54 protein-coding genes (2 of these 54 cut by a window edge) are annotated in these 57,671 nt (G+C 46.5%); 20 read left to right on the top strand and 34 right to left on the bottom strand.

Annotation, left to right across the window (positions count from 1 at the left end):
• Together Pcarn_RS03865 and Pcarn_RS03860 are read left to right on the top strand one after the other, a co-directional pair.
• A protein-coding gene (locus Pcarn_RS03865; RefSeq protein ID WP_261835075.1) for a multidrug effflux MFS transporter crosses the window boundary here: on the top strand, positions 1-557 show its final stretch. 646 nt of this gene lie to the left of the window's left edge; the window shows 557 of its 1,203 coding nt (coding positions 647-1,203); its start codon lies off the left edge, out of view; its stop codon occupies positions 555-557.
• Position 558: 1 nt separating this feature from the next.
• Complete coding sequence (locus Pcarn_RS03860; RefSeq protein WP_261835074.1) at positions 559-834, top strand: nitrogenase-stabilizing/protective protein NifW; 276 nt, start codon at positions 559-561, stop codon at positions 832-834.
• Here Pcarn_RS03860 and Pcarn_RS03855 read toward each other — a convergent pair.
• The 4 genes from Pcarn_RS03855 to Pcarn_RS03840 form a co-directional block, all read right to left on the bottom strand.
• Entirely contained in the window at positions 831-1,145 is a 315-nt protein-coding gene (locus Pcarn_RS03855) for a hypothetical protein (protein ID WP_261835073.1), read from the bottom strand. The two genes, Pcarn_RS03860 and Pcarn_RS03855, sit on opposite strands and share 4 nt — an antisense overlap.
• A complete protein-coding gene (locus Pcarn_RS03850) occupies positions 1,142-1,663 on the bottom strand; it encodes a MerR family transcriptional regulator (protein WP_261835072.1) in 522 nt (173 codons plus the stop codon). The genes Pcarn_RS03855 and Pcarn_RS03850 overlap by 4 nt, the downstream gene beginning before the upstream one ends.
• A gap of 2 nt (positions 1,664-1,665) precedes the next feature.
• Positions 1,666-2,499 carry a DMT family transporter gene (locus Pcarn_RS03845; protein WP_261835635.1) on the bottom strand — a complete coding sequence of 278 codons (834 nt, stop codon included), beginning with the start codon at positions 2,497-2,499 and terminating at the stop codon, positions 1,666-1,668.
• A gap of 115 nt (positions 2,500-2,614) precedes the next feature.
• Positions 2,615-3,283, bottom strand: a complete 669-nt coding sequence (locus Pcarn_RS03840; protein ID WP_261835071.1) for a haloacid dehalogenase type II — start codon at positions 3,281-3,283, stop codon at positions 2,615-2,617.
• 257 nt (positions 3,284-3,540) lie between these two features.
• Between Pcarn_RS03840 and Pcarn_RS03835 the strand changes: the two genes are divergently transcribed.
• The gene (locus Pcarn_RS03835; RefSeq protein WP_261835070.1) at positions 3,541-3,897 is read left to right on the top strand and encodes a TraR/DksA family transcriptional regulator; all 357 of its coding nucleotides are present in this window, start codon (positions 3,541-3,543) and stop codon (positions 3,895-3,897) included.
• Here the strand turns inward: Pcarn_RS03835 and Pcarn_RS03830 are convergent.
• On the bottom strand, positions 3,894-4,748 hold the full coding sequence (locus Pcarn_RS03830) for a DMT family transporter (protein WP_261835069.1): 855 nt from the start codon (positions 4,746-4,748) through the stop codon (positions 3,894-3,896). The two genes, Pcarn_RS03835 and Pcarn_RS03830, sit on opposite strands and share 4 nt — an antisense overlap.
• A gap of 99 nt (positions 4,749-4,847) precedes the next feature.
• On the opposite strand from Pcarn_RS03830, the gene Pcarn_RS03825 reads away from it, so the two are divergent.
• From Pcarn_RS03825 to Pcarn_RS03810, 4 genes are all read left to right on the top strand, one after another.
• Positions 4,848-5,753 carry a LysR family transcriptional regulator gene (locus Pcarn_RS03825; protein WP_261835068.1) on the top strand — a complete coding sequence of 302 codons (906 nt, stop codon included), beginning with the start codon at positions 4,848-4,850 and terminating at the stop codon, positions 5,751-5,753.
• Positions 5,754-6,131: 378 nt separating this feature from the next.
• Positions 6,132-7,535, top strand: coding sequence for an aminotransferase class V-fold PLP-dependent enzyme (locus Pcarn_RS03820; protein ID WP_261835067.1), 1,404 nt, complete (start codon positions 6,132-6,134; stop codon positions 7,533-7,535).
• Positions 7,536-7,586: 51 nt separating this feature from the next.
• Positions 7,587-8,513 (top strand): transporter substrate-binding domain-containing protein, encoded by a 927-nt coding sequence (locus Pcarn_RS03815; RefSeq protein ID WP_261835066.1) that lies wholly within the window; start codon positions 7,587-7,589, stop codon positions 8,511-8,513.
• Between the two features lie 16 nt (positions 8,514-8,529).
• Positions 8,530-10,854, top strand: coding sequence for a putative bifunctional diguanylate cyclase/phosphodiesterase (locus tag Pcarn_RS03810; protein ID WP_261835065.1), 2,325 nt, complete (start codon positions 8,530-8,532; stop codon positions 10,852-10,854).
• On the opposite strand, the gene Pcarn_RS03805 is transcribed toward Pcarn_RS03810, so the two are convergent.
• Complete coding sequence (locus Pcarn_RS03805) at positions 10,830-11,933, bottom strand: DUF1501 domain-containing protein (protein ID WP_261835064.1); 1,104 nt, start codon at positions 11,931-11,933, stop codon at positions 10,830-10,832. The genes Pcarn_RS03810 and Pcarn_RS03805 overlap by 25 nt on opposite strands.
• Positions 11,934-11,935: 2 nt before the next feature.
• Positions 11,936-13,264, bottom strand: a complete 1,329-nt coding sequence (locus tag Pcarn_RS03800; protein WP_261835063.1) for a DUF1800 domain-containing protein — start codon at positions 13,262-13,264, stop codon at positions 11,936-11,938.
• 163 nt (positions 13,265-13,427) lie between these two features.
• On the opposite strand from Pcarn_RS03800, the gene imuA reads away from it, so the two are divergent.
• From imuA to Pcarn_RS03780, 4 genes are all read left to right on the top strand, one after another.
• Positions 13,428-14,102 carry a translesion DNA synthesis-associated protein ImuA gene (gene imuA / locus Pcarn_RS03795; protein ID WP_261835062.1) on the top strand — a complete coding sequence of 225 codons (675 nt, stop codon included), beginning with the start codon at positions 13,428-13,430 and terminating at the stop codon, positions 14,100-14,102.
• Positions 14,099-15,496 (top strand): Y-family DNA polymerase, encoded by a 1,398-nt coding sequence (locus Pcarn_RS03790; RefSeq protein WP_261835061.1) that lies wholly within the window; start codon positions 14,099-14,101, stop codon positions 15,494-15,496. Before imuA ends, Pcarn_RS03790 begins: the two co-directional genes overlap by 4 nt.
• The gene (locus tag Pcarn_RS03785) at positions 15,496-18,582 is read left to right on the top strand and encodes an error-prone DNA polymerase (protein ID WP_261835060.1); all 3,087 of its coding nucleotides are present in this window, start codon (positions 15,496-15,498) and stop codon (positions 18,580-18,582) included. Before Pcarn_RS03790 ends, Pcarn_RS03785 begins: the two co-directional genes overlap by 1 nt.
• Before the next feature lie 107 nt (positions 18,583-18,689).
• Positions 18,690-19,265, top strand: a complete 576-nt coding sequence (locus Pcarn_RS03780) for a DUF2796 domain-containing protein (RefSeq protein ID WP_261835059.1) — start codon at positions 18,690-18,692, stop codon at positions 19,263-19,265.
• 277 nt (positions 19,266-19,542) lie between these two features.
• Here Pcarn_RS03780 and Pcarn_RS03775 read toward each other — a convergent pair whose 3' ends face one another.
• The 8 genes from Pcarn_RS03775 to fadR form a co-directional block, all read right to left on the bottom strand.
• Positions 19,543-20,487, bottom strand: coding sequence for a nickel/cobalt transporter (locus Pcarn_RS03775; protein WP_261835058.1), 945 nt, complete (start codon positions 20,485-20,487; stop codon positions 19,543-19,545).
• Positions 20,474-21,097, bottom strand: a complete 624-nt coding sequence (locus tag Pcarn_RS03770; protein ID WP_261835057.1) for a DUF1007 family protein — start codon at positions 21,095-21,097, stop codon at positions 20,474-20,476. Before Pcarn_RS03770 ends, Pcarn_RS03775 begins: the two co-directional genes overlap by 14 nt.
• A 43-nt stretch (positions 21,098-21,140) precedes the next feature.
• Entirely contained in the window at positions 21,141-22,016 is an 876-nt protein-coding gene (locus Pcarn_RS03765) for a metal ABC transporter solute-binding protein, Zn/Mn family (RefSeq protein ID WP_261835056.1), read from the bottom strand.
• 29 nt (positions 22,017-22,045) lie between these two features.
• Positions 22,046-22,888, bottom strand: a complete 843-nt coding sequence (locus Pcarn_RS03760) for a metal ABC transporter permease (RefSeq protein ID WP_261835055.1) — start codon at positions 22,886-22,888, stop codon at positions 22,046-22,048.
• Positions 22,888-23,556, bottom strand: coding sequence for a metal ABC transporter ATP-binding protein (locus Pcarn_RS03755; protein ID WP_261835054.1), 669 nt, complete (start codon positions 23,554-23,556; stop codon positions 22,888-22,890). The genes Pcarn_RS03760 and Pcarn_RS03755 overlap by 1 nt, the downstream gene beginning before the upstream one ends.
• Before the next feature lie 441 nt (positions 23,557-23,997).
• Positions 23,998-25,308 (bottom strand): hypothetical protein, encoded by a 1,311-nt coding sequence (locus Pcarn_RS03750; protein ID WP_261835053.1) that lies wholly within the window; start codon positions 25,306-25,308, stop codon positions 23,998-24,000.
• Positions 25,309-25,445: 137 nt separating this feature from the next.
• Positions 25,446-25,715 carry a hypothetical protein gene (locus Pcarn_RS03745; protein WP_261835052.1) on the bottom strand — a complete coding sequence of 90 codons (270 nt, stop codon included), beginning with the start codon at positions 25,713-25,715 and terminating at the stop codon, positions 25,446-25,448.
• Between the two features lie 299 nt (positions 25,716-26,014).
• The gene (gene fadR, locus Pcarn_RS03740; protein WP_261835634.1) at positions 26,015-26,854 is read right to left on the bottom strand and encodes a fatty acid metabolism transcriptional regulator FadR; all 840 of its coding nucleotides are present in this window, start codon (positions 26,852-26,854) and stop codon (positions 26,015-26,017) included.
• A 550-nt stretch (positions 26,855-27,404) separates the two neighbouring features.
• Here fadR and nhaB point away from each other — a divergent pair.
• Together nhaB and dsbB are read left to right on the top strand one after the other, a co-directional pair.
• Positions 27,405-29,000, top strand: coding sequence for a Na(+)/H(+) antiporter NhaB (gene nhaB / locus Pcarn_RS03735; RefSeq protein ID WP_261835051.1), 1,596 nt, complete (start codon positions 27,405-27,407; stop codon positions 28,998-29,000).
• Positions 29,001-29,177: 177 nt separating this feature from the next.
• On the top strand, positions 29,178-29,696 hold the full coding sequence (gene dsbB / locus Pcarn_RS03730; RefSeq protein WP_261835050.1) for a disulfide bond formation protein DsbB: 519 nt from the start codon (positions 29,178-29,180) through the stop codon (positions 29,694-29,696).
• A 46-nt stretch (positions 29,697-29,742) separates the two neighbouring features.
• Here the strand turns inward: dsbB and Pcarn_RS03725 are convergent, their stop codons facing one another.
• From Pcarn_RS03725 to Pcarn_RS03715, 3 genes are all read right to left on the bottom strand, one after another.
• Positions 29,743-30,543 (bottom strand): Cof-type HAD-IIB family hydrolase, encoded by an 801-nt coding sequence (locus Pcarn_RS03725; RefSeq protein ID WP_261835049.1) that lies wholly within the window; start codon positions 30,541-30,543, stop codon positions 29,743-29,745.
• An 11-nt stretch (positions 30,544-30,554) separates the two neighbouring features.
• Positions 30,555-31,079 (bottom strand): RNA 2',3'-cyclic phosphodiesterase, encoded by a 525-nt coding sequence (thpR, locus tag Pcarn_RS03720; RefSeq protein WP_261835048.1) that lies wholly within the window; start codon positions 31,077-31,079, stop codon positions 30,555-30,557.
• Between the two features lie 66 nt (positions 31,080-31,145).
• A complete protein-coding gene (locus Pcarn_RS03715; RefSeq protein ID WP_261835047.1) occupies positions 31,146-32,033 on the bottom strand; it encodes a Tim44 domain-containing protein in 888 nt (295 codons plus the stop codon).
• A gap of 246 nt (positions 32,034-32,279) precedes the next feature.
• Here Pcarn_RS03715 and Pcarn_RS03710 point away from each other — a divergent pair, with 246 nt between their 5' ends.
• Entirely contained in the window at positions 32,280-33,200 is a 921-nt protein-coding gene (locus Pcarn_RS03710; protein WP_261835046.1) for a YeiH family protein, read from the top strand.
• Here the strand turns inward: Pcarn_RS03710 and Pcarn_RS03705 are convergent.
• The 6 genes from Pcarn_RS03705 to Pcarn_RS03680 form a co-directional block, all read right to left on the bottom strand.
• The gene (locus Pcarn_RS03705; protein WP_261835045.1) at positions 33,195-33,389 is read right to left on the bottom strand and encodes a hypothetical protein; all 195 of its coding nucleotides are present in this window, start codon (positions 33,387-33,389) and stop codon (positions 33,195-33,197) included. The genes Pcarn_RS03710 and Pcarn_RS03705 overlap by 6 nt on opposite strands.
• Before the next feature lie 103 nt (positions 33,390-33,492).
• Entirely contained in the window at positions 33,493-34,848 is a 1,356-nt protein-coding gene (gene menE / locus Pcarn_RS03700) for an o-succinylbenzoate--CoA ligase (protein ID WP_261835044.1), read from the bottom strand.
• Entirely contained in the window at positions 34,838-35,836 is a 999-nt protein-coding gene (gene menC / locus Pcarn_RS03695) for an o-succinylbenzoate synthase (RefSeq protein ID WP_261835043.1), read from the bottom strand. Before menC ends, menE begins: the two co-directional genes overlap by 11 nt.
• Before the next feature lie 18 nt (positions 35,837-35,854).
• The gene (gene menH / locus Pcarn_RS03690; RefSeq protein WP_261835042.1) at positions 35,855-36,625 is read right to left on the bottom strand and encodes a 2-succinyl-6-hydroxy-2,4-cyclohexadiene-1-carboxylate synthase; all 771 of its coding nucleotides are present in this window, start codon (positions 36,623-36,625) and stop codon (positions 35,855-35,857) included.
• A gap of 1 nt (position 36,626) precedes the next feature.
• Positions 36,627-38,321: a 2-succinyl-5-enolpyruvyl-6-hydroxy-3-cyclohexene-1-carboxylic-acid synthase gene (gene menD / locus Pcarn_RS03685; protein WP_261835041.1), complete on the bottom strand. Its 1,695-nt coding sequence runs from the start codon at positions 38,319-38,321 to the stop codon at positions 36,627-36,629.
• Positions 38,318-39,622, bottom strand: a complete 1,305-nt coding sequence (locus tag Pcarn_RS03680) for an isochorismate synthase (RefSeq protein WP_390904467.1) — start codon at positions 39,620-39,622, stop codon at positions 38,318-38,320. Before Pcarn_RS03680 ends, menD begins: the two co-directional genes overlap by 4 nt.
• A gap of 240 nt (positions 39,623-39,862) precedes the next feature.
• Between Pcarn_RS03680 and Pcarn_RS03675 the strand changes: the two genes are divergently transcribed.
• The 4 genes from Pcarn_RS03675 (at position 39,863) to Pcarn_RS03660 (ending at position 43,603) form a co-directional block, all read left to right on the top strand.
• Positions 39,863-41,077, top strand: coding sequence for a pyridoxal phosphate-dependent aminotransferase (locus Pcarn_RS03675; RefSeq protein WP_261835040.1), 1,215 nt, complete (start codon positions 39,863-39,865; stop codon positions 41,075-41,077).
• A 59-nt stretch (positions 41,078-41,136) separates the two neighbouring features.
• Entirely contained in the window at positions 41,137-41,724 is a 588-nt protein-coding gene (gene yfbR, locus Pcarn_RS03670; protein ID WP_261835039.1) for a 5'-deoxynucleotidase, read from the top strand.
• Positions 41,725-41,736: 12 nt separating this feature from the next.
• The gene (locus Pcarn_RS03665) at positions 41,737-43,053 is read left to right on the top strand and encodes an anti-phage deoxyguanosine triphosphatase (RefSeq protein WP_261835038.1); all 1,317 of its coding nucleotides are present in this window, start codon (positions 41,737-41,739) and stop codon (positions 43,051-43,053) included.
• Between the two features lie 76 nt (positions 43,054-43,129).
• Positions 43,130-43,603 (top strand): hypothetical protein, encoded by a 474-nt coding sequence (locus Pcarn_RS03660; protein ID WP_261835037.1) that lies wholly within the window; start codon positions 43,130-43,132, stop codon positions 43,601-43,603.
• 6 nt (positions 43,604-43,609) lie between these two features.
• Here Pcarn_RS03660 and Pcarn_RS03655 read toward each other — a convergent pair whose 3' ends face one another.
• On the bottom strand, positions 43,610-44,215 hold the full coding sequence (locus Pcarn_RS03655; protein WP_261835036.1) for a tRNA-uridine aminocarboxypropyltransferase: 606 nt from the start codon (positions 44,213-44,215) through the stop codon (positions 43,610-43,612).
• A 7-nt stretch (positions 44,216-44,222) separates the two neighbouring features.
• Between Pcarn_RS03655 and rrtA the strand changes: the two genes are divergently transcribed.
• Positions 44,223-44,762, top strand: a complete 540-nt coding sequence (gene rrtA / locus Pcarn_RS03650) for a rhombosortase (RefSeq protein ID WP_261835035.1) — start codon at positions 44,223-44,225, stop codon at positions 44,760-44,762.
• Here the strand turns inward: rrtA and Pcarn_RS03645 are convergent.
• The 7 genes from Pcarn_RS03645 to tig form a co-directional block, all read right to left on the bottom strand.
• Positions 44,759-45,070, bottom strand: a complete 312-nt coding sequence (locus Pcarn_RS03645) for a ComEA family DNA-binding protein (RefSeq protein ID WP_390904466.1) — start codon at positions 45,068-45,070, stop codon at positions 44,759-44,761. The two genes, rrtA and Pcarn_RS03645, sit on opposite strands and share 4 nt — an antisense overlap.
• 127 nt (positions 45,071-45,197) lie before the next feature.
• The gene (gene ppiD / locus Pcarn_RS03640; RefSeq protein ID WP_261835034.1) at positions 45,198-47,054 is read right to left on the bottom strand and encodes a peptidylprolyl isomerase; all 1,857 of its coding nucleotides are present in this window, start codon (positions 47,052-47,054) and stop codon (positions 45,198-45,200) included.
• A gap of 184 nt (positions 47,055-47,238) precedes the next feature.
• Positions 47,239-47,511: an HU family DNA-binding protein gene (locus tag Pcarn_RS03635; RefSeq protein WP_261835033.1), complete on the bottom strand. Its 273-nt coding sequence runs from the start codon at positions 47,509-47,511 to the stop codon at positions 47,239-47,241.
• A gap of 188 nt (positions 47,512-47,699) precedes the next feature.
• Positions 47,700-50,048: an endopeptidase La gene (gene lon, locus Pcarn_RS03630; protein WP_261835032.1), complete on the bottom strand. Its 2,349-nt coding sequence runs from the start codon at positions 50,046-50,048 to the stop codon at positions 47,700-47,702.
• A 220-nt stretch (positions 50,049-50,268) separates the two neighbouring features.
• Positions 50,269-51,546, bottom strand: a complete 1,278-nt coding sequence (clpX, locus tag Pcarn_RS03625; protein WP_261835031.1) for an ATP-dependent protease ATP-binding subunit ClpX — start codon at positions 51,544-51,546, stop codon at positions 50,269-50,271.
• Between the two features lie 70 nt (positions 51,547-51,616).
• Positions 51,617-52,234 (bottom strand): ATP-dependent Clp endopeptidase proteolytic subunit ClpP, encoded by a 618-nt coding sequence (clpP, locus tag Pcarn_RS03620; RefSeq protein WP_261835030.1) that lies wholly within the window; start codon positions 52,232-52,234, stop codon positions 51,617-51,619.
• 106 nt (positions 52,235-52,340) lie between these two features.
• A complete protein-coding gene (gene tig / locus Pcarn_RS03615; protein ID WP_261835029.1) occupies positions 52,341-53,642 on the bottom strand; it encodes a trigger factor in 1,302 nt (433 codons plus the stop codon).
• A gap of 526 nt (positions 53,643-54,168) precedes the next feature.
• Here tig and Pcarn_RS03610 point away from each other — a divergent pair.
• A complete protein-coding gene (locus Pcarn_RS03610) occupies positions 54,169-55,569 on the top strand; it encodes a GGDEF domain-containing protein (RefSeq protein ID WP_261835028.1) in 1,401 nt (466 codons plus the stop codon).
• Here Pcarn_RS03610 and Pcarn_RS03605 read toward each other — a convergent pair.
• Both Pcarn_RS03605 and Pcarn_RS03600 read right to left on the bottom strand, forming a co-directional pair.
• On the bottom strand, positions 55,544-56,608 hold the full coding sequence (locus Pcarn_RS03605) for an HD-GYP domain-containing protein (RefSeq protein ID WP_261835027.1): 1,065 nt from the start codon (positions 56,606-56,608) through the stop codon (positions 55,544-55,546). The two genes, Pcarn_RS03610 and Pcarn_RS03605, sit on opposite strands and share 26 nt — an antisense overlap.
• Before the next feature lie 30 nt (positions 56,609-56,638).
• Positions 56,639-57,671, bottom strand: the 3' end of a protein-coding gene (locus tag Pcarn_RS03600; protein WP_261835026.1) for an ATP-binding protein. It continues 4,280 nt past the right edge of the window; the window shows 1,033 of its 5,313 coding nt (coding positions 4,281-5,313); its start codon lies beyond the right edge, outside the window — the gene reads right to left on this strand; it ends in the stop codon at positions 56,639-56,641.

The following is a 57,671-nucleotide window of genomic DNA, read 5'->3' as shown; positions in this document are numbered from 1 at the left end:
CATTGCTGGTGATATTCTCGCTCACTCCTATGGCTTTGATGGCCTTTCTTGCAGCGGGTTCTTATATCTATATCAATGGCTTTGGTCTAACCGAGCAAGAGTTCAGCTACGCCTTTGCCTTCAATGCATTGTTCGCCTCATTCGGCCCGACTATCTATATGAAGGTATCTAAGCGCGTGTCATCAAAGACCATTATTACCGCATGCTTCCTAGCGATTACCCTTTTGGGTGTTGCAACCTTTACCGTCGGTCACCTATCACCTTGGTTGTTTGCTCTAATTGCAGCTCCAGTGACCATGGCCATTATTACCACGCGTATTCCAGGCACTAACTTGATGCTAGATCAGCAAGAAAAAGATACCGGTTCTGCGGTTGCTATTATTCAGTTCTCGAGCATGATGGCGGGCTCACTAGGTATGGTATTGGTTTCGACTAGACCTGAGATGCTTATAGAGAACCTTGGTTTGATTCAGATGGGTATCGGCGCTGTGGGCCTTGGATTGTGGCTACTGGTAAAAAACCGCAATTACGTCACCGCCAACCTGAACGCGGTCTAAGATGAGTACGCCCTATATCAAAGAGCATCTAAGTCACCTCGAAAGCCTAGAGCAGGTTTTCGAGTTTCTTGAGGTGGACTACGATACTAAATTCTTGAACGAATATAGAAAGCCGCTGACCAAGCGCTTCAACGGCTATCTGCTGATGGCAAAACCGGACGATTGGTTTGCCACCCGTAGAGCGCTTAGAAATGCTTATTGCAAGATACAGCGTGGACGTCTCGACCCTCACACCCGTTCTGCATGTCGAGGCTGCACCTCTTGCTTGAGGCGCTAGGTTAGATTTGCCGGACTTAACTCACGCACACGAATTGAGTCTTGGTAGATGTGCTGAAATACCTTAGGCCTGTAGTGTTCAATCCAATACTCATCATAGGTATTGGCATACACCTTGGCTTTTTGCTCTTGGTTATCAAATTCTCTTAGCCATACAAACCAAGTATCACCAGATTCATCTTGATAGATATAGGTATCTATCACGCGCATGCCCTTAGATATCTGATGAGGTATTACGTCCTGCTTCATCCAGTCTAGCCAAGTCTGAATCTTATCCGGTCTTAGCTTATATTCTCTTAGTTCAACTATCATGAGCGGGACCACTCACGTATCTGTTTGATCTCTTGTTCATCAATATTCAACGATTCTAAAAATTCCTGATGTGCGTCTGGCTCAAGTTTTTCAAACTCTTTGTGCCAATTTTGCATGTCTTTTTCATCAAAGCCCGCCCCTTGCATGATGGTAACCCAGCGCTCTTTAGACAGCTCTTGTCCGGTAAGGAGTTGTGGTTGCTCTAACAGAGTTACTATCGCCTGTTGCTGTGACCTTAGCTTCTGTATCTCTTTTTCTAGGGCATTGAATTGATTAAGCAAAACCTGCTCTTGTTTCAGCTCATCTGATTTATCAAGAAGCTCTCTTATCTGATTCACCGGCATACCAAATGAGCGATAGGAATTTATCGCCTTGAGCTTGTCCAACTCTTTATCTGAATACCAGCGATAGCCATTTTCTGAGCGCATAGCCGGCGTCAGCAATCCTTCTTTTTCATAGTAAAGAATGGTGGTACGCGACAATCCGCACAGCTTAGCCAATTTTGACACAGAATACACAGCTACTCCTTGCGCAACTTGATAAAGGGGATAACAGCACTCATCAGAATAAACACCGCGCCAACAATTGCCAATGAGTTTGGCACCTCGGCAAACAACAGGTAGCCAATAATCAGCGAGTATATGATCTTTGCATACTCCACATTGGCCACTATATTTGCCTCTGCCCATTTATAGGCGGTTACCCCAATAAATTGAGCAACAGAAGAGATCACACCGACACACACCAGCAAACCGAACTCTCTAGGCGTTGGCCAATACCAGTCAAACAAACACGGCACCAAGGCAATAATCCCCACGAACAGAGCTTGATAGCTTAGGAGTACCGTCCGTGATTCATACGCCGCCATTTTGCGCACGCACACCACAGCCACGGCTGCACCAAGAGCTGCTGTCAATCCGACAAGTACATAATTGAGAGAAGCGTTCTCTGGCTGCACTACCATGATCACCCCAACAAAGCCCACGGCAATAGTAATAACGCGTGAGGCCGTTATATCTTCACTAAGAAATAGCTTAGAGATAAACAACACGAACAAAACTTGAGTAAAACCCAGCGCAGTAGCAGTAGCGAAAGGCAGATTCGCATAAGCGATAAACCCTAGGTAAAGGGCAAAAAACGCTCCGCAGATCCGCAACAAATGCAGACGCACACTAAAGGGATTAAACAACTGTTTACCCAGTTTAAGCATCGCTGGTAGCAAAATGGCGACGAACACCAATTGGCGAAAGAATAAGATCTGAAATGGACTCACACTGTCGCTTAGGACACGCACCAAAACGCCCACTAAGGTAAACAGTGCCGTAGAGGCCAAGGCCAGACTGATGCCAACCAAGGCTGGATGGGCATCTGAGATACCCAATTTAATTCGATTTACTGCAAACACGTCTCACCTCCTTAATCTGAGGGCGAGACTGTAAACCCTATACCTGTAGACAGGTCAACAGGGTTTAAGAAAAGAGATCAGAGAGCTCGGTTAAACTCTCAACCGTGCAATTAGGTGTGATATCCCAAGGGTCAAGAAGACTTAATGACGTGCGCTTAACCCAAGCAGCATTAAGACCAAAGCTACGTGCTCCAATAACGTCAAAGGAGTTACTCGATACCAGCCAGGTATCCGATTTTTGAGAATTGGCTTGCTCGGTCAGGTGTTGGTATACAGATGGATTTGGCTTAAAGGTTTTCACATCTTCGCAGCTCACTACCTGTTGAAAGTAGCCAAGAAGACCGGCTTGTTTGAGAAGCATTTTCACCGTGTTCTGTTCACCGTTAGAAAATGCTACCAGCGTAGCGCCCATCTTTTCTAACTTATCCAAAGCTGGTTCTACATCAGAAAAAGCCGGGAGTTCAAGGTAGCTCTGCATAAGCAGATTTCTTTGATGCGATGAAAGAGGAAGCCTGTGCAACTCACAGGCGTATTCGAGGGCGTCCTGAGTGCAGACAGTAAAAGGTTGATAGCTATTCATCAGACCGCGACGAAACGAATACTCTAATTGCTTATCTCGCCAGGTTTGGCTGAAAGCCAGTGCCTTATTCCCAAGCCACTGCTCAAGCAGCTTGGTCACACCATGGGTATCAATCAAGGTACCGTAAACATCAAACGCCAAGGTTGTTGCCATCCTTGTTCCCCTAAACAATTCAAACATTCACAGGCCATTAAACCGCACATACTGTGATCTTGGTCTTATTCTAGAAATAACCTGAATAAAAGCAAATAGTTACAACCAATCATTGTAAAAATAGCAGACTTCTCCGTTCCTGCTCGGATTTAGAGAAACCCATTAGATAATAGATAGCAGCGCGGTCTCTAGTTGGCCGATAAAGAATAACTAGCGCTGTACTAGACTTAGTCTGATTTAGATTTTGGAGTTCACACATGCCCTATCACGCCCATCCAGACGCAGAACTATCTAATGAAGAACTGGAACAACTCGCTTTGTTACTAAAAGAGAAGCTAGTGTTTTTGCTAAACCAAGAAAAAGAGCTAAAACAAGCCATCACACAAAAGCAGGACTGCTCCATCATAGATATGGCAGACTCAGCGCGCCTCAAGGATGAAAGTATTCGCGCGACCAGTCTCTATCAAGGCAATCAAGAGCTACTCATTCAGGTCAGAGACGCCATGGCTCGGTTAGACAGTGGACAATACGGGGTCAGTGACAAGAGTGGAGAGCCCATTTCATTCGCTCGATTAAAAGCCATTCCTTGGGCCTCCACCAACATAGAAGACTAGCTAGCTACTCGCCTCTTCTCATGTTTCGACAGCCAAAGTAGAGGTGCGATAATCATTAAGGTCCCAGCTAGCATGTAGATATCTGGGATCTCTTGAAACCACACCACACCTACCAATACCGCACCTATCAGACCACTGTATTCGGCGCTGGCGATCTTGTTACTTTCCACCGCGCGATAGGCAAAAACACAGGTCGCTGCATAGACAAGAATAAAACCGCTAGAGGCCATCGCCACTGGCACCAGATCCCACTGCCACGAATGCCCTTCATACACAGCAAGCCCAAGGGCGACCGGCATACCCACTAGGTTTGTCATAAGCAACGTCTGCACCACTGACTGTGTGGGCGGAATCTTACGAATAAGTAGATTGTTCACAGCTAAGGTCAGCGCAACCACTAGCGCTGATATCGCTGCCCAACTGATCTCGGTGGGACGAATGATCACCAGCACGCCTACAAAGCCCACCACAGCCACCAGCAAGCTTGCCTTGGTTAATTGTTCTTTAAAGAACAAGGCAGCCAGAGGCAGCATGATTAGAGGCGCGGCATAGAAGATGGCATTGGCTGTGGCTAGAGGCATAGCGCCAATCGCATAGACCATAAAGATGGCACCAAGTAGCCACACATGCGCTCGAGCAGCATGCCACTTCAGTCCCTGACTCAAGCCCTGCTTATCTGAGAAAAGGTACAGAGGAAGTAGTAGCAACACCGCAGTTAACTGCCTAAAGAATACAAACTGAAATACAGGTACTGAAGCACTCACACTCTTGATCAGAGCATCTGAAAGCACAGCCACGAGATTGCCGATGATAAGAAGCGTCATCGCAGCGCCAACAGATTTCACAGACATAGCCATTCCTCCAGTTCAGTTTGAATGGCGCTAGACTACTCTATAGATTAGGATGAAGTTAAATGATGTTTTTGATATTAAGTATTAGAAAAATAGATAATGAAACTTCCTCCACTGCGTGCCGTCCACTACTTCGAATCCGTTGCTAGGCTTCTGAGCTTTTCCAAAGCGGCAGAAGAGCTCAATGTTACCCAAAGTGCGGTCAGTCATCAGGTACGCCTGCTCGAAGAGTATTTAGGTGAGCAGTTGTTTGTGCGCCAAGGCAGGAAGCTTTCCCTATCCCAGTCCGGAGCCCTCTATCTTGAGGAAATCACCCCTGCTATCTACTCCATTTCTAAAGCAAGTCAAAAGATCCGAGAAGGTGAGGCTGGGCAAATAAGGCTAGCAATCTATAGCTCTCTGGCGGTGAAGTGGCTTATTCCTAGGCTGTCCGAATTTAAACGAGCCCACCCAGAGATTGAACTCATCCCCAATATGGTAGCGAACGACACTGAATTTAGTGACAACATTGCCGATTGCTTTATCACGGTCGCTCCACCGCAGAAAAACTTCCATATTGTGCCCTTGGTGAAAGAGATCCTATATCCACTCTGCAGTCGCACTATCTGGAACGAGCTACAAGATAAAAAGCTGCCCGACGCCATCTTAGAGTTGCCACTTTTATCCAGTGAGTCCATCTATTGGGAAAAAGGTAAGGACTGGCAACGCTGGTGTGAAGAGTTGGGCGTTGATCTGCCGAAAGATGCCAACATGCAGTACTTTAGCCATATGCTTTTGGCTATTGAAGCGGCACGCTATGATCAAGGTGTGGTACTGGCCAGTGAGTATATGATCACCGAACGTGATCTTGAGAATGATCTGGTTTACATCCCCTCTCCAGGACTCGTCTCTGGGGATACTTATTACTTCATGTGTAAAAAAAACCGAGTCAGACAACCTGAAATTATTAAGCTAGAGAACTGGTTAAAACAGCAAGCTATGAACACTCCAAGCCCCAATCAATAGACTGAACCCTGATAGCATCATTGAAAACTTCATGTAAAAAAAATTGAAAACCCATTTATCACTCTTATGCTACCTAGCAATGAGCCCTGTCGATCCGAGGTTTCTATGACTGATAAGTTTTCATTCAATAAACGGCATCAATACATTATTTTCACTTCTGATACCTATTTTTACCAATTTACAACATGAACAATGGTATAAACACATTTACTAATCAATAGGTTATGTTATTCCATTTGGAATAATATAAATTATTAGATCTCGATCCTGTTATTCCGTATGCCTTCTTTAATGTGTAAAAATTTCCACGTAGCATTTATTTTGTAAAGAAATATATCAAATCGTAACTTTACTCAAATCAACAAAGGAAATTGAACGATGTCAAAGGATACATCCAAGTTTAACCGCAGAGACTTTCTCAAAGGTGGTGCAGGTGTCGCGGTTGCAGGGATTAGCTCAGGCTTATTCTCAAATCAAGCCCAAGCAAGCGACCTAGGCGGTGCTTCTTCAAGACTTTCTGGTAACCATTCTGACGACAGATTTTGGAGAAAGGTTAAAAACGAATTTACCTTGAACCGTCGTAGCGTTTACATGAACGTAGGTACCACTGGTTCAATGCCAAAAGATGTGCTGAAGGATTACGACAAAAACAACAAAATCGTCGCTGAGCACCCATGGGATATGGACAACGCATTTGGCTCTTGGCCTTATGTAAACGACATGATTGCAGCTATCGCCCCAGGTTTCGGTGCGAATACCGATGAGCTAGTGCTAAGCCGTAACACCACAGATGGTATGGCATCTATCATCAACGGCCTAGACTTCAAAGAAGGTGACGTGATCCTATCGACGCACCATGAACACATAGGCGCAACTTCTTCTCTATACACGGTTCAAGAGCGTTTTGGTGTTGAAATCTTCGATGTTGAGCTACCTGTATATACAGGCGAGCGTGAGCTGACTGTCGAAGACTATATGCGACCTTTCCGTCAGGCTATTCGCCGCTTCGGTGACCGCATCAAGCTAATGGTGTTCTCACACATCCCATACAAAACAGGTACTACCCTGCCTGCGAAGAAACTGTGTCGCTTAGCTCGTAGTCATCGCATCCCAACACTTATCGATGGTGCACACACTATCGGCATGCTAAACCTAGACTTCCATGACTTGGATTGTGATTTCTACGCCGGTTCTGGTCACAAATGGCAGTGTGGTGCAGGCGCAACAGGTATTCTGTATATCCGTGACAATGCGAGTCGTCTTGAGAGATTCTGGCCGTCTGACCGTCGTCCTCTGTACTTTGTTAACTCTTCTCTTGCAGCGAGCGCTGACTACTATGGAGCGCAGCTGGTCTCTCAATATGTAGGTCATGACAACTACCCTGCAAAGCAAGCGCTAACCGACTCTTGCAAGATGTGGGATGAAATCGGTCGTCAACGCATCGAAGATCGCGTACTTGACCTAAGTGCTCTTTGTAAAGAAGAGTTGGCGGATAAGATACCAGAAGGTACATTGTTCACATCACCTCGTCGTGAGCTATCAAGCGGTCTAACTACCTTTAACCCATTCAGTGACTGGACTAATGGTGAGCTGCTGACTGAATTCCGTGACCGCCTGCGTGAAGACTACGGCTATATCATCCGTACTACAGACTTCCACATCCATAAGGATTCAACTGAGTCGACCTACGCGTTGCGTATCTCAACTCACTTGTTCCATGATGAGGACGATGTAAAAGGTTTGGTTAAAGCGATGAAGCACCTGGCTCGCCAGATGTCTTAACCTTAATCTGGGCTCTCTTTTGAGAGCCCTAAATACCTAGACGATGCAAAGATGAATCAAAAAATTAAAACGATATTCAATCTTGTCTGTTGGCTGACAGTGGCGCTGTTTCTCAGCGTTAAACCGGCTTTTTCTCGCGATTTGCAACAAGTAAAAGAAGCGGGTGTTCTTCGTCATATTGGTATCCCTTACGCTAACTTTGTTAGTTACATAAACAAAGATGGACTGTACTCTGCACAAGGATTAGATGTAGAGCTGATGCAAGGGTTTGCTCAATATATTGGCGTTGACTACCAGTTTGTACCGAGCACTTGGAGCACAGCCTTCGGTCAACTTACCGGTCGCGAAGCGATCTTCAAAGACAATGAAATTCAATACGGCGATGCCGTAGTTGTAAGCGGTGATGTCATATCAAACGGTGCAACCATACTGCCTTGGCGTGAAGAGTTGGTCGACTTTTCTGACGACTACTTCCCATCTGCAGTTTGGCTAGTTGCTCGCTCAGATTCGAGCCTGACTCCCATTAAGCCAAGTGGCTCTATCGAACAAGATATAGTCTCAGTCAAAGAGCTGATGCGTGGTCGCGATGTACTGGCGATGGAGCAAACATGCCTCGATCCGAACCTATATAACCTAAGTGTGACTGGCGCTAACATCATATTGCCAGAGCGTGCACGCAAACTGAATGAGATGGTGCCAGCCATACTCAACCAAGATGCGGAAAGTACCTTGCTTGATGTACCCGACACCTTGATTGCTCTAGAAAAGTGGCCAGGTGAGATTAAGGTAATTGGCCCTGTTTCTGAACCTCAGCGTATGGCAGCTGGATTTAGAAAAGATGCCCCAGAGCTTAGAGAAGCATTCAACCAGTATCTGAAAAAAATCCGCCAAGACGGCACCTACAGTCACCTTATCGAGAAGTACTACCCTTCGGTATTCTATTTCTACAGTGACTACTTTGAAGTGGATGGAAGTTGATTGAATGAGAAGTAGGATGAGCTTTAGTAGCAGAAACGCAATCTTGATTGGAGGCTTCCTATTGGGGGCCTATCTGCTTTTAATGATCACTGTGACCAATGCAGGCCAAAACCGCCTCAAAGAGTCTCAGTCGAATGAGCTCAGCCTCAAAGTAAACAGCTATTCAGAGTCCCTTGGCTACTTCTTTAATTCCATAAAGAAGGACGTCAGGGACATCTCCAGCCATAAAACCACCTTTACTTTCTTTGCTAATCTGGCCTCGGGTATGTCCATGGAATATGGTCTGGGTTCGAGTCTCTTCCAACTAAGACGCAACCTGATCTTTCATACCAAGCCGGATGTCAGAGAGCAAACAGGTCCCTATTTTGATCGCCTGTTACTGGTTGGCTTTAACTCAGATGTGATTGCCGACTCCCATCCGAGACTGCCCTTTGATACCGCAACCATTCCCTTTGCTCAATTTGAGCAGTCAGAGCAAAAAATCGATGCGGTATTTAAGGGCGATCAATTGGTTATCCGCGTGATGCACTCGGTGCGCTTTAACGGTGAAATCGTGGGGGTCATCGTAGGCTACGTTAATAACGAGGTGCTGACCCGCCTCCTAACCAGCCAAGAAAACGTCGATAGAGGCAGTCGCCTAGATCTGACCACAGACGATGGTATCTATCCTATCTGGAACTCACTAGGAACCGATGCGTCGGAGTCTTCGAGTAATATCTCGTTCAACACACTCTATTTTGATCAAAAGGTGAAAGGCACCCCATTCTACCTGCACGCTTGGTTCCAACCGGTTTCAGAGCAACAGATCATCACCTCGACTTGGTTTACTGCGGCACTTTCATTCTTAGCCGTGCCGGTTGTGCTTGGTCTCTATTACGCCCTTAGGATCAATAACACCAACCTCATCCTAACCACCAAGTTTGACCAAACCAGTAAGCAGAAGGTAGAGCTGTCCAAGCAAAACGCCAGACTCAAAACAGAGATCGACAGACGACGAACCTCAGAAGAGGAACTCGCCTATCAGGCCACTCACGATGCGCTCACAGGACTCACCAACCGCAAAGCGGGTGATGAAAAGCTTCGCTCTGCAATCTACGCGGCTGAACGAAAGCAAGAGAGCGTATTAGTACTGTTTATCGACTTAGATAACTTCAAACAGATCAACGACACTCTAGGTCATCTAGCCGGTGACCAATTATTGAAGCAGACTGCAGAACGCCTCAAGAGTGCGGTGCGTAAGACGGATGTAGTGGCACGTATCGGTGGTGACGAGTTCTTGATGGTGATCCCAAACCTTCAATCTCAGGGCTGCGCCAAGCTCATCGCTTCAAACCTAATGCGTACCTTCGAGGCTCCGTTCTTCTTAGATCAGACCGAGTTCTTTGTCTCTACCAGTATTGGTATGGCAATCTATCCACAAGATGGCGAAACTGCTGAAGACCTGCTTGCACACGCCGATACAGCTATGTATCAAGTAAAAGAAGATGGCCGTAACGGCTTTAGTTTCTATGACTCGAGCATGAATCAGGATGTGCAGCGTAATATTGATATCGATGCGCGCCTAAGGCATGCAACCAGTAAGAAGCTATTCGAGGTCTATTATCAGCCTATCGTCGACCTTAAAACCTGTCAGATCATAGGTGCTGAAGCCCTGCTTCGCTGGAATGATGAGAAACTAGGGATTGTTTCACCAGCAGAATTTATTCCGATTGCGGAGAAGAATGGTCTTATCAACACTATTGGTAAATTTGCCTTAAATACGGCCTGTCATCAGATAGCCGAGTGGCAAGGTATCCGTCCAATCTCAGTTGCTGTGAACTTCTCTAGCGTGCAATTCAGACAGTCAGAAAAGCTGCTTGGTATCATTCGCTCGGCTCTGGATAAATCCAAACTGCCTGCGAGTCAGCTAGATGTCGAGATCACCGAGAGCCTGCTTATCCATCATAACGATGAAACCGTAGCGCTTCTGAATCGAATCAAAGAGCTGGGAGTTCAACTCTCAATCGATGATTTTGGTACTGGCTATTCGGCGCTGAGCTATCTGCAAAAGTTTCCTTTCAGTAAGCTTAAAATCGACCGCTCTTTCTTGCAGGATATGGAGTCCACGCCATCGTCCCAAGAGTTGGTCAATGCCATCATAGCCATGGCTAAGGCGCTAAACCTGAGAGTAGTGGCTGAAGGGGTCGAAACGGATTGGGATAGAGAATATCTGCAAAGCCACAAGTGTGAATATGCGCAGGGCTTCTATTTCAGCAAACCCCTGCCGGCAGCCGAATTCGAAGCCCTATTGATTGAGCAAGTGGCTGAGCTGCAGCCTTACCCGATTAACTTACGAAGTTGAGACTCGCTAACCTGCCAGTGATCGGCAAGAGAGCCCGCTATCCAGTCATACATATTACTAGTTGGTGCAAGGTCTCGCCCTTGATAAAGCTGATTTTCTTTAAGCCCAGGCCACTGCCCAAGCACCTTGCCGCCATTTTTCAGCTTACCACCCGCTAGCATCATCATGCTGGCGGTGCCATGGTCTGTCCCTTGAGTCCCGTTTTGCTTCACGGTGCGACCAAACTCGGTAGCCACTATCACCAAGGTGTTATCCCACTCACTGCCAAGCTCTTGCTTTAACGCTCCCAAGCCTTCGTCTAATATGCCAAACTGACGAGCGAGTCTGCCCGCTTGATTGTTATGGGTATCCCAGCCGCCCAGTTCCAACATAGCGCAATCGGCACTCTCTCCTTTCAATAATCGGGCACAGCCTTTGGCTAGGGATTTGAACTGTCCATTCTGCTGACCACTCTCACCCATCATGGCCTTCATCTTGAGCTCGAGTCCTTGAGCAAAGGCTTGTTGTAGCATAGGGTCTTCTTGATACATGGAAAGGATCGCCTCATAGGTGTCCTCTGGATTATCTCGAAGCTTAGACGGATACCAAGTGGTAACCGGACTGCTCGCACCCCGCAGACTAATGGGCGTTGCCTGAGTAATGGCCACAGCAGCCCCCTGTTTCGCTTCAAGCGCTCTTGCTAGCCAACCGCTCTCCTGCCCCTGCCCAGCACTCTCTAAATAGTCCTGTCCATCGAAATGAGAGCGGGAGGGATAACCGCTACCTACCGCCACCACGAAACTAGCCTGCTTGTTCTGATACCAAGTATGTAGCTGTTTAAATTCAGGATGCAGACGATAGCCTTGGTCAAGTAGCAATGGAGAGTCGATTACCTTGCTTGCTATTTGAGGCCTGTGCTGGCTAAGCATAGGGTCAAATACAGGTATCACCGCATGCATCCCATCCATGGCACCGCGTAGTACCACCCACACCACCTTAGGTGCTTTCTTATCTGATTTGGCCAGCGAAAATGGAGTGGTAAGCACCACCAAACTCGCCATCGCCCCCTTAACGAAGGTTCTTCTTTGCATATTCGCCATCTCTACCTCCGCTGGAACTCTGGGCTCATCATTAAAAGGGTCAGGGCCTGATGTTTACTCTCTGCACGCAGTACCTTAAGGCGATTATGCTCACTCATCTGTGAGTTCAGTGCGGTATTCATCGCCAGTTTGACATCAGCTCGGCTTTGCTTAGCGTACATTTGTGCCCAATCCGCTCGTGCTAATAGGCTACTACCACTCATCCAGTCCATCTGCTCATCACTAAAGCCCTTTGGACTGCCGGCGGTAAAGGGAACTTGACCCAATTGATTGAGAGAAAAATAGAGACGCTTGCCGGTGATCTTACTGTTCGGAATTGAACGAGAAGTGGAGATAACAAATTCTCGTGGAGTCTTAAATTTTTGTGGTGCTTGCCAAGCAAGGTCATTCTCCACCAAGGCCTGCATCACCTCAGCGAGGTTACCCTTGCTCTTCTGCCAAACCGTGATTAAATCAGAAACCAGTTTAGGATCAGGCTCATCGGCAACATAGTGACGGGCAAGCTTGGTACACAGATGGCGCGCGGTATTCGGGTGTCTAGCAAGGTCTTGTAGCATCTTCTTGCCTTGCGCCTCTCCCTTTTGCGAATAACTTACACCCAGTAGGGTTCGACTGCCCGGCTCATGTCCAAAGTCACGATAAACATAACCCGTTTTGCCTATGCTCCATCCCGTAATTCCTCGAGCCAGTTCAGTGACATCCTGCTGGGTATATCCACCATCAACACCTAGGGTATGCAGCTCAAGGATCTCTCTAGCTAGGTTCTCATTGAGTCCTTTTTTTCTGCGCTTACCAAAACGGGAATTCGGACCAAAGGATTGAGCATTATTGAGATACACCAGCATCGCCGGGTGCTGCTCTACTGCCAATAACATATCCTCAAAGCGGCCCTGTAGATGTGGCTGTATGGCCTCACGCTCTAGGGTTGGTGCAAGGGCTCTCATCATGGCGCCACCATTAGCAGAAACGCTGAAGTGATTGGAAAAGAACTCAAGCAGCCTGTGCTTGGCCGGATTATCCGTGGCTATTGCCACCTGTAATGAATCCAAACTGTAACTGCGGTAAGCTTCACGCATCCACTTGGTCATTTCATCTCTCAGCTGATCCAGCTTTTCAGGATCAGAGGCCTTTAACCCGCGCGTGGACTCTCTGAAGTTGGCATTCTTAGCGACAACCTGCTGCGAACTCGGCTCTGTCACCTTGAACTCGATATTGATATCCGCCCTATATTGACGCAATACCCAAGCCTTAGGGTCTTTAGCAATCGTATTCAGCTCATCAGGCTTAGGCCCAAAACCAAAGCGGTGACTGGCAATGACAGATGCATCCATATCCATTTCCTAATTTCGAATCCATACCCAAAAATCTAGGCAAGCCCCAACTAAGATGCGAGGCACTTTACCTAACTTTACGTCTTCAGAGCCTCACAAAACAGCTTCTTCTTGCTAATCTGAATGAGTTAAATATACTGTATATATACACAGGTATTTAGCTATGCAAAACATCATAGATCTATTAAAACGTAAGCAGTTGATTTGGCAGGGTTCACAGCAAAGCAGTGAGCAAAGCTTTCAGCCATCTTACTTCCCAGAATGGGACCAACAGCTTAAGGGCTTTCCAAAAACCGGTGTGGTAGAGGTGCAATCCCCCACTGGTATTGGTGAGTTACGTCTGCTGACACCAATGCTTCAAGCCACTACCCAAGAGCGCCTGGTGGTATTAATTAATCCACCAGCCATGCCTAGTGCCCACTATTTTCAGTCTCAAGGAATAGACTCAAGCAAGGTTCTTATCTTACAGCACGATGAGCATGCCCTTTGGGCTACCGAGCAATCACTAAAGAGTGGTTGCTGCGCCTGTGTTTGTCTATGGCACTCTCAATTAGAGGTACATCAAGCAAGGCGCCTTCAAGTAGCCGCTGAGCAAGGGCAGGCACTGAACATACACTTTAATCTGGATGAACATAATCACGCTTCACTACCTATTCCTTTGAGTGTCACCCTTCTACCTAGTGAGAATGGCCTCAAGATACAGGTGAATAAACGCCGTGGTGGCTGGCATCCCAACCAGTTTCAGGTGGACTTTCAGCAGTATTGGCCAGAGCTCTGCACTCAAAAACCAGAGCATCAGGTTATTCCGTTTCCACTTCGCAGGCAGAAGCAGGCATGAATCTATGGCTCTATCTTCACTTTCCTAGCTTACAACTGGACACCTTGTTTGCTGAGAAAGACCACTCCCCTATCTGCATCATAGAGCAGCATAAGGTAGTGCAAGCAAATCAAAGCGCCTTAGAAGCAGGCATACAATTAGGTACGGGACTCGCCAGTGCAGCCTCTCTCTGCTCAGAGCTTCAGGTGGCGGCCTATGAGCCCGAATTTGAGCAGCAACGTCTGCTTGAAGTGGCTCAATGGCTGTACCTCTATACCTCAGATATCACGCCGTTTCCGAATAAGGGTTTACTGCTCAAGGTCACGGGTATGCTCACCCTATACCGAGATCTTGAGAGCTACTGGAAGGTAATCTCCAAGCACTTAGATAAGCTAGGGCTGACCTATCATTACGCCACGGCCTATTCACCTTTGGCGGCCAAACTGCTTGCTGAGGTCGGAGCAAATCGTATCAGTGACACCAAGGAGCAAATAGATAGACAGCTATTCGCAGAGCCTATCCAAGCCACTGAACTCAGTAATAGCAATATTGAAAAACTGAACCGCATCGGTGTGCGTAGTCTAGAGCAGTTGCTTACTCTCAATATGACCGAAATAGCCAGGCGCTTTGATATCCAAGTGGTAAATTATGTTGGGCGTCTGCTTGGACAGTTCAAGCACCCAATGCAGTTTTATCATCCACCCGCCCACTTCTCTCAACACCTAGTACTGCTGTATGAGGTAGAGCATACCGACTGGCTACAAAAGCCTTTGGCTCGACTATTGAGCCAACTAGAGCAGTTCCTAAAGCTCAGGGATCAGGTGGCCTATGAGATAAAACTGACTCTAGTACAGCGCGATAAGACTGAGCAAGAGGTGCGCTTTTACTCGGCTATTGGTGATTATCTGGCGGCTAAATGGCAACAACTTACCAAGCTCACCCTAGAGTCGGTAACCCTCAAGGCCCCTATCACCTCACTAGAACTCAGTGTAGAGCGTATGGGCGAGACGCCAGCTAATCATAAAGACCTGTTTGATAAGCATCACCAAGCTATGTCTCCGCTGGAGCTGGTTTCTCAACTGCAAGCCAAGCTCGGGAAGGGCGCCATACAAGGTATACAAGCCAGCCCTGACCCTAGGCCGGAAAATAGCACTCAATATGTCGAGCCATTACAGGATCAAGCATCAACCACAACAAGCAAAAAGTTGCTGCGCCCGAGTTTTATCTATAAAGAACCTAAACCCTTAGATCAAAGGGTTAATATCTTACATGGACCAGAACGCATCCACACTGGTTGGTGGGATGGAAACAGCGTAAAGCGCGACTATTTTATCGCCCGAGACGAGCAAGGACGTTGGATCTGGGTTTACCGCACACCAGAAAAAGCCTGGTTCGTACAGGGCCTATTTAGCTAATGAACACCCAAACAACGCGATACGCTGAACTCTTTTGCCAGAGTAATTTCTCCTTTCTCACCGGTGCCTCTCATCCAGAAGAGCTAGTGATGCAGGCAGACTTTCTTGGCTATTCTGCCATCGCCATCACGGATGAATGCTCCCTTGCAGGGGTAGTGCGTGCTCACACTGCCATTAAAAACAATAAGCTCAATATCAAACAGATAGTGGGGAGCATGTTTTGGCTAGATAAAGAGTGTCAGTTTATCCTGCTCAGCCCTAACCAAGAGGCATACGCTGAGCTTGCTCGCATCATAAGTAATGCTCGCAGGCGCAGTGAGAAAGGCAGTTATAGCCTATCTCAGTGGGATCTCCTCTCTATCAAGCACTGCCTGATCATCTGGCTTCCCTTACACCAAGATAGCGACACTCATTGGGCCGAGTGGCTAACCAAGCATCATGCACAAAGGCTATGGCTTGGGGTGCAGCGCCATCTCAACAACAACGATAAGGCGTACCTTCACCATTGTCAGACACTGGCGCATACCCATCAGATCCCGATTACCGCCTGTGGTGGCGTACTGATGCACAACGCTACCCGCCTTGCCCTGCAACACACATTAACCGCCATCGGCGAAAACACCACTGTCGATAATATATGTGAGCACCTACTCACCAATGCAGAGCGGGCGCTTAGGGGAAAGAACAAACTAGCTAAGCTGTATAACTCAGAGTGGCTCGAAGAGAGTGTAGCTATCGCTAATCTATGTGAATTTAATCTGGGAAGCCTAGGGTATCAATACCCTTCAGAGATAGTACCTGAGCCACTTACGCCTATTCAGTATCTAAGGAAGCTAGTAGAGCAAGGTAAGCAGAGCCGTTTTCCACAAGGAGTTCCGCAACAGGTGGCGCAGACCATAGATAAGGAACTCGATCTTATTGAAGAGCTAGGCTACGCACACTTTTTTCTAACCATCCATGATGTGGTCATGTTTGCGAAGAGCAAGGGCATCCTCTATCAAGGACGCGGCTCGGCAGCTAACTCTGTGGTCTGTTACTGCCTTGAGATCACCTCGGTCGACCCTAGGCAGATCTCTGTGCTGTTTGAGCGCTTTATCAGTAAAGAGCGCAATGAGCCACCCGATATAGACGTAGACTTCGAGCACCAAAGGCGTGAAGAGGTTATTCAATATATCTATCAAAAATACGGACGCGAGCGCGCGGCCCTAGCGGCAACAGTGATCAGCTATCGCCTAAAGAGTGCTATCCGAGAGGTAGGCAAAGCGCTCGGTATCGATGAAACCCAGCTGGATTTCTTTATCAAGAATATCAACCGTCGTGATAAAGGACTGAACTGGCAGGCACAGATCATGGAGCTTGGTTTAAAACCTGACTCTCTTAAAGGAAAGCAATTTATCCAACTGGTAAACGAGATCATTGGCTTTCCTCGCCATCTCTCTCAGCACGTAGGTGGGTTTGTGATCTCATCGGGCCCCTTATACGAGTTGGTGCCAGTAGAAAACGCGGCCATGCCAGAGCGGACCATAATCCAATGGGATAAAGACGATCTCGAGAGCCTTGGTTTACTCAAGGTAGACGTACTTGCCCTTGGCATGCTCAGCGCCATCCGTCGCTGTTTCCAGCTTATTGAGAAACACCATAACCGGCAGTATAGCATTGCCGATATCACTCGATTACAAGATGATCCTAAGGTCTATGGCATGCTACAAAAGGCCGATACGGTTGGGGTGTTTCAGATAGAGTCCCGCGCCCAGATGAGCATGCTACCTAGGCTTAGGCCACGCTGTTACTACGATCTAGTGATACAGATAGCCATAGTCAGACCCGGCCCTATACAGGGGGACATGGTGCACCCTTACCTCAAGCGTCGTGATGGTCTAGAGGCCATCACCTACCCTTCGAAAGAGGTGGAAAGCGTTCTAAGCCGAACCTTAGGTGTGCCTATCTTCCAAGAGCAGGTGATTAAGCTGGCCATGGTTGCGGCAGGATTTAGTGGTGGTGAAGCAGATCAACTGCGCCGTGCAATGGCAGCATGGAAAAAGAATGGCGACCTAGTGAAGTTCAGAGATAAATTGGTTTCTGGCATGCTGTCACGTGGCTATGAAGTGGATTTTGCTGAACGTATCTTCGAGCAGATATGTGGCTTTGGTGAGTATGGTTTCCCAGAGAGTCATTCTGCCTCTTTTGCCGTACTCGCCTACTGCTCTGCTTGGCTGAAATACTACTACCCCGCGGAGTTCTATACTGCGCTGTTAAACAGTATGCCTATGGGCTTCTATTCCGCATCACAACTGATACAAGATGCCAGAAGGCACAAGGTTATAGTGCATCCGGTGTGCATCAATGCCTCTCAAGATGAGCATGCCGTGGTCAAGATAAATGGGATAAGTCAGATACAACTAGGCCTTAAATTGGTTCGCGGGCTCTCTGAGCTTGCTCGCAAACAATTGATCGCTGCGCGTCCTAATCAAGGCTATACCCAACTTCAGCAGATCAAGCATCTAGGCATCAATAAGCAGCAATTGCAGGCGCTGACCTCTGCCAATGCCCTACACAGTTTAGGGGGTAATCGGTACGCCACTCGCTGGCAATTGATGGACTCAAGCTCAGATCTCCCCCTGTTTCGCGACGTGCAGGATTCCAGCGAGGAGTATCCATTTGCTATCAATGAGTATGACGAGCTGGTCGAGGACTACTCAGCAACAGGACTGTCTCTTAATCAGCACCCTATCACCCTGTTAGATAAGGCTGGCAAGCTGGGACGCTTTACCCGACAAAGGGATCTACAACAGATCAGACATCACAGCATGGTAACGGTTATTGGTGTGGTCACTGGTAGGCAATCACCTGGCACTGCGGGAGGTGTAACCTTTTTTACCCTTGAAGACGACACCGGCAACATCAATGTGGTGGTATGGCAAGCCACTGCCAGAGAACAAAAACAGGCCTATCTCACCTCTAAGATACTTAAAGTAAAAGGGGTGATCGAAAAAGAGGGAGAGGTGATTCACATCATAGCGGGTCAGCTTATCGACCTGAGTGATGAACTGGCTCAGCTTTCTAGTCGCTCAAGGGACTTCCATTAGGGTCTATTGACCTAATAAATAATGAGAATATAGATTAGTAAACGCCCTAGCTAGGTAGAAGCCAATATACTGTTTCTTTCAGTATTTAAGTCGTTAACTGCCCTGCTATGCCAAACAATCACCTCACCATTAAGACTCTCGCTGCGTTGCTATGTGCATCCCTAGCAGTGCCAAGTTTCGCCTCAGGCTTTAGACAACATGGCGCTCATGTACACGGCTTTGTCACCTATGATATTGCTCAGGATGGTGAAGACTTGTTGATCGATATCTATGCAGCTGGCATGGACATAGTGGGCTTTGAGCATCCAGCCAATAATGCTGATGAAAAGAAAGCAATTGATACTGCAAATACACTTCTAAACGACTACTCATCCATTATTGATATTAGTCCAGAGGCGAGATGCTCAGTCACTGACAGCAAAGTAAGCTTAGTGAAGTCCCCATTGACTCCGTCAGCAACCGAGGGAGCACACAATCCTTTTGTCGAGCACAGCACTCACTCCAGTTTCGAGATCAAATATCAGTTCCACTGCCAGAAACCCGAGCAACTCAGCGAGATCAACACTGCTTGGTTTGAGCACTTTCCATCAACCAAGGCCATATCGGCAAATTATTTCACCGACACCGCGCAAAACGCCACCGAGCTAGACAAAGACCACACCAATATCCGCTTAAATAGCTAGGGTCTGTTGACCTTTTGCGGTTGACTTTTGCTCGAGTCAGAAACGATTTAATCGCGGCGAGGTCCTTGCAGCCTAGTCATCTAAGCAAAAGGGGCTCAACAAAGAGTAAATCGTTTCTGGCCGAGCCCCCGGGTAGCGTTTGTTGGGCATTTCTACCGCGTTAGACACTTTTCATGTAGAACCACTACACCTAAAAGTGCCTGCCTTGTATAAATACCCAACAATTCGCTACAAAAACGAACTCAAAAGGTCAACAGACCCTAATGTGCTCTCTACACTAAGAGAAGATAGGTGACACGCCATAGGTAGGCACCACCATGAGTAATATGCCTATGGTGATCAAAAACAGCCCTGCCAAGCTTCTCGCCAAGGCCGGGAAGGTTTCGCTGCCCCCCGACACCTTAGTGTAATACTGGATTACCTTTCGGCCTGTAACGGTCAAAAAAGCGATTGTCGAGGTGGTGATCGCCGTACCTATTGCCATTAGAAATGCACCGATTACGCCAAGCCAATACAGGTGTGTCAGGTTTGCAAAAAACAGTACTAAGATAGCGCCAGAACAAGGTCTTAATCCTATGCTCAGGATAATCATCAGATACTCTTTGGGTTTAGAGATGGTATTTAACTCTGAAGCATCTGCAGAGTGCTTATGCCCACAGCCACAATTTGGTCCATGGTGGTGATGCTTAGCCTTGCTTGAGACATACAATCTCTTTATCGCAGTGTAGATAAGCTGAGTACCCAGCAGACACACCACCACACCACTATAGGTTGCAAACTCGGTTACAGTGGCATTGAGCTTACGCATGGTTTGATGAAACACAAAGACAAAGGTACTCACCAATATCACCGCCACCAGAGCCTGAACCACAGCGGAGCAGATAGTAATAAAAATACCCGATTTAAGCTTAGTGTCGTTGGTAGCGAGATAAGTGCTGACCACTACTTTGCCATGCCCTGGGCCAAGGGCATGCAGTATCCCATATAAAAAACAGACACCTAAGATAATAAGGTCAGCTTTGGTATCACCGGTATAAAACTGCTCGGTGAGATAATCTAGATAGACTTTTTGGAAGTGGATACTCTTGATCAGAATCGTAGGCCAAAGTAACCAAAGTGCAGCGATTACCAGCGTTAGTACAACAGAGATCAGCAGAATAGGCTTAGTGATACTCTCTGCTTTGGGTGAAGCGGTAAGCGGAGTGATTTTATTTATCTTCATAGTGACAACTGAAGTTAAGAGTTTGAGTGAATACTTTACCCAACTGATAATCTGGACTCGCATCGACTGGGAGTGTCATGGCTTTATTCACCTGTGCCGCCGTTGGATGCGGCTCAATTAGGGTAGACGAGCAATTCCCCTCTAGCCCTTTAGAAAACTGCACATCACTAGCCGAATCCCAGGACATATCCACATAGTAGGTAGGATCAAAGATGCGTAGAGCCAGGGGTTTGCCGTGAAACTGATAGGGTTTATCTAACAACAGAGTAAAGTCCAAGATAGCCTTACCCTTTTCAACCCTTAGCGTTTCGTCAGAGACCTTTTGGTAGTCTAATGAATGCTTAGCTTCGTCCAAGTAGGTAAAGTTATGGGATGGCGACATGTTGTTGATAATGGATTTCGCTATCGCCTTAAGGGTCTGCTGTTGATGGTGAGGCGACATATCCTCACCATCAAACAAGTAGGCCGTTGTCATCCTATCGAACGTCCATTCCATCTTAAAACCATCAATGGTTTGGTTATTCCCCAGTATCTGAGTTTTGGTGTCTATCCACGAGTGCGGATGAGCCAATGCTGAACCAGAAAAGGACAAGCCTAATAAAACTGCCATAATGGCTCGCAACTGGATATTGATAGGATGCTTCATCGGGTGCCTACTTCATGCTGTTCGCCATCACGGTTACGTTGTGCTTAAACGCTTTTACATAAGTGTTGGCTACATCAGATTGAGACAGAGCTTCAGGGTATAGCTCGCCGCCAACCTTGGCACCCGTCGCGGCGGCAACCTGCTTAACCAAGCGTGGATCGGTTTGGTCTTCCATAAAGTAGGTGGTTACCTTCTCCGCTTTGATCTGATTAATAAGACCTGCGACATGTTGTGAACTCGCCTCTGACTCAGTCGAGAAGCCTTGAGGCGCCATAAATTCAACACCGTATTCAGCACCGAAATAGCCAAAGGCATCGTGGCTAGTCAAAACCTTGCGCTTTTCCTTTGGAATCGCTTTAAAGGTGTCTATGGCCCAAGTGTTCAGCTCATTTAGCTGCTTGATATAGGCCTCACCGTGCTGTTTAAAGTAATCCGCATCTTCTGGATCAGCCTTAATCAAGGCATTCATTACATTGGTGGCATAGGTCACACCGTTCGCCATACTGTTCCATGCATGAGGATCGACCATCTTCTCACCGTCATCAATCATGCTGCGAGTCTGAATGCCTTCCGATGCGGTAATCACATCTCCCTTATAACCTGAGGCAGAAACTAGGCGATCAGTCCAGCCTTCTAGACCAAGGCCGCTGACGAATACCACGTCTGCTTTGTTCAAGGTAATGCTATCTTGTGGAGTTGGAGAGAAGGTATGAGGATCGCTTCCCGATCCAATCAAACTGGTTACCTTGACGTGCTCGCCACCCACCTGCTGCACAATATCACCTAGCACGGAGAAGCTCGCTACAGCATTCACCGTACCTGCCATAGCGGCACTGCTAGATACAAGCGCTAGCGTTACACCAGCAAGTTTTAATAGTTTCATAGAGATTCCCCTAATAAGAATTGAGCCAACTACTGCCTTAGAATTCCTTTTTTACTTCCGCAAAAAATAGACAGTATGAAAAAAAACATGGCGACCAATATAATTGCCGGACCGGCAGGAATTGACTGATACCATGACCAAGTCAATCCCAATATCGAACTCATAACACCAAACGATATTGCTAACGCCAGCATAATAGGCAGTCGATTAGTCCAGCAGCGAGATGAAATAGCAGGGAGCATCATAAGACCCACAGACATTAACGTCCCTAGAACCTGAAACCCAGCTATTAGATTTAATACAACCAATCCCATAAACAACGCATGAAAATAAATGGAATATTTATATGAATAGGTAGAAAAAAAGCTTGAATTAAAAGACTCATATACAATAGCTCGATAGAAAAGAGCTAAAATAATTAAGGTAATAGTGACTACTACGCCAATAAAAATAAGCGCACCGTTATCTACCGCTAATAAAGAGCCAAATAACAGGTGTAAAAGGTCGATGCTGTTCTTGCGATAAGAGACAATAACCACACCTAATGCCAAAGAACCTAAATACAAACCTGCAAAGGTCGAGTCTTCATTGAGCCTGGCTTGTTTACTTAGCCAACTAGAGGTAAGGGCAACGAATAGTCCAGCAAAAAATCCGCCTAGGCCCATATAAAACAAAGACATACCAGCAAACAGATAACCAATCGCCACCCCTGGTAGTACCGCATGAGAAAGGGCATCCCCCACTAAACTCATGCGTCTTAGCAATAGAAAGATACCTAAGGGAGGCAGGCTAAATGAAAGAACAATACACGCCATAAGAGAGCGTCGCATAAAGCCAAATTGAATGTAGGCATCAAATATATGCATCGACATTAGCAGTGCACCTTATGTGAAGAAGCAACGCCCTTGTTGAAGGAGACGCAGCCCTGCTTAATATGGATAATGTCTGTAAAGTGACGCTCGACTAACGATATATCGTGCAGTACCGCGATTATGGTTTTACCCTGCTGATGCAGATCGATAATCAACTCAAGAAGCAACTTTTGCGTCTCTTCATCAATACCGGCAAAGGGCTCATCCATCAGCATTATTGGTGTGTCTTGCACTAATAGCCGTGCAAACAACATCCGCTGAAATTGTCCACCGGAGAGTTGGTCAATACTGGTCTTTTTCAGATCTAAGATGCCTACCTGCTGCAGTGCATTGTTTACTTTGTGTATTTCTCCTGATGTCAGGCGCTTAAGTATGCCTTTCCTAGGCCAACACCCCATAGAAACCACCTCGAACACATCGATGGGAAAGTCTCTATCTAGATTTGATTGCTGGGGCAGCCAAGCGATACCACTGTGCATACCAGAGCTGAATTCAATGTTGCCGGATATAGGTTCAGTAATGCCGCATATTGATTTTAGTAGGGTCGACTTACCCGCCCCGTTTGGACCTATGATGGCGGTTAAACTCGCCTTAGTGATAGTTCCGTTTATCGCCTCGGTAACTGGGCTATTTTGATAACCGATAACAAGATTATTAAAAAATATCATGCTAAAGCCACCGCCCATTTAATGCCCAGCCACAGGCAAGCCAATATCAAAACCAATCCCGCTACACGACCTAACGCCGATAGAGATATTAAATAAGTGTCATATTTGTGGTTTTGATTACTATTCATTGACTCTGTTGATACTGATGACTTAACGAAAAATGTTACAACATAGCATCTACATTTATCCGCTTGGCTACAACGAACGGTTTTTAAACCGAACAAAAGACAATAAATAAAATCAATATAAGTGACTGATTTTATTAGAAAGCAACAATTAAACTCTTATATGTTCAATCTAACTTTCCTTGAATGGTTCTAATATTTATGATTTCCATCACAAATAAGATATATGCAACCGCACCAATAAATATGAATATTAATCCATATAAAAAGGCATATATCACAGGATATATGCCTTTTTATCGACCAGAGTTTTAAACTAATTAAAGTCTTGAGTAATAAAATCTATACCAGTGGCGCCATTTTTAGTGACGACCTTGAAGGACAAACCCGTAGTGCTTAAATCAGACATCTCATTCTGACAGTGACCTGCATGGCCAACAAAGCTATTAGTACCTGCATTATTAAATGTTGGGCTTTTAGGATCAGCATTCTTTACATCTGTATATCCGAAAATCGCTTTTAGAGCCCCTTCAAAGGGAGTTGCCCCATAGGGTGTTACTGAAAACGCGTTCTGTGCACCACTCTTAACGATAAAGTGCCCCTGCTTGTTCCTTGCTTGTTGCTCTAAAGTATTCTGCATGGCGTTGTGATAGGTATCATCACTCCAAGCCAATGGCGAGTTTGCTTGCTGCATGCCTGCTGGAAAACCACCATGCCCCTCACAATAGCGCTTACTTGAGCGGGCACAGTTAACCGCAATCATGGTCTGGACCTTTTGGCTATCAAGGTCAAAGCCTGTAGGAATATTGACGATTCGACACCACTTCTGGCTAGCAGATGCACCACCACCAAACACAGTGCCATCCAAAACTGCATCAGGGTCTAACGAATTGAAATCAACCATCTCAGGGGGGAGTTGGTCATAAACGACCTTACCTTGTCTATCCAGAGTTAAAAAGTCCTCTCCGGCATTCTTAGAAGCCTGTTGCCACTGTGCCAGCCATGCTTTACCAAATAACTTCTCTACTCGAGAAGCCATACTGTCTATGAGCCATTGATTTGCTCTCAAAGTGCGATGTTGCAGAAGGTCTCTAACCTCGCCGGAATCAAAGATAAAACCACTATTTAGATGAGCACTCTCGAACCTGTAAGACGCAACTTTATGATTGCTAGCACTGCACCCGTTCGAATATTCGTATTCGGTAATCGTGCCATCAACTGTCATACCATCGCTGTCTACATCTACAGACATAGAGTCAGACTGGTAGCAGTGCCAATCGTAGACCGAGCTCGAGGGTGAACCACCGTCGGTAATAGTCAGTGGTTGGTTATTATCGAAACTAAGATCCGCTTGTGCAGCCGTTAACCCATTGAACGCCTTATTTGGTATTAGCAGTCTAGCTACACCTGGTCCGGTGCTGGCAAAGGGCAAATCGCTTGCCGTCATATCCTTTACCGTCAGGTAATAAAGGGTATTCAAGGCATCAGACAAGGCAGAGGTAGACATCTGCGCCTGAGGTGAGCCTTTTTGTTTTCCATGATGTTGATTACTAAAATCCCATCCGTCGTTACAGCCATTTAGTAGCGCCAAACAAAACAGGCACACTAAGCCTCTAGCCAAATTCATAATTTTCCCTAATCATTAAAAAGCGCGTAGCTTAAACACCAAATCAGTGACTTAGGGAGGTTGAAGCTTTGATCTCAGTTTTGGAGGCACAAAAAAAAACCGCCCGGTTGAAGGCGGCTATTTCATCTCTCATCACATTAAGCGCGTTTGTGATGGATTCGACCTCTTTCTTGGCTATCGTTCATGATCTCGCTGTCCATTTCTTTGCTTTCATAAGCTTCGATCATTGAATCATCTGCCATTGGTTTTGAACTGTGGCCTCGCATGTCATTGCTGTTGCCTGAACGATTCTCTGCAATCAAAATGCTAGAGCCAAATAGGTCATTAAATGAAGGTGCCTCGGCAGCCGATACCGCTGGAGCGAATGCTACGACAAGTGAAGTAATAACAGTAACTTTTAGGTTCATGTGAACGCCCTCTTAAACAGTGTTAAAGATTTGAGCGCCCCTATTTTCCGTACCGCGATGCCACGTTGCCAAAGTTTACACTTCCTTGGTATCAACTCGGCTCAACCTAGAGCTAGGGACTGGGAGTACTTACGGTTCGAAATCTTTATTGGATCAAGATCCCACTTTTCTCCGCATCAACTGGACAAATAACACCCATATTGACCTCTCAGATAATGAGACCTAGGTCACAGTGAAAAACTTTCAAAAATAAAAAAATCCACCGCTAGGGTGGATTTAAACAATTGATTTAGTTGAGATTAGCTATCGTCTTCAGTGAAGTTTGTCGGTAGTGTTTTCTTCATCTCATTCCAGATCTGTGCACTGTCCATACCGTAGTGACGAACAAGGGCAGGAATCGCATCGCGCTGACCCTCTTCACACACTCTCAGCAGGTCCTTGTAGAACTTAAGTGCTAAATCACGCGCTGCTGGGTTAGAGAAGTAGTAAGCACCAACACGGTCATACAGCTTACGCAGACCATTAAAGATCAAGCCGTAGATCTGGTTGCCAGAATGGAAGGCTAAGTGCTGGAACAACATGTAATCGTAATAGTTGAAGGTTTTAGCGACCAAGATAGCATCACGCTTCAACTCGTCCTTCTCGTTGTCCTCTTTCACATTTTGCGCGATCTTATCGGCAAACGGAAAGCTCTCCATAAAGGCAGCATGAGACTCTGCTGCAACTAGAGCTTCACATGAATCGATCACACGGCGTATGGTCTCTTCAGACTGCTCTTTATTTACCTTAAATGCATAACGCATAAAGATAGGACTAATATTGGTGCGCGCTGCAAGCAGGTCTTCAACGATGCTAGTTGCGTTGTCTGCATCCAGTGTCATCAAGGTATCTAGGATATGCAGACCTGAAGTCTCCATAAACTGATTTACCTTAGTTGGTTTACCGTGCTGAATGGTTAGCCAACCATCACGCGCTAGACGCTGAAGCACCTCACGTAGAGTAGTACGTGTTACACCAATCAGTTCAGATAGTTCGCGTTCAGCGGGAAGAATTGAGCCTGGAGCGAAACGGCCGTTCCAGATGCTCTCGATAATGTATTTTTCTGCAAAACCGGCAGGGCTCTTTGCCTTGATTACCATGTTAGGTTTATTTTTTTGATTCAATTTAAACTCATCATACCACTTTAATCACGTTTGTCTAAACCAGAGCAAAGTAAGTTGTGAGTTAAATCATTAACGGTTCTAAGTCATTAGCCAGACTGATTTTAACAACAGAAATTTTAAATAATTATCCTCAATTTCAAACAAATCATATGTAGTGCCAAAATCAGCCAGATACACAATACACCGTACAATTGTATGACTATTGAAATATTTAACTTATCTAAAAAATTAACACATATCGTTATTAATCAATAACTTACATATAAAATATTGTTGTCAATTCAAGATACCTAGTAAACACACCCAATAAATCCCCCAGATCACCAAAAGAGCACAAAAACCCTAGAAAAAGGCTCTTTTTATGTGTTTTTTATCATTAACACGAGCTAAATCACACTATAGTGTTGACTGATTTTTTTATAAGCGTAAAGTTGCGCAAAATCACGGTGAGTCATGAGTCAAAGAAACGCACTCTTTTGCTGATTGCTCACCCGCTTTGCAACTATCAAACCTAAAGAGAAGTGTTATGCCGTTGAGTCTAGGAAACGCTTTTATCAAGAACTTCCTTGGTAAAGCGCCAGATTGGTACAAGGTTGCCATCATCGCCTTCCTGATCATTAACCCTATTGTGTTCTTTTTTGTCGACCCCTTCGTTGCGGGCTGGCTACTAGTTGTTGAATTCATATTCACTCTAGCTATGGCACTTAAATGCTACCCACTACAGCCTGGTGGTCTGCTTGCTATTGAAGCAGTAGCCATGGGGATGACCACACCCGAGTTGGTAAAACACGAATTGGTTGCCAATATTGAAGTGCTATTGCTACTGATCTTTATGGTTGCTGGCATCTACTTTATGAAGCAACTGCTTCTGTATATATTTACCAAGATACTGCTTGGCATCCGCTCTAAGATCCTTCTTTCTGTCTCTTTCTGTGCGGCGGCAGCTTTTCTATCTGCATTCCTAGATGCACTGACGGTAATCGCGGTAGTGATCAGCGTAGCGGTAGGTTTCTACTCTATCTATCACAAGGTAGTATCGGGCAAGGGCACAGCCAGCAGCCACGACCACACCAAAGATGAGCACCTTAACGAGCTAACTCGTGAAGACTTGGATGACTATCGTGCCTTCCTTCGTTCACTGCTAATGCACGCAGGTGTAGGTACCGCGCTTGGTGGTGTAATGACCATGGTAGGTGAGCCACAAAACCTGATCATCGCAGATCAAGCAGGTTGGGAATTTGGTGAGTTTATTGTGCGTATGCTTCCAGTAACTCTACCTGTTTTCTTCGCGGGTCTGCTTACTACAGTCTTTGTAGAGAAGTTTAAGATCTGTGGCTACGGCGCAGAGCTTCCAGAACATGTACGTAACATCCTGGTAGACTACGACCGCGAACAAAAGCAACGTCGTACTAAACAAGATGTTGCTAAGCTTTGGGTTCAAGGCGCTATCGCTGTATGGCTTATTGTAGGCCTGGCGCTTCACCTAGCGGCTGTAGGTCTTATCGGTCTTTCGGTTATCATCTTTGCAACGGCCTTCACTGGTATTATCGAAGAGCACGCGCTTGGTAAAGCGTTCGAAGAGGCTCTGCCGTTCACCGCACTTCTAACCGTATTCTTTGCCATCGTTGCGGTAATCATTGAACAAGACCTATTCGCTCCAGTGATCGACGCAGTACTGGCGGTTGAAGACCAGAACTCTCAGCTGGCGCTGTTCTATGTAGCTAACGGTTTGCTGTCTATGGTTTCTGACAACGTATTCGTGGGTACTGTATACATCAACGAAGTTAAAGATGCGCTTATCAAAGGCGTTATTGACCGTGAGCAGTTTGACCTTCTAGCGGTGGCTATCAACACAGGTACTAACCTACCATCGGTAGCAACGCCAAACGGCCAAGCAGCCTTCCTATTCCTGCTAACCTCGACCCTAGCACCGCTTATCCGTCTGTCTTATGGCCGCATGGTAATCATGGCGTTTCCATACACTGTAGTGCTAGCAATTGTGGGTATGATTGGCATCATGTTCTTCCTAGAACCTATGTCGGCAATGTTCCTAGATATGGGTTGGATCAGCGATAAGCCTATCCCTATGGACAATGCGGTACTGCCTGCAGGACACCACTAAAATCTGTGGCCCTTTGCATTCATTTTTGTAGGGAATTGTTGGAACTCTTTACCGAATAGATGTACTAAAAAGGGACGCATCAAGCACAATAACTGAAACCGGCGTTTACTCGCCGGTTTTTTATTTTTAAACTGATTTTAGTTTAGTGGGTTCGGACGCCCGATTTAGGAACAATTAATGCTCGATTCTCTGTATCAATTCTCTCGCAACCGTCTATCTTGGTTGCTGCTTCTTCTCGTAATTATCGCCCTAGAACTTTGCGCACTCTACTTCCAACACGTCATGATGCTGGCGCCTTGTGTTATGTGTATCTACGAGCGTGTGGCCATGTTTGGCATTGGCTTTGCCGCCATCATTGGCATGATAAACCCAAAGAACAATGTGCTTAGGTTTGTTGGTCTTGCAGGCTGGATAACCTCTAGCTTTAAAGGTTTGCTCCTTGCATTAGAGCATGTGGACTATCAATTCAATCCATCTCCATTTAAAACCTGCGATATCTTTGTGAACTTCCCGGATTGGGCACCCCTCAACCAATGGGCACCTTGGCTGTTTGAAGCCTATGGAGATTGCAGCAAGATCGTTTGGCAGTTCCTAGACCTATCAATGCCACAGTGGCTCGTGATCATCTTTGGCATCAGCCTAGTGTTCAGCGTGCTGTTTTCAGCCGTTCAACTGGTTGGGCTTAAGAATCGATAAAACAAAAAACGCTCCGATGGTATCGGAGCGTTTTTTTAGGTCTTAATTATTCGGCTAGATGCTGCTTCAGCACCTGCATCACTCCATCGTCGTAATTACTTGGAGCGGAGAATCTGGCTATCGCTTTCACCTCTGGGTGGGCGTTCGCCATAGCATAAGAGTAGTAGCTTACCTTCAGCATCTCGATATCATTTAGATAGTCACCAAAGCTCATTGTTTGTTGTTCAGTGAAGTCAAAACGGTTTTGCAGTTGCTTGATCGCATCACCTTTGGAAGCACAGATATTCATCAGATCTAGCCAGATACGACCGCTAATTACCACTTGGTGAGTTTGGGCAAACTTAGGAGCGAGTGTAGGATAAACCAGCTCCTCGGTGCCACCGAAATGGCAAACTGCGACCTTGATAAAGTCATCTTCTATCGAAAGTACATCTTCAACATATTCGCATCTATGATAGTAATGTTGGATCTCTTCAAGCGCTACAGGGTCCTGTGTTTCAATATAGGCAGAACGCTTACCGCACAGAACAAGATAGGCATTGGGGATCGCTCTAACTGCATTTACTATTTCTACGATTTCTTGTTTTGGCATAGTCGCACTATACAGCTCTTCGCCTTTATGCATCACAAAGGTGCCATTCTCAGCTATGAATAGCATCTCATCTTGCACCTTCTCGAAGGTATCTCGCAAACTGTAGTATTGACGACCCGATGCAGCCGCAAACAAGATGTTATTGTGCTTCAGCTGTTCAAACACACTAAAGAAGTCCTTAGGTAGCTCGCCGTTTTCATTTAGCAAAGTTCCGTCCATATCCACGGCGACGAACTTAATTTTTTGTTGTGTCATAAGCCTACTTATTACTGTTTATCTAAAAGGATTTGGGCAACTGGTCGGTAGACCAAGCGATCATTGAGGTGAGTGCTTTGCATTAAAGCAACCGCCTTGGGGGCTACTCTCATCTCTGGCCCATTAAGCTCTGAAACCGGCACCTTGAGGCGCAGATTTCGGCCCAAGGTAATATGTGGACGATACTCCCTGTCCTCAATACTAAAGCCAAGATTTATTAAACGCGCTCTCAGATCAGACTGCAATTGATGGAGGCTCGGGTCCTCAACCACCCTAGCCCAAACTAAGCCTTGCTTAAATCGCCCAAAGCCGGCCAATGTTAGAGTATTGGGCATATCAGGTAAGCCGAGAAGTTGCTGCTTTAATATCTCTACCTTACCATCGTCTTTAACCTCACCGATGAAATCTAAGGTAAGGTGTAGGTTGTCCTGACGCACCAAGCGGCCACGATACCTCTGCGCTCGCAACAACTCTTGAAGCTGAGCTATCTCTTCTTGGACAGCATCATCGAAGGTTAAGGCATAGAACAGGCGCAATCTCTCTCCTACTAGCATAAAAAAGGCCAGTCGTTTGACTGGCCATGCTATTAACTCTTTTCGGTATTACTGGATACCAACGATCAACCAAGGTGCGTTTGGTTGAGTTAGGTCACGCTCAAGGTGCCAAACATCGTTGATGTCTTCTTCAATACCTTCCACGGCATCGCGATAACGACCCGTAAATTGTAGGCTAAGTTGCGCTTTAGAAGCGTCGTAGTCCGCACGTACAATCTCAGCATCCACATACATAACATCGGTATGTTGCTCACCCGCATAAGAAGCACGTTCTGCTTTTAGCTCGGCAAACAGAGCAGGCGCTACGTATTCTTCAATAGTGTGCAGTTCATTGTGGTTCCAAGCGCCTTGCAGAATACGGTAGTGCTCACGAGAACCGTTGATAAATGCAGCGTGGTCAAAACCCGGTGGATAGTTGTGTGGAACGTCAGATTGAGCGTTAGCACCGAAGCCACCTTGGAAAGCGTTGTTGCCAGAGTTGTTAGTTTGGAAACCTTGATCAGCCTGCTGACGGAACTGAGCGTCGTGCTGAGGACCGTTTGAGTAAGCTGGACGTTGCTGATTCATACTGCCCGCTTTTGCACCCAGCATGCCACGTAGGAACTTGAACAAGAAGAAGGCAATCAAACCGATGATCAGGATATCCATGAATTGGATACCTTCAAACGCGCCACCAAAGAAAGCAGCGAGCAGGCCACCCGCCAACAGACCGCCTAGAAGGCCACCCATTAGGCCGCCCTTTCTAGAGGTTGGGTTTTGTGTGCCCTTGTTGTTGATCGAGTTAGTGTTGGTTGGATTTGCCTTCGGTGCAGGAGCCGTTTTAAAGCTCTTACCAAAAGATTTACCACCGCCGAATCGTTTAGCTTCTGTTGCTGGTGCGAACACCATAGAAACAGAGACTAGCACCATCGCCATGATAGAAAAAATTCGTTTCATAATGTCTCTTCACTTTTGAATTTCAGCAATATTACCTATTAGAGCTCAACAATTAAACTTGGTTTCATGTTTCAAATGTTAAATTTCTTTGCAACCTTGCTCTATTTCACACTATTTTTAATGCAGTAATAGAATATACATTATTCTAAATAGAACTTTGTAGTCTATACAGAAGGTTTTGTCGCATAGCCGTGCTTTGATAGCTATCATGGACGCTTTCGCTAACCAGCCCTTTAAAATTAAGCCATGCAACATATTTCAGCAAAGCACCTGCCCTTTTTTCTCGCTCTCATAGCGTGCTTTACACCTTGGCTACATTCTCCTTCCGCTTTGGTTTTAGGTCTTATCCTGTCACAGCTCGGATTGGTTCCTAACACCCTGCCTATCTCTAAGTGGACCAAGAAGCTTTTGAGCTACTCCATCATAGGGTTGGGCTTTGGTATTTCTTTGTCTGAAGCCTTTCAAGCCACTAGCAGTGGTATCGGACTTATCGTCACCACTATCTTTGTTACCCTGATTCTGGGAACTTGGATCGCTTTAAAGATAGGGCTTGATAAAAAGACGGGCTACCTTATCTCAAGCGGTACTGCTATCTGTGGGGGAAGTGCAATCGCGGCAGTTTCTCCGGCTATCAATGCCAACGCCAACCAAACTGGTTTAGCCCTTGCGACTGTGTTTGTGCTCAACTCTATTGCACTGTTTATCTTCCCTGTTATCGGCCATGCTCTAAACATGGACCAACACACCTTTGGTATGTGGGCCGCCATCGCTATCCATGACACCTCGTCGGTAGTGGGTGCTGCAGGCGCCTATGGTGAGGAAGCGTTAAAAACAGCCACTACGCTTAAGCTTGCGCGCGCCCTGTGGATCATCCCTGTTGCTTTGATGAGTGCTTGGTATTTCGGTAAAGGCAATAAAAAGATTCAGGTGCCTACCTTTATCTTCCTATATATCGCTGCCGTGGTGGTAAGTGACCTGCTTCCCCAGTTTCAGGCGGTGTATGATGTGACCTTCTCTATTGCTAAGCAGACTCTGGTTGCCTGTCTATTCTTAATTGGTTCGGCTATCTCGCTAGAGCAGGTCAAAGAAGCGGGTATGAAGCCTATGCTATTTGGTATTGGTCTTTGGATTGCCATTTCAGTGGGTTCCCTGCTCTGGCTTCTATAACACCTTGTCGTACTGACTCGGTGTCACCCTAGACTTCATTCTTAGGCTCGCCTTTTTCGGTGAGCCTAATTTGTATGCGCCAAACAGAGCAAAGCCATACCCTAGCGCTTCCGCTATCGAACCTACCAAGCCTTCATTAAGTAGCGCCACAATCAAGCAGCTTGCCACCAATGCCCATATCCATTTCATAATTCATTCCAAACTGCCTTGTTGGAAGGAATTATGCGCTTGTATAAGGCTTTGAAAAAATTCCCTTTTGCTCTATCTCATAACAAATTCGATTATGAGTTGCTCAAAAACTACTTAGATATTCAGCCAGTTTCTTACGCGAAACCTTGATGCCTTGGGATAAGAATTTTGGTGGTATCAGATGGTAGTCTTGCGGGAGCTTGAACCTTTGCAGGGTTCGCGCACAGTGATTTTGAAGCTCTTGTTTCAATTCTTGGTTAAGCTCATCAGGCCCCAAAATCATAGCGACAGGTCTATGACCAAAGGTGACGTCTTCAACTGGAATAATAAAAGCCTGCTCAACATCAGGATGACTAAGAAGTACTCTCTCTATTTCTTCACAGTGAATGTTTTCGCCACCGGAGATGAACATATTATCGGCACGACCAGCAATGCAAAGCTCATTACCTATCCAGTACCCCAAGTCTTTGGTATCAAACCAGCCATCTTTTAGAGTTAGAGGTGTTAACTCACCTCTTTGCCAATAGCCTTGGGCCAAGGTGTCACCCCTAACCCAGATCCTATCTTGCTCTAGTTTCAATTCACGATTAGGCAGAACTGTGCCAACACTATCTATCTCATTGACCTGTTTTGCTGTCACGGTAGAGGCCATCTCCGTCATACCATAGCCTGCCCAGGTTCTCACTCCAAACTTAGCGGCTTCGATAGCTAGTTGATGCGGAATGATGGCGCCACCGAGAAGGACAGTTTTAAGGTTACCCAAATTCCCTGAGTCCAAAGCTCGCTGCAATTGAGTCGGCACCATAGATGTGTGAGTAATGCCGTCAAGCTCAAGAGCCTTGCCCTGTTTGAGCTTTATGATGCAGCCCGAAAACAGCCAGCGCCATACAATCGCTAGACCAGAAACATGGAACATGGGTAGCGACAAAAGCCAACGGCTGGATGCGTCAAACATGAGCGCACCTTGGATACCACTGGCAGAGCTCAAATGGTTATGCACGCTGTGGGCGACAGCCTTAGGCTCTCCAGTTGAGCCTGAGGTAAAGATAAGGCTGGTGAGGTTTTGCTCGGAGTAGTTCTGCGTTTCAAGCCCCTGCTCTAAAGCAAAATCAATCTCTAGGGCTCCATCAAGTGTCAGAGATGTATTTGGGCAAAGGAATACAGCTTTTGCTCCAGAGGTTTGAATGCGCTTATCTAATTCAGGGGTAGGCAGTTCAGGTACTAGCGCACAGGTAACTCCCTGTTCGATGCAAGCCAGATAAACAAGGATCAATTCAAAGGAGCTGTGCGGTGTGATTGCCAACAGCACATCACCTTTAACAAAACCTTTTTCTTCAAGCTGTAGTTGAATTCCGCCGACATGCTGGGCTAACTGATGCCAAGTGAAGTCGCCCTTGTTACATACAAGGGCAAGGTTACTGGAGGCTTTTCTTACCGCTAGTGGGCTTTTACGCGTCACTTTGCTGGTGCCAAACCATGGTTTGCTCAGCAAGGCTAGCGATAGGCAATTCACTGCCTGGCCATGGGGTATGAAGCTGCTTTTGGAACAGCTGAAGGGTATCTAAGCCCGGTAAGGTCATTGGGGTAAACTGCTTAGCAAATCGAGCTAATTGGGTAAGACCTAAGCTAGATTCTAGGCTAGAGCTTACCACTGCAGTCAGACCAAGAGACTGCGCCTCTTCAATCAGATGAATACAGCGGTCGATATTCCCTACCAAGCTCGGCTTGATAACTATCGCCTTAGCACCGGTGAGTTGCCCAAAAGAGAAGTCAGGATTCTTCACTGCATTTTGCAGGGTTTCATCCCACGCAATCGCCATTCCGCTCTCTATAGCAAAGGTGATGCTATCGCTTGGCTTCAAGCATGGCTCTTCTAGAAAGCGAATACGTGAGCGATTATCCGGCTTCACATACTTGGCAAACTGATTCGCCTTTTCAAGACTCCAAGAACGGTTCGCATCTAATCGCAAATGAAGGTCTGGAATGGATTCTAGAAATAGGTTTACCAAGATGCCATCGCGGATAGGCTCATAAAGGCCAACCTTGATCTTGGCTATCTTCTCTCCCGGGAGCTGGCTTAGTGCAGGTAGCAGGTCGTCAGGGTCACCTGAGCAGAGCGGCGCAACCTGATAGAAGCCTTCTTCTCGCAGTAAGCCTTGCAGTTCATACTCCGCCATAGATAAACCCCAAGCCACAGATGGCAGGCTTGAATGACTATCTAGGGCTTCACCCTCTACCCATCTTGAAAGCCTAGAGACGGTCTCAGTGAATGCTTGGTCTAAGGTTTCGATACTAAAGCCAGGAAGCGGGGCAACTTCACCTAGGCCTGTTTTATTGTCCTCGACTAGCTCGACGATCCACCCCTCTCTTTGGGTCAGTTTCTTATCTCTCAATACCACCCCGCTGTCCATTGGCAACTGGTAGTGGTAAATATTAGCCTTTCTCATCGTTATTATTTTCCTAAGCTAAGTCTTCAGGGAAGAGTCTAATTCATCACTCAAAATCTGCGTCAGAACCGTGATAAATTTCTGTGGTTGCTCCTTGTGGGCATTGTGCCCAGCATCTTCAACTAGATGATATTTAAGACCAAATTCCCTATATAAATGTCTAAACTTGGTATCTTTCTCGCCTACCACAAACGCCATTGGTAAACCTTCCAATCTCGGCATCAAATAAGGCTGCTTAGCCAGTGAGCTTGCTCGCATCACCTTAGCTAGCGCCGCGCCACTATTGTGAGACCGCTCCTCCACCAACTTAGCTCTTTGAGTTTGAGTCAGGTGAGAGAAAACTGGCTGGCGATACCAATCCTCAAGAACCTCTGCAATGGGGTCATGGGTAAAGCGTTCAATCCAAGCGCTATCGTTGTGCCAACGCGTCTCTCTATCAGACCGGCGAAGCAGGCCAAAGTTTCCACCCTCAACCACCAGCTTACGAATATTCAAACTGGCGCACACTTGTGGGGTCAAACTGTACATGAGTACCCTTGCGCCAAGTGAATATCCCACCAGCACGAGGGGGCGTTTTGACTTCGTAAGAGGCTTGAGCGCTGAGAGTAGATAGGAAGAGAAATCATCCAAAGATTTTGGCTCTAGATCTTGGTTTTTACCGTGACCTGGAAGGTCAATACAGTGCCCCTCAGCCCAACTTGGTAATTGAGAGATCACCTGACTCCAGTCTTCACTGCTACCCAGAAAACCATGCACAAATACAATATTGACCTTGGTACGCTTGCTCATATCAGAGTGCGCGTATCTTGGCAGTGATGGCGCGAATATGCTCAGTCGCTTGCTCTGGGGGGGTGATGACTTCAATGAGCAAGGTATTGGTACCGGAATCTCTGTGCTCAGAGATCTTAGTCTTCAGAGTTTCGAATTCGGCGACTTGCGCATAGTCCAAACCAAACTGCTTAGCCGCATGCTCAAACTGATAGCCATGTGGCATTTGATACAGTTTCTGCTTATGTGAGGCATCCACAGGAAGCATGTCGAAGATAGCGCCCCCATCATTGTTGATGACCAAGATAAGGTTGTTCTTGTCTCTATGCAGGGACAGTGAATTGAGATCGTGAAGTAGCGAGGTATCACCCAGCATTAGAAGGGTTCGTTCACCGATAGCACTGGAAACCCCGGCACAGGTAGCAACAAGGCCATCGATACCCGACGCACCGCGATTCGAGTAGACCTCACCTAGGGCATGTTGGGAGAACATATCCACCAAGCGAACGCCTAAGCTGTTGCCGATAAACAGGTTATATTCTTCACTGAGCTCTGAGAGTTTACTGGTGAGTTCCAGTTCAGACAGAGCCTCTGAGGCGTGCGCATTTACCTGTGAAGAAACGACCTCTTTCCATTTCTTCAAGCCATTACCCCACCCCGAGGTATCACTGTTCATTAGTGTTTTGGGCCAGCTGACGCCATGGGCACGAGTCATGGGTAAATGGTCTGGGTTAAGCCTGCTAGGTTCATCGCTGACCAATAAATAGCGGTCCGGAGACCAAGTTCCAGCCTGCTTCTTGATAAAGGCGAGTAAGCGCTTTGAAACCAATCGAGCACCAAATTGAAGAATGACCTCACACTGAGCTAGAGCTTTGTTCGCCATCGAACCTTGCAGCCAAACATCATAACTCGCCCAGTCTGAGCTCTGACCCGATTGCGGGTCACACAAGATTGGCCAGCCAAGCTCTTCAGAAAGTGCTTTCGCATGTGTTGCCTGCCCAAGAGTGGTGCTTCCCACCACAATCAACCCCTTGCGGTTGTGGTGGGTTGAAAGCCATTGCTCTAAATCGAATCTAGCGTTACTGCGAGTAAAGTCATCGCTATAACTGGTGACAGACTCTAGCCAATTTTTCGGAACTTCGTCTATATCAGCAAGAACAATAGGCTCTTCTGTATACAAAGGCTCAGGAAAGGCGCAATTGATATGTATAGGGCCGCCCACTTGAGCGAACAAAGCATCATCTAGGGTGCTGAGTAGCCAATCAAAACTCTGCTGCGGGCTTGGACTAGGCAGTTCAACGCTTCTAACCACATGACTAGAAAATATATTGGATTGCACTATCGCCTGGTTGGCACCACAACCTACTAAGTCTATGGGGCGATCCGCAGTCAGCAGTATTAACTTCTCTCCGGTAAGGTTTGCTTCTGCCACCGCAGGGAGCAGATTGGCGACTGCGGTACCTGAGGTCACCACTACAGCAACCGGCGCCTTGCTCGCCTTAGCCATACCAAGCGCGTAAAAACCTAAGCCGCGCTCATCAAAATGAGTATGCAGATTAAGCTTTGGGTTAAGTTCGGCCTCTAGAGTTAGAGGCGTGGAACGAGAACCGGGAGCAACGCATACCTCAGAGACACCAAATCGTGTTAACTCTTCTAATAAAGTCGCGCTCCAAACACGATTTAACTGCGCCTGCCCCAATGCGTTGATTGAGATCATGACGCTTGTTCCAGGATACTTTGCTCAGTGATAAGGCTCAGCAGTGTCGACATCTTTTTGTCCAGCTCCTGCCATTCGTGCTCAGCGTGCGAGCCAGGGACTATGCCAGCCCCGGCAAACAGACTCAGACGTTTCCCTTGCACCAAGGCACTTCGGATAGCGACACAGAACTCAGCTTCAGTTTCGCTGATATAGCCTACAGACCCTGCATACCATGCGCGGGAAAAGGGTTCGTTTTGTTCAATAAACTCAAGAGCCTGACCGCGAGGCAAGCCGGCTACGGCTGCCGTTGGCTGCAACGCTTGTAGAAGCTTGCTTCTATCAGCATGGGCGGTAAGCTCTGCCTGTATATGGCGCTTAAGATGCTGGACCCTACGAAGGCGCACCAGACGAGGTTCTTGTTCCACATCCACTCGCTGGCAGAATGGCGTTAAACGCTCGATGATATCATCGACAACGTATTGGTTTTCTTGAAGGTTTTTCTCATCCTGAATAAGCCAATTCGCAAGCTCAAGGTCTTGAGAAGGGTTAGCGTCACGACCAATAGTGCCTGCAAGTGCTTCAGTTTCAAGCAGGCTGCCTCTGCGACTGTATAGGCGCTCTGGTGTCGAACCTATAAAGGCGTGCTCGGCATCTAATTGCATCAAGAAATGGAAGCTGTGGCGATTTTGCTGACGGCTAAGGTCTAGAAGCTCATAGCCCTGCATGGGTGCACTTAGACTGATTACCGTCTGCCTTGCTAACACCACCTTTTTCAGTTCAGTCCCTTCAATGGTCTTGAGCGCAAGGTTCACGTTACGCTCCCAATGCTCTTTACTGGGAGTGTGTTGCACCGACTCCACATCGGGCATCTGATTAAAACCAGCAGTCAGGTCAGTGCTAAGTCTATGGATTGCTCTGCGCAGTGAGTCCTTATCTTCCAAAAGATTGGCTGCGATAAACCATTGATCACGACGCCTTAGAAGCTCAATCTGAGGTAGGAAAAAGTAGGATGACAAACAAGCATCATGCTTGCTTGAACGCGGAAAAGCATAGCCGCCCCAGATTCTTTGATTGCTACTTAAAACAGAGTAGGCAGGGTTAATATCACTGAAGGTACGTGCCTGACCAAGGGCTACAGTTTCTTCGGTGGTGTCCCTAGACTGCCAGTAAAACTTAGGAAAGACGGCCTGTTTCGCCATCCAAGGCACGACATGATCCGCGTGCACTGACTCTATGGGTAATTCGATACGCGTGGTTTCAATGGAAGCGGCTTCGACTTCCTCTAGCAACGTTTGAATGGCGTGAACCAAGTTAGGCAAGGTTACCTCTAACTCTCTGTTTTTATATGAATTGCAGTGCGCTTACTCTAGGTCGCTTAACCCATCAGATCAAGCCACTTACTTTCAATTCTAGAGCAAACTTTGATTTTATACCTGAAGCAAAAATTCTTGTTTAGATTTACGTATTAACTCAGTTACTTAGTACAGATTTTTCTACTAAAAGTTGGGGAATTGGTGTAATTTGATCTTATTCACACCAGATAAATCTAAGGGTTAACAATGAATAATATCGAGATGTCGTCAAAACTCGATAGTGTATGCTATGACATTCGTGGTCCTGTACTCAAGCATGCTAAACGCATGGAAGAGGAGGGGCACAAAATTCTAAAGCTAAACATTGGTAACCCCGCCCCATTTGGCTTCGATACACCCGATGAAATCTTAGTAGATGTGCTGCGCAACCTCCCTACTTCTCAGGGTTATTGCGACTCAAAGGGCATCTATTCTGCACGTAAAGCTGTGGTTCAATACTATCAACGCAAAGGACTTCGCTCCCTTGATGTTGAAGATGTATACATGGGTAACGGTGTATCTGAACTTATCGTGATGGCAATGCAAGCGTTGCTGAATAATGGCGATGAAATGCTAGTACCAGCACCAGACTATCCGCTATGGACTGCAGCAGTATCGCTATCAGGTGGCAACCCTGTTCATTATATCTGCGACGAAGAGTCTGACTGGTTCCCAGATCTTGAAGACATCAAGGCAAAGATCACTCCAAAGACTCGCGGTATCGTACTGATCAACCCAAATAACCCAACGGGTGCCGTGTATAGCCGTGACTTCCTACTCAAGGTTGTTGAGATTGCTCGCCAGCACAACCTGATCATCTTTGCCGATGAGATCTACGACAAGATTCTTTACGATGGTGCAACTCACACCTCTATTGCGACCCTTTCAGAAGACGTGGTGACAGTAACCTTCAACGGTTTATCCAAAGCGTACCGTATCTGTGGTTTTCGTAGCGGCTGGATGTTCCTAAGTGGGCCTAAGCACCTTGCCAAAGGTTATGTAGATGGCTTAGATATGCTTGCCTCTATGCGTTTATGTGCCAACGTGCCTATGCAGCATGCCGTGCAAACCGCACTGGGTGGTTACCAAAGTATTAATGAGCTTATCTTGCCGGGTGGTCGATTGCTTGAGCAAAGAGATAAAGCCCACGAGCTGATCACCTCGATTCCAGGGGTTTCTTGCGTCAAGCCCAAGGGGGCTTTGTATCTATTCCCTAAGCTTGATCCTAAGATGTACAAAATCCATAACGATCAGAAAATGGTGCTAGACTTTCTTAAACAAGAAAAAGTGCTTTTAGTTCAAGGGTCTGGGTTTAATTGGCCTAAACCGGATCACTTCAGAATCGTTACCCTGCCCCATGTGGAAGACTTGGAAATGGCAATCGGTAGATTCGAGCGCTTTATCAGCACCTACACACAATAAAAAAAGAGGCCTTTGGCCTCTTTTTGTTTTTTAGGGCTTAGCCAAATTTAAGGAATATCATGCACGAACAAAGTCACTTCTTCGCTCACCTTGCCCGCATGCAACTTATTCAACGTTGGCCCTTAATGCGCTCGATATCTTCAGAAAATATTTCCGAGCACAGCCTACAAGTAGCTTTTGTGGCACACGCGCTTGGGGTCATTAAAAACAAGAAGTTTGGGGGCCAGGTAAACCCAGAGAGATTGGCGGTGCTGGCTATGTATCACGATACCAGTGAGGTGCTGACAGGTGATTTGCCCACACCAGTGAAATACTATAACCCTGAGATCGCAAAAGAATACAAAAAGATAGAGGCCGCTGCCGAGCAGAAGCTTCTCTCTATGGTGCCAGATGAGTTTAAGGAAGACTTCGAACCCTTCCTTATCTCAGGGAAATGCACTGAAGAAGAGCAACAGATGGTGAAGCAAGCCGACTCCATTTGTGCCTATCTCAAATGCCTCGAAGAGCTCTCAGCAGGTAATCATGAATATGCGGCGGCCAAGCGTAATCTAGAAAAGACTCTACAAGACCGAGAGTCCAAAGAGATGCGCTATTTCTTGTGTACCTTTGCCAATAGCTTCGAACTGACATTGGATGAAATCAGCTAAGTGAATCTGCCTTTGACCAATCTATCCGATACCTGGCTTGAACGCATCGATAACGAGCAGAAAGCCAGAACCAATGACCATAGAGATGCCTATCAGCGAGACAGGGCTAGAGTATTACACTCCGCCGCGTTCAGGCGCCTTCAAGCCAAGACTCAGATCCATGGCACAGGTAGCAATGACTTTCATCGAACCCGACTAACTCATTCCTTGGAAGCCGCCCAGATAGGGGGCGGTATTCTTGCCCAGCTAAAGTCTAAGCATCCTGAGAAGGCAGAGATCCTGCCTCCAGAAAGCCTTGTTGAAACCCTTTGTCTCGCTCACGATATTGGTCATCCACCCTTTGGTCATGGTGGAGAGGTCGCGCTCAACTATATGATGCGAGAGCACGGCGGTTTTGAGGGGAACGCTCAAACCTTCCGAATTGTTAGTCAATTGGAGCCATACACCCAGCACCACGGTATGAATCTTTGTAGGCGCACCCTACTCGGTCTAATCAAATACCCGAGCCTATTATCACAGGTCGAACGAGACTCCATACCTGACGGTGTCGATAACCCTAGGCAGCTTAAATCCAGTCGCTGGACGCCTGCAAAAGGCATCTATGACGTGGACAGCAAAAACTTTCATTGGGTATTAAGTGAATTTTCAGATGAAGAGCGTGAGCAGTTCTGTCAGGTTTACTCTCCGAATGGCGATAGATATAGACCTAAGCGCACCAAGTTGAAGTCTTTAGACTGCTCTATCATGGAGTTAGCTGATGACATTGCCTACGGTGTTCACGACCTTGAAGATGCCATAGTGCTTGGGCTGGTTAGTCGACATCAATGGATGGAACATGCCCAACCCAAACTAACGCAGAGCGGTAGCCCTTGGTTTGAAGCCAATATCAACAGACTCAGCGAACAGCTTTTCTCTGGAGAACATTATCTTAGAAAGGATGCCATAGGCGGTATAGTGAATGCCCTACTCACCAGTGCTGAACTAAAACAGGTCAGCGAGTGTGAGGGTATGCATCCCTTGTTAGCCTTCAACGCCACCTTAAAAGCACCAATGCTAGAGGTACTGCAGGTATTCAAAACCTTCGTTAGCCAGTTTGTGATCCAAGCCACCTCAGTGCAGATCATCGAATATCGCGGTCAGCAGGTAATTATCGATCTTTTCCAAGCACTCAGTGGCGACCCAGAGCGACTATTACCCGATGCCACTAAGGTGAAATGGCGCAGAGCAAGAGATGAGCACGACCAAGGATTAAGGGTTATCTGTGACTATATCGCCAATATGACGGATGGCTATGCGCAAAGGCTTCATAGCCAGATGTTTGCCAGCTAGGCTTATCCGTATGACATTTTATTCACACTAGCCTTTGTAGAATCTCGGCTCATTCAAATCAATGACGCCGAGATTTATGCGAAATCGCTCCACACTTACTTTATTATTGCTACTTTCAAATCCTAGCTACTCAGAAACAGAATCCTACTCCTTTTTCGAAGACTTCATCGACAATTCCTACTATGACGATAAAGGACTTTTAGTCACCTACTACGGGCGTACCTATCATCTGGGCTCACGTAATCGCAACGAAGACAATAATATCTGGGGCTTCGGCTATAAAGGATTTGAGGCTTCAACCATGATCAACTCTTTCTACGACCGCTCGTACATCTTCTCTTATCATAAGAAATGGGAGTGGAACTCATGGCTAGACTTCGGACTAAGGGTTGGAGGGATTACAGGTTACGACAAAGAAGACAACCCAATACAATTATTTGGCATCACACCTCTGCTATCTCCAACCATGACTGTTCATTACAAAGGGCTAGGGTTTGAAAGCTCAATTCAAACGGATGTACTGATATTTAATCTAAATTATCAGTTTTAGTTCATCTCAGCGATTCCGCTCGCCAAAGTGCTGATCCCTCAAATGCTCAGGCACCTGTTTGAGCTGAAACTCAATCATTTTGTCGAAGGCTTCTATCAAGCCCTTTGGCTCTTTGTCTAGTATAGTAATGGCGTGGTAAGCGGCCTCTACTGTGGAGAGGGCGTTATCTCTTGGGGCTTTGCGGATTGTGTAGCGACCAGCAAGATCAGCCGGCAGGTGCACCTGTGGCAGGTTATGCAGGTTTCTTGATAGCTGGAACATCTTGAATGCTTTCTTCCATGTGCCATCCAGTAGGATTAGGCGAACATTTTCAAAGTCGGCATGTTCCGACTTAGAGATATCGTCCGAAGTATCTGACGGGAATAAAAGCAGATTCAGAGAGTTCGGAGTAGACAGTAATTGATTTAGCGGTTGGTGTTCACTGAAATCTTCACCGACGAACACCTTTGAGTTTGGCATAGATAACTCAATCAGCTTTGCGGTACCTTTCGCTTGATTAACCTCGCTCGGGTGCTGCAGAATAATAACCTCGACCGAGCTCTCAACCTCTGTTATCCAGCCACACAGGCAGGCTTTTAGCGCTCGACCACAATGTTCACAATACCGAGACATAGTTCCAGTGTTTAAGTTTCTTGTTCTGTTTAGTTTAACCCTTCTGCTTCTGATGCTTCCACAACTCTCAGAGTTGTTTCGTTGGCAAGCAAACCTTGTGGATCAGAATCAGTGGTGGCGCATAGTAACCGGAAGCTTTACTCACACCAATCTTTATCACCTTGGAATGAATCTGGTGGGATATTGGCTACTCGCCTATTTGTTTCACGCCAGATATAAGCGTTATGCGGTAGAGACCTTGATACTGGCGACAGCGGTAGGTATTGGCTTACTGTTTACCTCTACCCAAAACTACTATGGCTTATCTGGAGCTCTGCACGGTCTGTTTGCCGTCTATGCTACTCGTGAGGTGATGTCTGGCAAGCGAAGCTCTTGGCTGCTACTAATTGGTCTAGGGCTTAAGATTGCGGCGGAGAACAGCGGTATGATGCCCATCTCCTCGGCATCGCTGATAGGAGCGCGAATCTCAACTGAATCCCACCTAATTGGTAGCCTAGTTGGACTCGCTATTCCGTTTATCCAGCGCAGTACCAGACGTCTAGGCTAAAGCTCAATACGCTCTCGGTTCTTATCTACCGTTGCCTGGCCAATGCCTTTGACTAGCTTAAGATCATCGGCACTCTTAAACTCACCATTTAGCTCACGAAAAGCTACAATATGCTCGGCCTTCTTCTGACCTACGCCGACTAGCATAGCGGCTAGCTCTTCGCTGGTAGCCGTGTTGATATTTACTCTGATCTCTATCCCGGCATATTCGCCATTGTCTCGGATAGTCTCACTATTTTCAGCCGCCAGCAAGGCTGTTGGGGATAGCATCATTAACAGGGTTAATATGGTTGGAATGACTCGTGACATGGGACTCTCCTTTGGTAGCAAATCTCTACCAAGCTAGTCAGGATAAGCCCTACTGCCAAAGTGCTGTTTCTGAAAATAGAACGAGCCGCATAAGCGACCCGTTTTGTTTACTTGATTTGCACAGAAATTACTGCGCAGTCTCCAGAGCGTAATACTCGATATCAATCGTCTTACGCAGAGCGGTAATCAGTGCCATTAGCTCTTGCTCAGACTGAGCACGCTTCAGCTGACCTTCAATCTGGGTATTGAATTGAGGGTCGATATCGTCAGTTACCTTGCTTAGCTCGATAACCGCGATGTTGCCTAGGTTGTCCATAGACTTACCGAAGTGTGGCTGGTCTGCTGTTGGACGAGGCATTGCATATACAGTGCTCGCAAATGGAGAGCTACGGTCGATGCTTTCAACTTCACCGAAGGTTAGGTTGTTCTCTGCAAGAACAGACTCATCACCAGACTCAAGCGCTGTTACTAGCTTGTCAGCAAGTTCGTTCGCCTTGTTACGGCCTTCGATATCAGCAAGTTGCTGTTTAACTTGATCTGCAACCTCTTCGTAAGGAAGAACAGTTTGCGGACGAGAATCTTCAATACGAACCACGATTACGTGCTCAGGTGCGATCTCGATAACCTCAGAGTTCAGACCATCTTCAAGAACCTCAGGAGACTGAAGTGCTTGCATTACTGCGCTGCTCTTCAGGATCTCAGGGGCGTCTTGTTGAGAGATAAAGTCAGTAGTGTGAACCTTTTGACCTGTCTCTTGCGCTGCGTCATCTAGTGAGTCTGGGTATTCGAATGCTACTGTCTCAAGCTTGTTCTGAAGCTCATAGAAGCTATCTACCGCTTGTTGCTCAGCCACTTCTTTCTTCAGATCATCAGCAACTTCTGCATAAGGCTTAGCTTGTGCCGCTTTCACGTCATCTAGCTTGATGATGTGTAGACCAAAGTCAGACTTAACAACGCCAGTGATGTCGCCCACGTTTTCAAGAGCAAAGGCTGCATCTTCAAACGCTGGGTCCATAACACCTTTCTCAACCCAACCTAGAGAACCGCCTTCTTCAGCAGAGCCTACGTCTTCGGAGTATTCTTTTGCAACAGCGGCAAAGTCTTCACCTGCGTTTAGCTTAGCTAGCACTTCATCAGCCTTAGCTTGGTCTTGAACCAAGATGTGGCTTAGGCTGCGTTGCTCAGCAGAGGTGTACTTGTCGATGTTGTCCTTGTAGTACTCTTGAGCTTTCTCATCACTAACGCTGTCAGACGACTTCATCTGCTCTGCAGATAGTTCAATGTAAGAAACCTTATACTGCTCAGGGCGAGTGAAACGCTGCGGGTTATCTTGATAGAACTTGTTTAGCTCTTCGTCGCTTAGCTCGATAGTTTTCGCCATCTCACTTGGAGAAAGAGATACAGTACGGATTTCACGCTTCTGAGTCACTAGCTGAGCCGTTTGCGCTACTTCCTTAGGAAGAACGAAGTCACTGCTCTCTAGCGCTTGTAGGATTTGCTGGCGAACTAGGTCGCTACGTAGGTACTCAGCGAAAGAGTCAGCATTGAAGCCCGCACGACGAAGGAACGCTTGATACACCTCTTGGTCGAACTGACCATTGCTTTGGAACTGAGGCATACCCAGGATCATGTCACGAACCTGTTGGTCGCTTACACGCATACCAAGGTTAGAAGCGTACTGCTCAAGAAGCACTTGGTTAACCATGCGGTCTAGCACTTCTTTACGGAATGTTTGAACGAATGCTGGGTCACCAAGCTGCTGTGAGAAGTAATCACCAAGTTGCTGCTGCATGCGGTTACGTTCGTTTTGGTAAGCCATTTCAAAATCTTGACGAGAGATCTCAGCGTTGCCAACTTTAGCCGCAACGTTGCTACCGCCACCTAGGTAGCCACTCACGCCGGTGAAAATGAACGATAGGATGATCAGTCCCAAAATAATCTTAACCGCGATGCTGTTAACGCCCTCGCGCAGTCTTTCCATCATAACTTTTCGAAACTCCGAAATTTCGCCCGCATTAACGCCGAACTAGCCCGCTAGCTCAGGAACACTGGGGGTTCTTTAAATTTTGCATTCGATAATATCAGAAAAAGAAATGCGCACCAGTACGATGCGCATAAATAGGTGGTTTGATAACGATTTATTGTTATCTGATGTGACTTGAGAAAACTTAGTTAACAGAGTCTTTTAGCGCTTTACCTGGTTTGAAAGAAGGTACTTTAGCTTCAGCAATCTGAATCTCTTCACCAGTCTTAGGGTTGCGACCTGTACGAGCAGCTCGAGTACGTACGCTGAAAGTACCGAAGCCAACAAGTGCAACTTGATCACCCTGTTGAAGTGTTTCACTGATTGATTCAACTACTGCATCTAGAGCTCGGCCTGCAGACGCTTTTGAAAGATCCGCACTATCCGCGATTTTTTCGATAAGTTGAGTTTTATTCACTGTTATTCCCCTATTACCACTCGTTTGATTTATTAGAGTGGTTCAGTTCCATTTAGATTATGAATCTCAGCTCAGACCTTGTGTATAAAGGGCTGGGCCTCATAAGTTAAAGTAGCGCCCGAAAAAAAAGCTGACAAGTTTTTTATACTCATCAGCTCAATTTACATACTATTTTTTGGTTTTAGTCACTATTTTGTCTCTAGAGTGACACCAGATGGGTCATTTTGTAGTGCAACCGTTAGCACTTCATCGATCCACTGTACCGGTTTAACAACAATGTCTTTCTTCACGTTTTCTGGGATTTCTTCCAGGTCACGCTCATTGTCTTTCGGAATAAGGACCGTTTTAATGCCACCGCGGTGAGCCGCAAGAAGCTTCTCTTTTAGACCGCCGATTGGTAGCACTTCACCACGCAGAGTGATCTCACCTGTCATAGCAACATCAGCCTTAACTGGGTTGCCGGTTAGGCTAGAAACCAGCGCAGTACACATAGCGATACCCGCACTCGGACCATCTTTCGGCGTTGCACCTTCAGGTACGTGAACGTGGATATCACGCTTCTCGTAGAAATCAGGGTTGATGCCCAGTTTCTCCGCTCGGCTACGAACTACTGTCATTGCTGCTTGGATAGACTCTTGCATTACATCGCCAAGAGAACCGGTTTGGGTTAGTTTGCCCTTACCTACCATAGACTCAGTTTCGATAGTAAGAAGATCACCACCTACCTCAGTCCACGCAAGGCCGGTTACCTGACCGATGCGGTTACTCTCATCTGCTTTACCGTAATCGAAGCGTTGCACGCCCAAGAACTCTTTTAGGTTCTCTTCGTTTACAACAACCTTCTTCAGTTTCGGATCTAGCAGGATGTTCTTAACCGCTTTACGACAGATCTTCGAGATTTCACGCTCAAGGCTACGCACGCCTGCTTCACGGGTGTAGTAACGAATGATGCCAATGATGGCTGAATCATCTACCTCAATCTCATGCTCTTTCAGGCCGTTACGCTTGATCTGCTTCGACAGAAGGTGACGCTTAGCGATATTCAGCTTCTCGTCTTCGGTATAGCCTGATAGACGAATCACTTCCATACGGTCAAGCAGTGGACCAGGAATGTTCATCGAGTTTGAGGTCGCAACGAACATGACATCTGACAGGTCGTAATCCACCTCTAGATAGTGATCGTTAAACGCGTTGTTTTGCTCAGGGTCTAGCACCTCAAGAAGCGCTGAAGACGGGTCACCACGCATGTCTGATGACATCTTGTCGATCTCATCAAGCAGGAACAATGGGTTCTTAACGCCAACTTTAGACATCTTCTGAATCAGTTTGCCTGGCATAGAGCCGATATAGGTACGACGGTGACCACGGATTTCCGCTTCATCACGCACGCCACCTAGCGCCATACGGGTGTACTTACGACCGGTTGCAGCTGCAATAGACTGCCCTAGAGAGGTTTTACCTACGCCTGGCGGTCCCACAAGACATAGGATTGGACCTTTTAGCTTGTTGATACGGTTTTGTACCGCCAAGTATTCTAGGATGCGTTCTTTCACGCGCTCAAGGCCGTAGTGGTCAGAGTTAAGTACCTCTTCCGCTTTGGCTAGGTTCTTCTTAACCTTAGAGCGCTTCGCCCATGGCACACCGATCATCCAATCGATATAGCCACGTACCACTGTCGCTTCTGCTGACATTGGCGACATCATCTTAAGCTTTTGCAGCTCTTGCTCAGTCTTCTCACGAGCCTCAGCCGGCATCTTAGATTCTTCAATCTTCTTCTGCAGCGCTTCAAACTCGTCAGGAGCATCATCCATATCACCCAGTTCTTTCTGGATGGCCTTCATCTGCTCGTTCAGATAGTACTCACGCTGAGATTTTTCCATCTGCTTTTTAACGCGACCACGGATGCGCTTCTCAACCTGCAGGATGTCGATCTCCGACTCCATGCTGCCCATCAAGAATTCAAGGCGCTCATTCACGTCGATGATCTCAAGCACGCGTTGCTTATCAGAAAGCTTAAGCGGCATGTGCGCTGCGATAGAATCCGCTAGACGCGGTGCTTCATCGATACCGTTGATAGAGGTTAGAACCTCAGGCGGGATCTTCTTATTCAGTTTAATGAAGCCTTCGAACTGGCTGATAGCACTACGAACCAGAACCTCTTGATCTTTGTCGTCAAGCTCTGGGGTAGTCATGAATTCTGCATCAGCGATAAAGAAATCATCTTCACGGATAGAGTGGATCTTAGCGCGCTGCTGACCCTCAACCAGCACCTTAACGGTACCGTCAGGTAGTTTCAGAAGTTGCAGAATGGTCGCAACCGTACCTACTTGGAATAGATCTTCTTTGGTTGGCTCCTCAGTATCTGCTTCTTTCTGAGCAACCAATAAAACTTGTTTGTTGTCATCCATTGCCGACTGCAAACAGTTGATCGACTTTTCGCGACCCACAAACAGTGGGATGACCATGTGAGGATATACCACCACATCACGCAGTGGTAACACGGGTATTTCAATGCGCTCGGAACGCTCCAAGTTCATAATTCTCTCTCTTCCGTTTTCGGCTAATGATCCATATATAAGGTCAATTTAAATAGATTCAATGGCGCGAGCAACCGACGAGTGCAAAAACTTCACTGTCGGTGCAAAAATGGCCAGACATAAGCTTAATACGTTCAATTGCCTGAGTTGTAAGCAAAAAAAAGCGAGCTCAACGCTCGCCTTTTCTCTATTCAGCTTAGATTGTGATATCTAGCTTAGTTTATGATTCTGCGCCTGCAGCTTGGTTTTCGCTACCGTTGTAAATCATAAGTGGCTCTGACTCACCGTGGATAACAGACTCATCAATAACCACCTTGCTTACGTCAGTCATAGACGGAAGCTCGTACATGGTATCAAGAAGCACGTTCTCCAGGATTGAACGCAGACCACGAGCACCAGTTTTACGCTCCATTGCACGCTTCGCGATAGCCTTTAGGGCATCTTCACGGAACTCTAGCTCAACATTCTCTAGGTCGAATAGAGCTGCGTACTGCTTGGTCAGTGCATTCTTAGGCTGGCTAAGAATCTGAATCAATGCATCTTCATCCAGCTCACCTAGTGTGGTGGTTACTGGTAGACGACCGATGAACTCAGGGATAAGACCGTATTTAACTAAGTCTTCTGGTTCAACTTGCTTGAACATCTCGCTGATGCTCTTGTTGTCGTCTTTTGCTTTGATTTCAGCACCGAAACCGATACCTGAGCCCGTTTCAACGCGCTGCTCGATCACCTTATCTAGGCCTGCAAATGCACCACCAACGATGAATAGGATCTTAGAGGTATCAACCTGCAAAAACTCTTGTTGAGGGTGCTTACGACCACCTTGAGGCGGTACTGAAGCCACTGTGCCTTCAATCAGTTTTAGCAGTGCCTGCTGTACACCCTCACCCGATACGTCACGAGTGATTGATGGGTTTTCCGCTTTACGAGAAATCTTGTCGATCTCATCGATATACACGATACCACGCTCAGCTTTCGCTACGTCGTAGTCACACTTCTGAAGAAGCTTCTGGATGATGTTTTCAACGTCTTCACCAACATACCCCGCTTCTGTAAGCGTAGTTGCGTCAGCCATAGTGAAAGGTACATCAAGGAAACGCGCTAGCGTCTCTGCCAGTAGTGTTTTACCACTACCCGTTGGGCCAATTAGCAGGATGTTACTCTTGCCTAGCTCAACGCCTTCAGCCGTTTTGTCACCATTGCGTAGACGCTTATAGTGGTTGTAAACAGCAACAGACAGTACTTTTTTCGCGAACTCTTGGCCGATTACATAATCGTCAAGGTGCTCACGAATGTCTCTTGGAGTCGGTAAAGCCTCTGACTCTTTCTTCGGAAGAGCTTCTTTGATCTCTTCACGAATAATATCGTTACACAGATCGACACACTCGTCGCATATATATACAGACGGGCCTGCGATCAATTTGCGAACTTCATGCTGACTTTTACCGCAGAAAGAGCAGTACAGAAGTTTCCCACTCTCTTTGCTTTTATCTGTCATTCGCTAACCTCTTAGCTTGGAACTTTACTGCTATAAAGTTTACATCAAAAAACTTAAAGCGACGCCTTAATTACCGCGCAAGTACAGCATCAACCAAGCCATATTCAACTGATTGATCTGCTGACATAAAGTTGTCGCGGTCAGTATCGCGCTCGATAACCTCAAGTGGCTGGCCTGTGTGCTCAGCTAGAAGCGTATTCAGCTTCTTCTTGATGGTTAGAATTTCTTGCGCGTGGATCTGGATATCAGACGCCTGGCCTTGGAAACCACCCAATGGCTGGTGAATCATTACGCGAGAGTTAGGTAGAGCAAAACGCTTACCTTTCGCGCCACCAGCAAGTAGGAATGCACCCATTGAGCACGCTTGGCCCATACATACCGTACTTACATTAGGTTTGATGTACTGCATGGTGTCATAGATAGACATACCTGCGGTTACACTGCCACCCGGTGAGTTGATATACAGAAAGATATCTTTTTCAGGGTTTTCTGATTCAAGGAACAGCAACTGAGCTACTACCAAGTTCGCCATGTGATCTTCAACTTGACCAGTTAAGAAGATGATGCGTTCCTTCAAAAGACGAGAATAGATATCGTACGATCTCTCACCGCGCGAAGACTGCTCCACCACCATAGGTACAAGCGCGTCGACGATCGGCGACATTACATTTTTTTCTTGGTAGCTCATAGTGTTATATCCCTAAAAAATAAATGGCCCGGATGAAAACCTCATACGGACCATTATTAGTAGAAAAGCTATTTGAAAGTCAACCTTCTACTTGAACTCAACGCAATTAAGCTGGTTGTTGGTTCATAATTGCATCAAATGACTCTTCTTTCTCAGTCACTTGTGCTTTAGCGATGATAGCGTCAACAGCTTGCTCTTCTAGAGCTACGTTGCGCATGTTGTTCATCATCTCTTCGTTGCTTTCGTAGTATGCGATTACTTCAGATGGGTCTTCGTATGCAGTCGCCATTTCTGAGATAAGAGCTTTAACTTTTTCGTCGTCAGCTTTTAGTTCTTCAGACTTGATCACTTCACCTAGAAGAAGACCTACTACTACGCGCTTCTTAGCTTGCTCTTCAAACAGCTCACGTGGAAGCTGGTCAGCAGCTTCAACGTTGCCACCGAAACGTTGTGCAGCTTGTTGACGTAGAACACCGATCTCTTGCTCGATTAGAGCAGCAGGAACAGTGATGTCGTTTTCTTTAGCTAGACCGTCGATAGCTTGCTCTTTGATGCGAGCTTTAACAGCTTGCTTAAGCTCACGCTCCATGTTCTTACGAACTTCAGCTTTAAGCGCGTCGATACCGCCTTCAGCAACACCGAACTTAGAAACGAATTCGTCAGTCAGTTCTGGAAGTTCACGAGATTCAACTTTGTTCACTTTGATTAGGAACTTAGCTGCTTTACCTTTTAGGTTCTCAGCGTGGTAATCTTCTGGGAAAGTCACGTCGATTTCGAATTCCATACCAGCAGTCTTGCCAGTTATGCCGTCTTCAAAACCAGGGATCATGCGACCTTGACCTAGTTCTAGTGGGAAGTTCTCAGCTTTACCGCCTTCGAACTCTTCACCGTCGATAGAACCAGTGAAATCGATAGTTGCGCGCATGCCTTCTTCAGCTGCAGCTTCAACTTCAGTCCAAGTAGCTTGTTGCTTACGTAGAGTTTCGATCATGTTGTCTACGTCAGCGTCTTTAACTTCAACTACTGGCTTCTCAACAGTTACTTTGTCTAGACCTTGAAGTTCGATCTCTGGGAATACTTCTAGAGTTGCAGTGAATACTAGGTCTTGACCTTCTGCAGTCTCAACTGGTGCGAAAGTTGGAGCGCCAGCTGGGTTGATTTTTTCTTTAACGATAGCTTCGATGTAGTGGCGTTGCATCACTTCACCCATAACGTCGTTACGAACAGCTTTACCGTACATTTGTGCAACCATCTTCAGTGGCACTTTACCTTTACGGAAACCATCAAAACGACGGTTTTTAGCGATGTTACGTAGTTCAGCTGTAACTGCATCTTCGATGTTAGCAGCAGGAACAGTGATAGTTAGACGGCGCTCTAGACCCTCTAGAGTTTCAACAGTAGCTTGCATTATTTTTAAACCTCTACATGAGCTCAATAAAATTGAGCAACGAGTCACAGCCTTGGCTATGACCACATCCTAGTGTGTGCTTCAGTGAAGCAACCAAACATAAAAAGAGTACCGCGATGCACTTAGGCATCGACGAATCAATCAGTGATATCTTGCTTACAAGGTATCTCCAATTGACCTCAGGGTATAAATTGACGCGACATTCTACCGATATACAGCAGTCCTGTCGAGACAACAACCTAAGCCAGGTAAGCTGTTTTCAGATTCGGTCGAAACTTTAGATGGGGTCGATGTTTTTAATTTCAACGCTTCAAAAGAAATTTCTCATTTTTAGAGAAAAAAAGCGATCTCGATCATGCTTTCAAATCTGCTTCAACTTCCCTTTACCGTATGACAGACAATATGATACCAATTGCACTACTTACAATTATAATTACTCTCTATCAGGTCATACCATGAGAAAATCAAGCAGTTACAGTCATTGACCCCCTATACTTGCCTAGGGAGAAGCGCAAAGGGACTTAATTTGCAGATCACATCCAAAACAGAGACCACTATGATCTTGCTAGCCATGATTGCTAGTCTCGCTTTGGGTGTCTATTTCATCGAGTCTTATCATGTGCAGCGACAGAAACAGCTGGATACCATCACCCAATATCAAGCGGAGCAAAAAGCCGCTGAAGTGGCCTCGCTTCTTACCCTTGAAGTAAAGAAAAAGAGCTATTCGGCCTATACCCTGAGCAATATCATTGCCAGTGAGCCACTGATAAGCCAAGAGCACCTAACCTTTATTATCTCCGGTCTTATCCAGCACGATAAGCACCTACTTGGTGTGGCGATAGCCCCCCAAGACACGGTCAATTTTGTCTATCCCAAGGTCGTGTTTGAGTCCGGCTATACCCAGGATATTCTGCAGGATATCAGCACCCTCTCTGATCATATTGAAGAGATGAAGAATAATCTCGATCTGCTCGCCACCGCTGCTGTCTATCAAAGTGATGAGTATCCCGACTATTACGTGGTAAGAAGTCCCATTTATTCAGGCACTGTAGGTAATCGCACCTATCTTGGTCACGTCACCCTATTGGTGGATCTGGAGCAGATGCTACAAGACAGCCACTTTAATGATCGTCAGTTCTTGGTGGCCGCCGTGAATGAAGCCAAACCTTCCCAGCGCGTAGGCAACCTCAAGGCGATAGACTCGGCTATGATTAAAACCGACATCAACGCCAGCAATGTAGATTGGCAGGTATTCATCGCACCCGATCCAAACAGTAATCTGCCTAGATGGCCGCTGTTTAACTCAGTGCGTTTGGTGGGATACGTATTGCTTGCCATGGTGTTTTGTGGTTTTGCCATCATACTTCGTCTTTACTTCAAGGCTCGTCAGCGATCAATGCAGGATGAGCTGACCTCCTTACCCAATCGCCGCTACTTTGTTTACACCCTAAAAAACTTGGTGCGTAACGCCAAATACACTCGCACTCAGTTTGCCGTTATTAACTTAGATCTGGATGGCTTTAAACGCATTAACGATGAATACGGCCACTCTAGTGGTGATCTGCTTTTGAAGCAGGTTGCTAGAGTGCTACGAGGAGCGGTGCGGGCGACCGATGTAGTGGCGCGCGTTGGTGGAGATGAATTCTTGATCATCGCCTCTCGTATCGCGCAAGAAAGTGAGGTGACTAAGTTGGTTGAAGGCATACAGCACAAGGTAGAAAGTGAGAACTATCTGGTACGCGGTGCCATGGTCAAGACCCAGGTGAGTATTGGCTTTAGCATGTATAAGGACAAGCAGACTACCTTCGATAATCTGCTCTCTTCCGCCGATATCAATATGTATAAGAACAAAGCGTTAAAGCGTAAACTCAAGGGATTGCGCCAAGAAGAAAAAGACGCAGTTAATGCACTAGAGAACCATGATTAGTGGTCTCTGGCTCTCGATAGGTTTTCATCACAGCCAAGATTTCTTTCTCTAATCCTATGAAGAGATCCACCAGCGCTGGGTCAAAGTGCCTACCCTTCTGATCTTTTAGATAATCAAACGCCTCCTCGACACTCCAAGCCTTCTTATAGGGTCTCTCTGAGGTTAGTGCGTCAAAAACATCCGCGATGGCACAGATGCGCCCTACTAACGGAATAGCCTCTCCAGCAATGCCGCTTGGATAGCCACTGCCATCCCACTTTTCATGGTGAGTTTGAGCCACCGTCTTCGCCATCTGCATCAGCTCCGAACCGCTGCAATCACCTAAGATTTCAACGCCGATCTCCACGTGGCTGCGCATGACTGCCCACTCTTCCTCATCCAGTTTCCCCTTCTTTAACAAGATGCCATCAGGAATACCTATCTTGCCGAGGTCATGCATTGGAGTTGCCTCACGCAAAATATCGGCAGTTTGCTCGGTAAGGCCACAGGCAAGGCCTAGGTGGTAGGCATAGTGCGCCATGCGTTTAACATGCAGCCCGGTCTCGTTGTCCTTATATTCTGCAGCGCGTCCCAAGCGCTCTAGAAGCTCAAGCTTGCTTTGGTTGATCTCTTTGGTTTGCTCTTGAACCTGACGATACAGCTCACGCTGTTGATTACTGAGCCTTACCTGGGTCTGGATGCGACGTTTCGCCACTGCTGGCACTATGGGTTTGGTGATGTAATCTACAGCGCCTAACTCAAAACCACGGACCTCGTCCTCGGCGGTGATTCTAGCGGTCACAAAGATGACGGGAATATGCTTAGTATCTTCTTTCTGCTTTAGAAGTCGACACACCTCATAACCGTCTATATCCGGCATCATGATATCGAGCAAGATAAGGTCAGGCTTTGGATTTAGCTGAGCAAGCTTAAGGGTTATGGTGCCATTTGTGGCAACGCGTATCTGATAATCGTCCTTCAATACCCCAGCCAACACATCAATATTTTCCGGTGTATCGTCGGCGACCAAGAGTAACGGTTTATCGAGTTCATGCTTCATTTGCTCATCTTCCCTAGTTCGGCAAATTAGTTATTCAGTCCACTCACGCAACAAAGAGAGCGCCTGTTCAAATTGATACGAGGCTAGGATATCTTCCAGCTGAGACAATCTAGCCAGCACCTCAGGTGTATCCGTTTCTCGTTTCAACGCCTGAATCAATTCTACAGATTGCAGATCATAGTTCTCCAAAAGTAGTTTCAACCTATCGACCTCGTCAATAAATGACTGTTCTAATTCGATTTGTTGCTCCGATTCGGGCGCACTTATATTAGGGTCATCATCGATATAAGTTTGAACAGCGTGTAATACTTGTGTCAGAGCTTGTTTAAGATGCTCCAGCTGCAACCCGTCTAGTCGGTCCCCGAGCTGTTCCATCTGTTGCTCGTAACTTGCACACAAACCGGCCAATTGAGTCGCTCCAATACTGGCAGCGGTACTTTTCAATGTATGCGCCTCACGAATAGCACTTTCGATATCACCCGACTTATTCGCCTTGATCATCTCATTGACTCTCTGCTGTGCATTATTGGAGAACTTGCGCAGTAGCTTCAAAAGCAGATATTCATCTTGGCCACAGGTCGTCAACCCAATACTCGGGTCAAATAGAGAATCAACCCTATGCTGAACGGCTTCTGTTTCTTCAATCTCTATATTGGCGTCACTATTCGAGCTAAGGCGTGTCATTACCGAAATAAGCCTGTCGACATCGATTGGTTTAGGCACAAAATCATTCATACCCACCTGCTGTGCCTTTCTTTGATCCCCAACCATGGCGTTAGCGGTCATAGCCACGATCGGTGTATTGTGATCAAATTCTCGTATGCGACGCGTCGCCTCATAACCGCCCAGAACGGGCATCTGAATATCCATCAAGATGAGGGAGTATCTATTTTGCTGTGCCTTTTCTACCGCCAGTAGACCATTTTCCACCACATCTATATTGAGTGAATATGGCTCGAGTAAGCCGAGCACCAATTCTTGGTTAAGCTCATTGTCCTCAACCAGCAGGATGGATTGGCCGCTAAGGATCTGACCAGCGCTTTGCTGTTGCTGCAGAGCAACA

It is taken from the genome of Vibrio ishigakensis (genome assembly GCF_024347675.1).
Lineage (GTDB): Bacteria > Pseudomonadota > Gammaproteobacteria > Enterobacterales > Vibrionaceae > Vibrio > Vibrio ishigakensis.
This window is presented reverse-complemented; position numbering and strand designations above follow the sequence as displayed.

Excerpts from the sequence above, each read along its gene's own strand:
- Pcarn_RS03860 (WP_261835074.1), top strand. The coding sequence starts at position 559 with ATGAGTACGCCCTATATCAAAGAGCATCTAAGTCACCTCGAAAGCCTA.
- Pcarn_RS03855 (WP_261835073.1), bottom strand. The coding sequence starts at position 1,145 with ATGATAGTTGAACTAAGAGAATATAAGCTAAGACCGGATAAGATTCAG.
- Pcarn_RS03840 (WP_261835071.1), bottom strand. The coding sequence starts at position 3,283 with ATGGCAACAACCTTGGCGTTTGATGTTTACGGTACCTTGATTGATACC.
- Pcarn_RS03835 (WP_261835070.1), top strand. The coding sequence starts at position 3,541 with ATGCCCTATCACGCCCATCCAGACGCAGAACTATCTAATGAAGAACTG.
- Pcarn_RS03830 (WP_261835069.1), bottom strand. The coding sequence starts at position 4,748 with ATGTCTGTGAAATCTGTTGGCGCTGCGATGACGCTTCTTATCATCGGC.
- Pcarn_RS03825 (WP_261835068.1), top strand. The coding sequence starts at position 4,848 with ATGAAACTTCCTCCACTGCGTGCCGTCCACTACTTCGAATCCGTTGCT.
- Pcarn_RS03820 (WP_261835067.1), top strand. The coding sequence starts at position 6,132 with ATGTCAAAGGATACATCCAAGTTTAACCGCAGAGACTTTCTCAAAGGT.
- Pcarn_RS03815 (WP_261835066.1), top strand. The coding sequence starts at position 7,587 with ATGAATCAAAAAATTAAAACGATATTCAATCTTGTCTGTTGGCTGACA.
- Pcarn_RS03810 (WP_261835065.1), top strand. The coding sequence starts at position 8,530 with ATGAGCTTTAGTAGCAGAAACGCAATCTTGATTGGAGGCTTCCTATTG.
- Pcarn_RS03805 (WP_261835064.1), bottom strand. The coding sequence starts at position 11,933 with ATGGCGAATATGCAAAGAAGAACCTTCGTTAAGGGGGCGATGGCGAGT.
- Pcarn_RS03800 (WP_261835063.1), bottom strand. The coding sequence starts at position 13,264 with ATGGATGCATCTGTCATTGCCAGTCACCGCTTTGGTTTTGGGCCTAAG.
- imuA (WP_261835062.1), top strand. The coding sequence starts at position 13,428 with ATGCAAAACATCATAGATCTATTAAAACGTAAGCAGTTGATTTGGCAG.
- Pcarn_RS03790 (WP_261835061.1), top strand. The coding sequence starts at position 14,099 with ATGAATCTATGGCTCTATCTTCACTTTCCTAGCTTACAACTGGACACC.
- Pcarn_RS03785 (WP_261835060.1), top strand. The coding sequence starts at position 15,496 with ATGAACACCCAAACAACGCGATACGCTGAACTCTTTTGCCAGAGTAAT.
- Pcarn_RS03780 (WP_261835059.1), top strand. The coding sequence starts at position 18,690 with ATGCCAAACAATCACCTCACCATTAAGACTCTCGCTGCGTTGCTATGT.
- Pcarn_RS03775 (WP_261835058.1), bottom strand. The coding sequence starts at position 20,487 with ATGAAGATAAATAAAATCACTCCGCTTACCGCTTCACCCAAAGCAGAG.
- Pcarn_RS03770 (WP_261835057.1), bottom strand. The coding sequence starts at position 21,097 with ATGGCAGTTTTATTAGGCTTGTCCTTTTCTGGTTCAGCATTGGCTCAT.
- Pcarn_RS03765 (WP_261835056.1), bottom strand. The coding sequence starts at position 22,016 with ATGAAACTATTAAAACTTGCTGGTGTAACGCTAGCGCTTGTATCTAGC.
- Pcarn_RS03760 (WP_261835055.1), bottom strand. The coding sequence starts at position 22,888 with ATGTCGATGCATATATTTGATGCCTACATTCAATTTGGCTTTATGCGA.
- Pcarn_RS03755 (WP_261835054.1), bottom strand. The coding sequence starts at position 23,556 with ATGATATTTTTTAATAATCTTGTTATCGGTTATCAAAATAGCCCAGTT.
- Pcarn_RS03750 (WP_261835053.1), bottom strand. The coding sequence starts at position 25,308 with ATGAATTTGGCTAGAGGCTTAGTGTGCCTGTTTTGTTTGGCGCTACTA.
- Pcarn_RS03745 (WP_261835052.1), bottom strand. The coding sequence starts at position 25,715 with ATGAACCTAAAAGTTACTGTTATTACTTCACTTGTCGTAGCATTCGCT.
- fadR (WP_261835634.1), bottom strand. The coding sequence starts at position 26,854 with ATGGTAATCAAGGCAAAGAGCCCTGCCGGTTTTGCAGAAAAATACATT.
- nhaB (WP_261835051.1), top strand. The coding sequence starts at position 27,405 with ATGCCGTTGAGTCTAGGAAACGCTTTTATCAAGAACTTCCTTGGTAAA.
- dsbB (WP_261835050.1), top strand. The coding sequence starts at position 29,178 with ATGCTCGATTCTCTGTATCAATTCTCTCGCAACCGTCTATCTTGGTTG.
- Pcarn_RS03725 (WP_261835049.1), bottom strand. The coding sequence starts at position 30,543 with ATGACACAACAAAAAATTAAGTTCGTCGCCGTGGATATGGACGGAACT.
- Pcarn_RS03715 (WP_261835047.1), bottom strand. The coding sequence starts at position 32,033 with ATGAAACGAATTTTTTCTATCATGGCGATGGTGCTAGTCTCTGTTTCT.
- Pcarn_RS03710 (WP_261835046.1), top strand. The coding sequence starts at position 32,280 with ATGCAACATATTTCAGCAAAGCACCTGCCCTTTTTTCTCGCTCTCATA.
- Pcarn_RS03705 (WP_261835045.1), bottom strand. The coding sequence starts at position 33,389 with ATGAAATGGATATGGGCATTGGTGGCAAGCTGCTTGATTGTGGCGCTA.
- menC (WP_261835043.1), bottom strand. The coding sequence starts at position 35,836 with ATGAGAAAGGCTAATATTTACCACTACCAGTTGCCAATGGACAGCGGG.
- menH (WP_261835042.1), bottom strand. The coding sequence starts at position 36,625 with ATGAGCAAGCGTACCAAGGTCAATATTGTATTTGTGCATGGTTTTCTG.
- menD (WP_261835041.1), bottom strand. The coding sequence starts at position 38,321 with ATGATCTCAATCAACGCATTGGGGCAGGCGCAGTTAAATCGTGTTTGG.
- Pcarn_RS03675 (WP_261835040.1), top strand. The coding sequence starts at position 39,863 with ATGAATAATATCGAGATGTCGTCAAAACTCGATAGTGTATGCTATGAC.
- yfbR (WP_261835039.1), top strand. The coding sequence starts at position 41,137 with ATGCACGAACAAAGTCACTTCTTCGCTCACCTTGCCCGCATGCAACTT.
- Pcarn_RS03660 (WP_261835037.1), top strand. The coding sequence starts at position 43,130 with ATGCGAAATCGCTCCACACTTACTTTATTATTGCTACTTTCAAATCCT.
- Pcarn_RS03655 (WP_261835036.1), bottom strand. The coding sequence starts at position 44,215 with ATGTCTCGGTATTGTGAACATTGTGGTCGAGCGCTAAAAGCCTGCCTG.
- Pcarn_RS03645 (WP_390904466.1), bottom strand. The coding sequence starts at position 45,070 with ATGTCACGAGTCATTCCAACCATATTAACCCTGTTAATGATGCTATCC.
- ppiD (WP_261835034.1), bottom strand. The coding sequence starts at position 47,054 with ATGATGGAAAGACTGCGCGAGGGCGTTAACAGCATCGCGGTTAAGATT.
- lon (WP_261835032.1), bottom strand. The coding sequence starts at position 50,048 with ATGAACTTGGAGCGTTCCGAGCGCATTGAAATACCCGTGTTACCACTG.
- clpX (WP_261835031.1), bottom strand. The coding sequence starts at position 51,546 with ATGACAGATAAAAGCAAAGAGAGTGGGAAACTTCTGTACTGCTCTTTC.
- clpP (WP_261835030.1), bottom strand. The coding sequence starts at position 52,234 with ATGAGCTACCAAGAAAAAAATGTAATGTCGCCGATCGTCGACGCGCTT.
- tig (WP_261835029.1), bottom strand. The coding sequence starts at position 53,642 with ATGCAAGCTACTGTTGAAACTCTAGAGGGTCTAGAGCGCCGTCTAACT.
- Pcarn_RS03605 (WP_261835027.1), bottom strand. The coding sequence starts at position 56,608 with ATGAAGCATGAACTCGATAAACCGTTACTCTTGGTCGCCGACGATACA.